The sequence below is a fragment of the Synechococcus sp. CC9311 genome (assembly GCF_000014585.1).
Classification (GTDB): domain Bacteria; phylum Cyanobacteriota; class Cyanobacteriia; order PCC-6307; family Cyanobiaceae; genus Synechococcus_C.
In genome coordinates this window covers 2245842-2300849 of sequence record NC_008319.1, presented here as the reverse complement: position 1 = coordinate 2300849, position 55008 = coordinate 2245842, and the positions used below count along the sequence as shown (strand labels likewise).

Genomic DNA, 55008 nt, shown 5'->3' with positions numbered 1-55008 from the left:
GAGTACTGCCCCACCAATTGCTTATCGATGACCGAAGAATATGAATTGGCTGCCTTCGATCGCCATAGCCTGAATTACGACAACGTTGCGTTAGGCCGCTTACCTACCAGTGTGACGACAGATCCATCGGTTCAGCCGTTGCGGGAACTGGTGTATTTGCCGGCTGGCGAAGTTCAGCCCCATGGCGTTTCTCCTGACCGTCCCCGAGCAGGCAAGCTCCCTGAGCAAATCCTTGAGGAACTCAAAGCAGCTGGATCCATGAAGGCTGCAGAGGATGAGAGAGAATCATCCTCATCAGCTTCCAATATGGAGGAGAGCGCAGGATGACGATCGCCGCGTCAACGCAGCTCATTTGTTTTTTGGCTCTGAGTGCCGTCATCGTTCTTGGAGCCCTCGGTGTTGTTCTCTTGAGCAACATCGTTTATTCGGCCTTCCTCCTCGGAGGAGTCTTTCTGGCAGTGGCAGGTCTCTATCTCCTGCTCAACGCCAGTTTTGTGGCTGCGGCCCAGGTTCTGGTCTATGTGGGTGCTGTGAACGTCTTGATCCTGTTCGCGATCATGCTTGTCAATAAGAAGGAGGATCTGGCTCCGATTCCGGGACTTCCTATACGCCGTCTTTTATCTGGTGGTGTGTGTGTGGGTCTGTTTGCTCTTTTGACCCGTGTTGTGGTCACCACTCCTTGGACCGAGGGCCCAACGCCGATAGGGGAGGATGCAACCGTACGGATTGGTGAGCATTTGTTTACCGATTACCTACTGCCTTTTGAGTTGGCATCCGTTTTATTGTTGATGGCCATGATTGGAGCGATTGTTCTGGCCCGTCGTGACGTTCAATCCGTGGATCCTGTCACTGGTCAAGAGGTTGATCAGGGACTGATTGAAAAGGCACGCACTCCATTACTTGTTGACCAGCCTCGCGCCTGAATTCTTTCTCCTTTATTTGTGATGCTCTCTGAGCTTCTTTCCGGTTCCGTTCCTCTCCAGGCTTACCTGCTGTTAGCAGCAGTCCTGTTTTGTACTGGGGTCTGGGGTCTCATCAATAGTCGTAATGCTGTTCGGGTGTTGATGAGCATTGAGTTGATGCTCAATGCAGTGAACATCAATCTGATGGCGTTTTCTTCCTACGTCGACGGCCAACTCATTCGTGGGCAGGTTTTCTCAGTGTTTGTGATCACAGTTGCAGCAGCTGAGGCTGCAGTGGGTCTGGCGATCTTGTTGTCGCTGTATCGAAACAGAGTCACTGTGGACATGGAGCGCTTCAATCTGTTGCGCTGGTAAAGACGACACGCTGTTATGCGCCTTCAACAGGTTTGGTTGATTTATCGCGCAGATAGCCCACTCGCGTTGAAAGAAGCTCGTCGCTGTGCCGATGAGCTTGAGACGATTGGTGTGACCACTGTCCTGGCGATGAGTGGCCTGACGGCAGACCCTTTCCCCGGCCTGCTCGCTTCTGAGCCTCGGCTTCCGGATCTGGCGGTGGTGCTTGGCGGTGATGGAACTGTGCTTGGTGCTGCCCGACATCTTGCGGTTCTGGATGTCCCGATTCTGTGTTTCAACGTGGGAGGCCATCTCGGCTTTCTGACCCACGATCCCGGTTTGCTGCGGAGTGAAGGGCTATGGCAGCGCGTGCTGGAAGATCGTTTCGCTTTGGAACGGCGAATGATGTTGCAGGCTGTGATCCAACGCATGGGGGATCTCCATGGTTCTGAGCAGGCCTTTGGCGCAGACGACAGTCTCAAGCATCAGGAGATTCACTGGGCATTGAATGACCTTTACCTCAAGCCTTATCACGAAGATTTGTCTCCAACCTGCATTCTTGAAATGGAGATTGATGGCGAGGTTGTTGACCAAGTCCGAGGAGATGGCTTGATTTTGGCCTCGCCTACTGGCTCCACGGGTTATGCAATGGCGGCGGGCGGCCCGATCTTGCATCCAGGGATTGATGCGATTGTGGTCAGTCCGATTTGTCCGATGAGTTTGTCGAGTCGAACCGTGGTGTTGCCTCCTCGATCCAGGGTTGTGATTTGGCCTCTGGGTGATGCCAGCCGGCAGGTGAAACTTTGGAAGGATGGGGCTGCTGGAGAGGTTTTTGGTCCAGGTGAATGCTGTGTGATTCAGCAGGCTGCGCATCACGCGTTGATGGTGCAGCTGGAGCAAAGTCCCTCCTACTACCGAACGCTGTCCCGCAAGCTTCACTGGGCGGGAAGTTTGCTGGATAGTGCCCCCTCCTCAAACTGAGATGGCACTGGAGATTGAACGGCGATTCTTGGTGACAAACCCCGGATGGCAACTTGTGGCGGGCCCCCCTCAACCGCTGCGACAGGGGTATTTGTCAGCTTCGCCAGATGGATTTACTGTGCGCATGCGTTTGCGCGCAGATGGAAGGGCATGGCTGACGTTGAAGGCTCCTGCCTCAGGGATTGCTCGCCACGAATTTGAATATGACATTCCGGCGATGGATGCGGAGGAGCTTTGGGCACTGGCCCCCCATCGCGTTGTTAAAACGCGCTATCCCCTTCAACTGGAAGGAGGCGACTGGGTCGTTGATTGCTTTGAAGGAAGCAATGCACCGTTAATCCTGGCTGAGGTCGAGCTCGACTCCCCCGATAGCCCCTTAACCGTCCCCGAGTGGTGTGGCGTTGAAATCACAGGGGATCAGCGCTGGAGCAATGCAGCGCTTGCGCATCAGCCGCTTTCAGCCTGGCCTCAAGATTGGATTGACGAATATCGGTTGCAAAGCAAAAAAATCTTTTGATTTCCTTTAGATTTGGAGCATGGTTCGCAAGGGGATGCATGCTCGGTCTGTACGACTCTGATGGAATCCTGCGTTTTACAGGATTAGATCGCGAAGCCTGTCTCGCCTACGCCAGTTTGTTTGGTCTTTCTTGGGCGAGCTGCTCCCTAACAGAGATCCCATTCCCTGTCCCTCTTCCGGTTAGGTCGCGTCGGAGGCGTCAGGGGGAAGAGTGCAGCAATTGAAGCCATCTCGACAGATTTTTCCGTGATCCATTGCCCAGTTCAGCAGCGCAACGCGATTTTTTGAGCCCGTTTTTGTGAATACGTTGCTGACGTGGTTATCGACCGTGCGCTTACTGATCGTCAGTCGTTCAGCGATCTCTTGATTGGTCAGCCCCTCGGCTACCAGCTCGATGATCTCGATTTCACGGCTCGAGAGGGAAATAGTCATTGAAAAGGGCTCCTCCCGATGGCCATTCTTCTTGGACCATGATTTGCATCTTAAGCAGGTATAGAGAACCTGATCTTCCATAGTGGCCTGCAGAAGCGATCATTCGTTTGAGTTCAGCGCTGCAAAGCAGCCTCGAGGCTGGGTCCGTCACCATTACGGCTGAAGTGATGCCTCCACGGGGTGGAGACGCGTCGCATGCTCTCGAGATGGCGAGGGCCTTGAAGGGTCTTGTCCATGCCGTCAATGTCACGGATGGCAGTCGCGCAGTGATGCGGATGAGCAGTCTTGCTGTGGCTCGCCTCCTTTTGGACGAGGGCATCGAGCCCGTGCTGCAGATGTCCTGTCGCGATCGCAATCGCATTGCGATTCAAGCGGATCTCTTGGGTGCCCATGCTTTGGGGATTCGTAATCTCCTTTGCCTTACAGGTGACCCTGTTCGCGCTGGTGATCAGCCCAAGGCGCGTCCTGTGAATGAACTGGAATCGGTTCGATTGCTTCAGCAGGTCACGGCCTTCAACCGGGGGGATGATCCGGTGAAAGGTGAGCTTGCTGATGGTCCAACCTCCATCTTCGCCGGAGCCGCGGCTGACCCTCAGTGTGCGAGCTGGTCAGGCTTGACACGCCGTATGGAGCGAAAAAAAACCGCAGGGGCACGTTTTGTTCAGACGCAGATGGTGATGGATGCAGCTGTATTGGAACGGTTTTGCCGTGAAATAGCCGAGCCGATGGAGCTTCCGGTCCTAGCGGGTGTTTTCTTGCTCAAATCGGCGCGCAACGCAGCTTTTATTAATCGGATGGTGCCTGGTGCCTGCATCCCCGACAGCCTGATTGCTCGCTTGGAGGCCGCGCCAGACCCTGCGGCAGAGGGAATTCAAATCGCTTCTGAACAGGTGCAGCAATACCTAGGGGTAGCTCAAGGCGTGCATTTGATGGCAATCAAAGCAGAGGAACGCATTCCAGCGATTTTGAAGCGAGCAGGCGTCAGCTTGCCTGGGTGAGATCGGTGCCCAAGAGCTCTGCCATGGCTTTCTGTTGAGGAGAAGGCTCCACCAAATCCTGGCGGCGTGCATCGGTGATCAACCAATCGAGGGAAGCCTCTTGGAGATCAATGTGATCACCTTCTTTGTCGACGCAGTAGCGGCCGAACACCAGTTTCTCGACCAGTTGCACGCCCGCCCCGATCCTTGAGTAATCAAAAATGATCGAGTTGTCGATGGTTGCGCCTTCGCAGATGTAGCAGCTAGGGCCAATCATCGTTGGACCGATCAACGTCGCACCATCTTCAATTTTGGTCATCCCTCCCACGTAGACAGGACCTTCAACGTTGATTTTGTCCCAATTGGCCGCCACATTTAGGCCCGTAAACACTCCTGGTTTGACCTCTTTCCCAGGGACGCCAACTTGGCGAACTTCTCCCTGGAGAACGCTGCGAATGGCTTGCCAGTAATCAGGTACTTTGCCGATATCGACCCATTCAAAATCCATGGGTAGGGCATAAAACGGAGCTCCCTGCTTCACTAACGTCGGGAAGAGATCGGCACCGATGTCGAAGGATGTCCCAGAGGGAATGTGTTCAAAAATCTCAGGCTCGAAGAGATAGATGCCGGTGTTAATGGTGTCGCTTAAAGCTTCCTCAACACTCGGCTTCTCTTGGAAGGCTTGGATTTTGCCGTCGTCATCGCTCACTACCACGCCGTAGCTGCTCACCTGGTCCTTCGGGACCGTTTTGGTGACAAGACTGGCTAGAGCTCCCTTTGCGCGATGACGCCTAACGGCTTCGGTTAGATCAAGGTCGATCAGGGCATCACCACACAACACCACGAAGGTGTCATCAAAAAAGGTCTGGAAATCTTGGATTTTTTTGAGACCACCTGCAGAACCAAGGGCGTCTCCGATCAGTTCGCCGTCCTGAATACTGCCCTCAAAGCTATAAGCGATTTCGACACCGAAACGCTGGCCATCGCGGAAATAGTTTTCGATTTCTTCGGCCAAGTGAGACACGTTGACCATGACCTCAGTGAAACCATGCTCTTTGAGAAGCTCCAGCAGGAACTCCATCACCGGTTTCTGCAGGATCGGAATCATCGGTTTCGGGATCACATGCGTGATCGGCTGCACTCGGGTTCCTTTGCCTGCGGCCAGGATCATGGCCTTCATTGACGTACCAAGCTTGAAAACGTAGTCATCAACATAAGAGGGTGATTAGGCGGCAATTGCGGGCAAGGTCGGCGTGATATCTGGCACTTCCAGACTGTTGATCGGTAGCTGAGTGATTTCGCCGGCAACGAGCAAACGCTTTAAACGAATGGGTGCGTGCAGCGAGCCAACTTGTTCCAGCTCGACCTGACTCTGAGAGGACAGGAATAAAAGAGCCCAGAACACCCCAACGCGGTCTGTGTCTAGGTCAGGCTCAGCTGCCTCTGCCCAACGCCTAACCAGAAACTCGAAATCAACCCAGTGCAAGGCCTGTTCCCACTCTTTTAAGAACACCCCTAACGCGGCAGTGGTTTCTGGCAGTTTTTCCCGGTGGGCCAATGCAGCTACTTGAGCGATTGCCTCACGATTGCTGAAGCGCTTCTGACGCTGACGCCGGCGCATGTCTAGTTCGTCGGTCTCTAATTGCTCAGCAATGGTCTCCAGCTGTTCGATCAATTCCCCAAGCGTGACGGGCCGCCTCAAAGGAGGAGGAGCAACAGGGCGCCTTAAAAGGTGACGTTCAGGATGGCGCGGCAAATTGAAGCGGGGATCCAGCCAACCCTGTTCCATGAAGTCAGGGTCAAAAGCCTCTTCCATCATTGGTTCTGGAGGGAGGGTGCTGGCTTCAAGCACCTCCGCTTTGAGCCCCACCAACACTGATGCAGCGAGAAACGCTTCGCTGCTCTCGGCTAGATCGCGTTCGTAGCTTCCTCCCTGTTGGCCCAGCTGAGCAGCAACCCGTCGGGGGACTTCAATGCGTTGTCTGAGTTGATCTAAAAAACCGTCTACCACTGAAATGACATCGACGTCCCAAGGATCGAGAGTGCCACTTTGGGCAGCATCTTGGAGCAGACGAATCGCAAGACGGGCGCCGGCATCAGCTTTTGAGGTCAGGCCGGCATCAGACAAAAACAACCTCATTCTGTTGGAAAGGTATCGGTCCAATCCAGGGGATGCCAGTCCCCACAGGAGATTCGCTCCTGTGTTGCCGTCAGACTTTCACCTTTTAAGACTTTGAATCGATGTCGACAGTGGGATTCGTCGTTGAGGTTGAGGCCGATTCACTAGTGCCTGAGGGCAGCAGCCCTAGCTGGGTTTGCACTGTTGAGCGGTAGCGATCGAGGTCGGTTTCCAATTCTTGAATGCGAACCTGCTGGGCTTCGAATTCAGTGGCTTTGCCCAATCGCTCCACCGTGTTGAGCATTCCGCTCCAGCTTGCAAAAAGCCAGGCTGCGACAGCACCGATACCCCCTGATAGGAGCAGAAGAGCGGCCAGAGGCAAGGTGAAGTGCATCCACGGCAACACATTCACCGTGGTGGGGTTGGTGTTTTCCAACGTGAAAAACACCGTGCCGAGTCCAAAGATGAAAATCAGCGTGAAATTGATCTGACGCATGGCGAACAGAGTGTGCGACAGGCGTCTGAAAATTAAGGAGCGATTCAGTGTCTGAATCGCATTCGCAGAGAAAGGACGAAGTTCTTTACGAGACTGGCTGGCTGGCCTGCGTCAGTTTTGGTGCTGAGAACACCGCTGGCACAAGGGAAGTGCTGCGAATTAAAGGGGCTGTTGGTCTTGTGATCCTTTCCATCGCATCAACATCACGCCTCACAAGAGCTGAGATCGTGTTGCTGTAGCTGTCAGTCATCAGCTTTGGATAGAGCCCAATGCCGATGATTGGAACCAGCAGGCAACCAATGATGTAGACCTCCCTGGGCTCTGAATCCACAAGATTGGAGTGAGACACCAGTTCGCTGTTTTCTTTTCCGAAGAAGATCTCTCTCAACATCGACAGCAAATAGATCGGTGTGAGGATCACGCCAATGGCTGCGAGACCATCAATCACGATTCGGAAGCTGAGGGTGTAGGCCTCATCGGTGGCAAAGCCTGCAAAGACCATGAGTTCGCTCACAAATCCGCTCATGCCAGGCAGGGCAAGGGAGGCGAGGCAGCAAACAGTCCATAGGGCAAACATGATGCGCATTTTTTGGCCAATACCACCCATCTCATCCAGCTGAAGGGTGTGGGTCCGGTCGTACGTGGCACCCACAAGGAAGAACAGACTGGCTCCGATCAGTCCGTGACTGATCATTTGCAGCATGGCGCCACTCGTTCCTAGCTCGCTGAAGCTGCCAATACCGATCAGTACGAAGCCCATATGGCTGATGGAGCTGTACGCGATCTTGCGTTTGAGATTGCGTTGAGCGAAAGATGTGAGCGCTGCATAAATGATGTTCACGACACCCAGCACCACCAGTAGGGGCGCGAATTGGGCATGCGCTACAGGCAAAATTTCGGCGTTAAAGCGCATCAACGCGTAGCCACCCATTTTGAGCAAAATTCCCGCGAGCAACATGTGCACAGGTGCTGTGGCCTCCCCATGGGCATCAGGAAGCCAGGTGTGGAGTGGAACGATCGGTAATTTCACCCCGAATGCAATCAACAACCCCGCGTAACAGAGCAGTTCAAATCCAGTACTGAATCCCTTTTGTGCCAGAACGCTGTATTCGAAATTGGGCACTCCACCGCCAAAAAAGCCCATGGCGAGGGCAGCCAAGAGGATGAAAAGAGAGCTGCCAGCTGTATAGAGAATGAACTTTGTAGCTGCGTATTGACGTTTTTTCCCTCCCCAGATGGCAAGCAAGAGGTAAACCGGAAGCAGCTCTAATTCCCAGGCGAGGAAGAACAGAAGCATGTCTTGGACGGCGAAGACGGCAATTTGGCCGCCATCCATCGCCAGGATCAAGAAGAAGAACAGCTTGGGCTTGAAGGTCACAGGCCAGGCGGCCAGGACCGCTAAGGCTGTGATGAAGCTCGTGAGCAGGATCAGGGGCATCGAGAGGCCATCGGCCCCGACAGCCCATGTGAGCCCGAGATTGGGCAGCCAGCTCACCCGTTCCGAGAGCTGGAGTCCGCTGTAACTGGGGTCATATCCCGTGAGATAAGCCGCAGCTGTAATCAGGAAGGTGGTGAGAGCAATGCCGAGTGCAAACCAGCGCACCTGTTTGCCATCACCATCGTCTGGCACGAACGGAACGATGAAGGCCCCAACGATGGGAAACAGGATCGAAAGGCTCAGCCACGGGAAAGTGGCCGGAACGATACTGCTTGAGATGTCGAATGCCGGATCAAAGGGTGCACTAACGGCAAATTCGAGCACGGGACAGGTCTTTCACCACTGTTCGGAGTGTAGAAATCTTGGGCGAACGCGCATCCACTCGATAGGCGTTGACACACATAACCCTCACTCCTGAAGGTTCGGAATCAAAGGATCGTTTAGCCCAGGACACCGAAGAGGACCACTAAGGCAATCACTCCGCCGAACACGATGAGTGCATAGAACTGGGCTCTGCCGGTTTCAAAGTATTTGAGGCCTTCCCCGCTGCCAAGGGTGAGCAGTCCGGTGAGATTCACCACGCCATCCACAACCTTTGCATCCACTTCGAGCACCTCACGGGCCAGCTTTCGGCTGCTGCGTACAAACAACTTCTCGTTAATCGCATCCAAATACCATTTGTTTGCCAGGAAGGCATTGATGGTTGGGAAGCGAGCTGCAACCAGAACGCCGAGGTCGATCCGGCGGAGGGCGTAGGCGAGGACGGCAACCGTGAGACCAGTGACGGAAATCGCAACGGAGGCTCCTGCGAGCGGAAGGAATTCTCCCCAGCTGAAGTGTTCGGCCATTTCTGCTGCTTCTTCAGGGTTCAGCAGCCCAGCAAAGCGACTGTTCCAGGGTGTTCCGAGCAAGCCGATTAGCGCTGAGGGCACAGCTAAAACCGCTAGCGGAAGGGTCATGGACCAGGGCGACTCGTGAACACTTCCTGCGGAGTGGTGGTCGTGACCCTCCTCAGCTTTCTTTCCTGCGGCCGCCATGAGCTCTTGTTGTAGAGCTGAATCATTGCCTCGGAACTCACCCTCGAAGGTCAGGAAGTAGAGGCGGAACATATAAAAGGCGGTCATACCTGCAGTGGCAAAGCCAACAGCCCAGAGCAGGGGGTAACTGTTGAAGGCTTGGCCGAGGATTTCATCTTTGCTCCAGAAGCCTGCCAGGGGTGGGATGCCGCTAATGGCCACACAACCGATCAAAAAAGTGATGGCTGTAATCGGCATCTTTTTGCGAAGTCCACCCATCAGTCGCATGTCTTGGGCGAGGACAGGTTCGTGACCCACCACATCTTCCATGGCATGGATCACAGATCCCGAGCCAAGGAACAACATTGCCTTGAAGAAGGCATGGGTCACGAGGTGGAACATGCCCGCAACGGGCGCGCCGCAGCCCATGGCCAGCATCATGTATCCCAACTGCGACACAGTGCTGTAGGCAAGTCCTTTTTTGAGATCCATCTGGGTTAGAGCGATCGAGGCTCCCAGGAAGCAGGTGATCGTTCCAATCACCGCGATGAACGTGCCCACAGCAGGGAACTGGGCGTAAAGAGGTTCCAACCTGGCCACAAGGAAAACACCTGCCGCGACCATGGTGGCCGCGTGGATCAAGGCAGAGATTGGTGTAGGTCCCTCCATGGCGTCAGGCAGCCAAACGTGAAGGGGGAATTGGGCTGACTTGGCCATTGGCCCCATAAAAACGAAGAGGCAGAGAGCCAGAGCTGCCCATCCCGGCACTACGCCACTGCTAACTGCTGCTGATAACCCATCGGCAATGCCTTGGAATCCGAAGCTTCCCGTGGCCCAATAGAGCCCGAGGATCCCGAGCAGGAGTCCGAAATCACCAACACGATTCACGACAAACGCTTTTTGGGCGGCGTGAGCGGCGCCTTCACGGTCGTACCAGAAGCCAACCAAAAGGTAGGAGGCCATCCCCACCAGCTCCCAGAACACATAAATTTCCAGAAGGTTGGGACTGACCACGAGCCCCAACATGGAGCTGCTGAAGATCGCCAAATAAGTAAAGAAGCGCACATAGCCCTTGTCGTGGGCCATATAGCCGTGGGAATAAATCATCACCAGCAGCGCCACCGTGGTAACCAAGGCGAGCATCACAGCTGCAAGTGGGTCGACGATGTACCCCATCGGAAGGCTGAAGTCACCCGCACTCGCCCAGATGAATAGATGCTCAACGGGGGGAGCTCCACTCAACTGCTCGAACAGAACGGCATAACTGATGACCGCTGCAGCGCCAATGCAGCTGATCAGCAACAAGGCCACCGGTTTTTTGAGCCGGTTGATGGTGCGATTGAAGCTAATCAGACCAAGCCCAGTGATCAATGCCCCAACAAGAGGGAGCACTGGGATCAGCCAGGCGGAATCGGCAGCCGAAGGCATCCGAGTGAAGCAGAGTGGAATGAGTGTAGGCAGCTCAGCTCAAAAGCCCTTCAAGACGTGAGTGAAGGAACGCGATCCCTCCCAATGAGATGAAGCGATGAGCCCACCAAAAAACCCCTACCGCGATCGCGATGCCAAGTTGTGCTGGCCGCAGCAACTCGCTCCAAATCAGGGTCTGGCGTCCATCAAGGACAGCGGCGAAAGGCAGTACGGATGTGCTTTGTTTCAGCTTCACGAAGTCATCACCAAACCGAGCCTTTAAACGTCGGTCTCCATGCCATACAGCGAAAAGGTGATGTCCGATCAGGCCAATGCAGGTCACGACCATGAAGCTGCTTCCGATCCAAAGGGCATGGCTAAAGCACCAGAGAACCTGACCAACGGCTTGAGGATGACGGCTAATTCGAATGATTCCTGTGGCGTAGAGCCGCACTTGCGGCTTCAGGACAGCAGGAATTTCAAGCAGGTTGTAGGTGGCTGGATAGAGGAATAGAAAACTGATGGCTGTCAGCACCCAAATCACGGGTATCAATCCCTGCACACCTTGAAGATTCCAGAGCCTTAGGCCGTCATACCGATGGGCAAGGAAGTAGCCGATCACCACAACTGCGGAGGGAATACTCAGGGCGGCAAACAGCACTCGCCAGGCCCTGGCACCGATTTTGGCTTCAGCGCGAGTGCGAAGGGCAGCCCCACCGCTGTGAATGACAGCGAAGACCAAGAGCAGCAACAGCATCACCAAGCTGGAGTGATGCATTCCGCCGCCTAGGAGCTCATCCAAAGAGTTGCTGCGTGAAGGCTAATTGTGAAGGGCGGTGGGTTCTTTCCCTCTAAAGTTTTGGAGCTATCCCCGCCCGGTCGGCTGTCGCTTATGGCCGATCTGCCTTTCACACTGGATCAGCTGCGTATTCTCCGCGCCATCGTCAGTGAAGGCAGCTTTAAAAAAGCTGCAGACAGTCTTTACGTCACGCAGCCAGCGGTCAGTTTGCAGATCCAGAACCTAGAGAAGCAGCTCGAGGTGTCTTTGTTTGACCGCGGCGGCCGCAAGGCTCAGCTCACCGAAGCCGGTCACTTGCTGCTGAGCTATTGCGACCGAATTCTGAGTCAATGCCATGAGGCGTGTCGTGCTCTAGATGACTTGCACAACTTGAAGGGAGGCTCTCTCGTCGTGGGTGCCAGCCAAACCACGGGGACCTACTTAATGCCCCGAATGATTGGTCTCTTTCGGCAAAAATTTCCAGACGTGGCAGTGCAGCTGCATGTTCACAGCACAAGACGAACGGGATGGAGCGTGGCGAATGGTCAGATCGATTTGGCGATCATTGGCGGTGAGTTACCTGCCGAGTTGAATGAGTTGCTTCAGGTGGTCCCTTACGCAAGTGATGAATTGGCGTTGGTGCTTCCGGTGAAGCATCCCCTGGCTCGCCTGCCAGAGCTCAGCAAGGAGGATCTGTATCGATTGGGATTTGTTTGTTTAGATGCCCAGTCCACCACTAGGAAAATGGTGGACAAGCTCCTGGCTCGTTCTGGTTTGGATGTGCAGAGATTGAGGATTGAGATGGAGCTCAATTCTCTTGAGGCCATCAAAAATGCTGTGCAATCCGGCTTGGGTGCCGCGTTCCTTCCGGTGGTCTCGATTGAGAGGGAGCTCACGGCAGGCAGCTTGCACAAGCCATCGGTCGCGGGTCTGCAGGTGAAGCGCCAGTTAAGGCTGATTACCCATCCAGCGCGCTACTGCTCACGGGCGGCCGAAGCATTTCGGTGTGATGTTTTGCCTGTGTTTGCTAGTGCCGATAGTCCTTTGCGTCAGCCAAGGACTGCGGCCGTAGGGCCAGAACCCATGCCCACAGTTTTTGACGCCTCTTAGAACTGATCAGCTTCTGGGGTGAGACCAACAGTGTCGTCAGCGATCCCTTTGGTTAGAAATTTGTTTTGAGTGATATCTGTTTGGTAAACACAGCGAACAGCAGGTTTGTCTCTCACTGATCCGATGTAAGCGAAGGTGTTCATTCTTTGTTTGCATTGCCGTTCCTGAGCGGCGGTGATCGCTCCTTCCTTACGTAAGACGGCCCAGTTTTCTCGGCGAATGACGCAGCCTGGTTGAAGGGTGGGTTGCGTCACGAAGCTGCTGGATGGGTTCATGGTCGTATACATCTCAATGTCCATCACAAAGGCGCTGGCACCCCACTGCTTGCAAAACTCGGGGTCTGGTACCGCTAAATCAAGTTGCTCACTGCTTGCGATGTTGCCTTGATCTCCCTGCGTGGTGCTCGTGAGAGCACTGCCGATTCCGATTCCCACCACCAGAACTCCGGCGAGGACAGCAATTCTGGTCGTGTTGAAACGACCGCCTCCATCCCCACCCTCGTTGTTGCCAGGTGGCGGAGGGCTGTACCGACCTCCTCTGCGCTCGTCAGGACGACGTGGATTTCCGCCCCGTGGACGGTCATAGGGGGAGCGGCTCACAGCAGTTCAGGTGTGCGGGGCAGGCCCATGGAGTAATTCAGAACCCTGCAATCAGGGTTGTAGCTCAGCTGACCTGCCTGTAGGAGCTGGCGAATGCTTCCCTCAAGTTCTGAGCCGATTCGGCGAAGGTTGTAATCGTTCAGAGGCTGGCCTGCATGGGCTTCAACCAGCTCACGGAAGCGTTGTTGAACTGTCTGGATGCAGCTGTCATTCCATAGGAATTCGTTGTCTGGATCCAGGTCGAGAGTGAGCTGATTGGGGTCTGGAACGAGCCGCCCTTCATTCACTCGAGCTGTGAATAGACGCACGTGGCGAGTGGTGCTCTTCAGCAGGGTGTCGGCCATGGGGCTTGTATCGCGTAAGGACACCGCGCTTGCGGTTGGTGAGAACTGTAGGAAGCGAAGCGGGCAGTGATCCTTTTAAGGTTGTCTTCAAATTATGGTTTGAAGCATGCGTATCGCCATTGCGGGAGCAGGACTGGCTGGTCTCTCCTGCGCGAAATATCTGGCGGACGCCGGTCATACCCCCATCCTTATGGAATCCAGGGACGTGCTTGGCGGCAAAGTTGCGGCTTGGAAAGATGAAGATGGCGACTGGTACGAAACGGGCTTGCATATTTTTTTCGGTGCTTACCCGAACATGCTGCAGTTGTTTAAAGAACTGAATATTGAGGACAGGCTCCAATGGAAGAGCCATTCGATGATTTTTAATCAGCCAGAGGAGCCTGGTACTTACAGCCGATTCGACTTTCCGGATTTACCGGCACCTATTAATGGTGTTGCAGCAATTCTTGGTAACAACGACATGCTGTCTTGGCCAGAAAAAATCAGTTTTGGCATCGGATTGGTTCCAGCGATGCTGAGAGGCCAGGGTTATGTTGAAGAGTGCGATAAATATTCTTGGACTGAATGGCTCAAGCTTCACAATATTCCTGAGCGCGTTAATGATGAAGTGTTCATTGCCATGAGTAAGGCATTGAATTTTATTGACCCTGATGAGATTTCATCAACAGTGTTGCTGACTGCCCTGAATCGTTTCCTGCAGGAAAAAAATGGTTCCCAAATGGCATTTCTTGATGGAGCACCTCCTGAGCGTCTATGTGACCCGATTGTGGAGCATGTTCAATCGCTAGGAGGTGAGGTGCATCTGGATAGCCCATTAAGAGAAATCAAGCTCAACCCTGATGGAAGCGTTGCTGCTTTTCACATTGGCGGGGTGAAGGGCAAGGAAAGTTTTGATCTTGTTGCTGATGCTTATGTCAGTGCACTTCCTGTGGATCCTTTCAAACTTTTGATACCAGAGCCATGGCAACAAATGGATGTTTTTCGCAAGTTGGATGGTCTACGCGGAGTGCCGGTGATCAATATTCATCTTTGGTTTGACCGAAAGCTCACGGATATCGATCACTTGCTCTTCAGTCGTTCGCCCTTGCTGAGCGTTTACGCCGATATGAGCATCGCTTGCAAGGAGTACGAAGATCCAGATCGATCGATGCTTGAGCTTGTATTCGCTCCTGCGAAGGATTGGATTGGCCGGAGTGATGAGGATATTATTGAGGCGACCATGGGTGAGCTGAAGAAATTATTCCCAATGCATTTTGGAACTGATAATCCTGCAAAGCTTCGTAAGTCTAAAGTTGTAAAAACCCCTTTATCTGTCTATAAAACTACGCCTGGATGCCAGCAGCTTCGGCCTGATCAAACAACCCCAATTAAAAACTTTTTCTTGGCAGGTGACTACACGATGCAGCGTTATTTGGCTTCCATGGAAGGGGCAGTGTTGAGCGGCAAGCTTTGCGCTGAAGCTGTGGACCGCAAGCGCGATCAACTGTCATCATCGTCTTCTGTCAGCGAGCCGGTCTCGGCCTGAGTCATGACCCTCGCAGCTTCGGATCTCGATGCAGCCTTCGAGGCTTGTCGCCGTGAGACAGCTGAGTGGGCAAAGACTTTTTATTTGGGCACGTTGCTCCTCCCACTGGAGAAGCGGCGGGCAATCTGGGCCATTTACGTCTGGTGTCGACGGACCGACGAGCTCATGGACAGCGAGGAGGCTCAATCTCGATCGGTTGATGAGCTTGCCGAGCGACTTGACCGTTGGGAAGAAAAAACAAGAGAGCTCTTTAGCGGCCATGTCGCGGATGAGCTGGATGCGGTGATGCTGGACACCTTGCAGAGATTTCCACAGGACATACAGCCCTATCTCGACATGATCGAGGGCCAGCGGATGGATTTGTCGTGGACCCGCTACCCAACCTTTGAAGATTTAAAGCTCTACTGCTATCGCGTTGCTGGAACCGTTGGCTTGATGACCCAGGGAGTTATGGGTGTTGACGAGGCATACACTTCTGCGCCATGGAGTGATTGCCCAGACCCTTCCGATGCAGCTGTTGCTTTAGGGATTGCGAATCAACTGACTAACATTCTCCGTGATGTTGGAGAAGATCGTGCACGAGGACGTATCTATCTGCCGCAGGAAGATCTGCATCACTTTGGTGTAAGTGAGGAGGACCTTTTGGCCGGAAGGATCAATGATGCCTGGATTGAGCTGATGACATTTCAACTGGCCCGTGCCAGGGAATGGTTTGTTCGCTCGGAAGCTGGAGTGCGCTGGTTATCTGCCGATGCGCGCTGGCCTGTTTGGACCTCTCTTCGTCTTTACAGCAGAATCCTCGATGAGATTGAGCGCAATAAGTATGACGTTTTTAATCAACGTGCCTTCGTGGGCAAATTATCTAAAGCACTTGAGCTTCCTCGATGCTTTGTGATCGCTCAGTCTCGCTAAGTGATCACAAAGCCAAAGCTAAATCAGGCTGTTGTTTTCTGATCTGCAAGCAAATCTTTGAGTTTGGATAATTCTCCAGCCCAGCGAGGATCGGGTGCAGATTCAGCTTTTGCGTCGCTGTGAACCACCTTGTTCACGGCTTTCCGTGCTGAACCTGGGGCATTACCGGGACCACCGGGACCGCCACGACGACCACCGCCGCCGCCGGCGTTGCTCTCGCGTCGTTCAGAGCGTTCCACCCGCAGGGTATTGCCGTTGAAATCCTTTCCGTTGAATTGCTCGATCAAAGCATCAGCGACTTTTTCATCGTCGACATTTGCGAAACCGAAGCCGCGGCATGCGCCCGTTTCGCGGTCCAGAACGGTTTTGAAGCGGATTCCCTCCCCCACGCTGGTGAGTTGGGTCTCCAACTCTTTGGCTTCAAATGTTTGCGGCAAGTTGCCGATGTAAAGACGCACGCTCATGAGACGGGGGGGAGAGAGAGAAGAAAACTGCCTATCAGGCCGATCGCTGTCGTTAAGGCAAGTCAGTTAATCACAGCGGCTTGTTCATCCAAGCGCGTGCACACTGAATGGCCTCGTCTTGGCTTCGAATTCGACCAAAGGCTCGTTCAAGGCAAAGATGCTGAATCAGCTCCCCTAATCGGGGCCCTGGACGCAAACCAAGCTCTGCCTGCAATGTTCGACCATTCAGTGGTGTACAGGGATGGAACAGCATGTCGTCCTGATCTCGCCAGCGCCGCAGCCATTCATTTTGGCGCTCTACAGGCCAAGCCAGTGTGAAAGCAGGGAGATCCTCTTCAAGCTCTTCATGCAGTTTTAAGCGCTCACGCTCACTCAAAGTGCTAGCGCTTTGCTGTTGATCTCGCTTCCACCATGCTCTCAGTCGCAAGCAGCGTTGAATTTGCTTTCGGCTGAAGCGCAAATCATTGACTCCTTGATCGCTGAGTAACTGGGTTAAGCGCGCTAGCGGTAAGGCGAGTTGTTGTTCTTCTGCCGTTAAAGCGCGAGCGTTGAACGTCTTTTGTGGTTGATTTGAACTCCACGGCGCGATCAATTTCAACGAGTGCAGCAAATGGATCGCCTGATCGGCGTTGTTGGCTTGAACCAGCTTCAGTAATTCAGCCTGAATGCGCTCTGGTGCCACCTTGGGCAATTGGTGGCGATGGCGCGCAATCATTTCCAGGGTGCCCTGGTCAATCGTCATCGAGAGCTCGGAGGAGAGTCTGATGGCTCTCAACAGTCTCAGGGGATCATCCAGAAGGTTTTGTTCGTGGATGGCAGTGATGCGTTGATCGCGCAGATCTGGAATGCCGCCGCTGGGATCCACCAGTTTTGGCTCAGTTGTGAGGGTGAGAGCAATCGCGTTGATTCGATAGTCACGTCGCATGAGATCAGCCGTAAGAGCATCTCCCTCTTGTCTTGCGAGATCGATGGTCCAGCGCCCCAGCACCAGGCGGGCCATGTCCCTGTCTCGATCAAGCACCACGCAGGAGCCACCAAACTCTTGAGAAAGCTTGCGGACTTGGCCCAGCGCATCCGCTGGAACCACCATGTCGAGATCTGGATGCTCTGGTAAACGGTTCAGCAATCCGTCACGAACGGCTCCGCCTACCAGCACCGTTCCGACGGGTAAACGATCAAGAGGGATCGGCCAGCGTTGCGGCTGCAGCCGTGTCATGAGTTGACGTGCCATGAGGCTGGCATCCCCCTCCAGAATGGAATCCTCTTCAGAGGTGGGGTGCATGTGCATCTGCGTGGATTGCCGCTGGGTGGATCGCTGTCAGGCCTATCACGCGGTGGAACGGCAGCATGGTGTGGCCCATCTCAATGACAATCCTGACGTGAGTCCTCAAGATCCACGCATTCACATCAGTCTTCATGACCTCAGCGGTGGTGGCGTCGGCGTGGAATGGGATGTACGAGCTTGCACCAGCTTTGAGGCTGATTACGGACGATGGAAGCGATTGCGCCCTGATCAGGAGTTGCCGCGATGAGCCGTTGGCTGCTGGCTATGCATAGTTCGAGTGAAAATCTCGGTCTGGCAGTTTGCGATGCCGAAAATCCTGCTGAGGGAACTCGCATCCTGTCTCGACCGATGGGACGTCAGCTCACCAATGGTTTGATTCCTGCTGTCGAGGAACTGCTCCCACAAGCGGAATGGGCTTCGATTGGCCGTTTGGCCGTCAGTACAGGGCCGGGAGGGTTCACAGGGACTCGCTTGACCGTTGTGATGGCTCGCACCCTGGCCCAACAGTTGGGTTGCCCTTTGCATGGTGAAAGCAGTTTCGCGTTGATGGCACCACGGTTATCCGTGTTCTTGTCGGCCAGTCAGGCTTTGGAGCCTTTTTCGATCGTTCAGACCCTTCCCCGTCGTGGTCGAGTGGCTGGGCGCTACCGCCTATGTTCTGGCTCAGTGCCTGTGGAAGAGCTGGAGCGTCCTCGTTTACTCAGAGAGGACGAAGACCCATCGCCAGCTCTGACCATGCAGCTTGATGTGGCGTCGGATGTGCAGCATCTGCTGGAGCGTTGTTGCCACTGGGAGCAGGAGGCTATTCCAGGTCCTTGGGAGCCTGTGCTGCCGATTTATCCCACGTCTCCTGTGGGCCCCGTCTAATGGCCCCAGGTTGGCGCTCCTCGTTAGTTGTCTTTGCTGCTCTGGTGTGGGTCAGCACTACGGGCCCTTTAAAGCCATTTCGTGAGGCTCTCACCACCGTTGAGCCTCCGCAACGCATTCTCGTGCTCGGAGGAGATCTCGATCGTGAACGGGTCGGGCTGCGCTTGGCGCAGCAACTTGAGCTTCCTTTAGTGGTGAGTGGTGGCAGCAATCCGGAGTACGCCCAATGGCTTGTACGGGATGCGGGGCTGGATCAGAGCAGGGTTGTGCTCGATTACAGAGCCAAAGACACCTTTACGAATTTCACATCCTTGGTGGATGACTTGAAACGCGATGGTGTGAAGCACATTTATCTGGTCACCAGTGAAGATCATTTGCCCCGTGCCATGACCGTGGGACGGCTGGTGGCGGGAAGCCGAGGGATTCGTCTCACTGGGGTGCCTGTTGCTTGTCAGCTATCCTGTCGTGAGGAGACTCTGGGTAAGCGCTTGAGTGATGGGATCAGGGCGTTGACCTGGGTCATCACAGGTCAAGATCTCAAGCCTTGGGTTCTTCGGAATTGGCCTCAGGGATTTCCCACGCCTTGATCGATCAAGGCATTAATTCGCCGCTGAAGCTCACGGGTGGTGGCCTCCAGCTCAGGCTTTTTCCGACTGGTTGGCGCAGGGATTGGTTCTCCGATGCGAAGAGCAACGGGAACAAGCCTTGGCCAGCCACTCCCTGCGCCGAGGGCGCGATGGCTGTTGATGATTGCCACAGGGAGAAGGGGGGCTCCGCTGCGTGCAGCAAGTAAGGCTGCACCAGGTCTTGGTTGATTGACGCGGCCGTCAGTTTGACGGGTGCCATCAAGAAAGACACCGATCGCCCAGCCCTCGTCAAGTCGAGCTGTTGCTGTACGGATTGCTTCTCGATCACTTGCTCCCCGTTTCACCGGGTAAGCACCGCAGGCGCTAATAATGCCCCCCAAGATTGGAATCCGGAACAGCTCGGCTTTGGCCATGAACGCCACAGGACGTCCCAGGGCGTGGCCAAGTAAGGGTGGGTCGAGATGGGATCCATGATTTGCGACTACCACCAAGGGGCCTTGAAGTGGCACCAAGGCGTTGCCACTGGTCCGCCCTCTTAAGAGTCCCCGAAAGACAGGAAACACCAGCAAGTAGCTCACGAGCTGGTACATCAGGCTCGGTTTTGGCGTGACGGATGTCACTACAGCAGAGCCGTCGCTCGGGCTGGGCACAAGAGGGGACATGGCTTCTTAGAGACCTAAATCAGCGGAGCTCGAGAGCTGGGCGGTCGTGACACCCTTCATGGCCCTTTTGGCCAGGCCACTGAGGACATTCCCTGGTCCCACTTCGATCAAAGTGTCAACCCCGGCTGACGTCAGCGTTTCCATGGTCTCTCTCCAGCGAACGCCCGTGGTCATCTGTTGAGTCAAGCGCTGCTTTAGTTGAGCGGCGTCGCGGCATGGGGTTGGATCTGTGTTGCTCAGCACCGGGAAGCCAGCATCTTCGAAAGCCAGGCTTTCCAGGTGAACCTTGAACGCTGCAGACGCTTCTGCCATCAATGGCGAGTGAAATGCTCCGGAGACGGCCAGAGGAATCGCGCGCTTGCAGGTGAGTTGCTCACTCACACTTGTTACCGCCTCGGGGTTCCCTGAAATCACAACCTGGGCAGCGCTGTTGTCATTGGCGATGACCACGCCATCCGTGCTGTGGACAAGGCTTTCAAGTTGATCGCGATCAAAGCCGATCACGGCAGTCATCGCTCCGCCTCCAGCGGCTGCCATGAGCTCTGAGCGCCGCTGCATCAACTCAAGACCCGTGGTCACATCAAAGACACCTGCGGCATACAGAGCAACGAGTTCTCCGAGACTGTGGCCAGCCACAAACGCTGGCTCGCGCCCTTGTCTGCGGAGTTCATCAACAATCAGGCTTTCAACGACGAAGAGCGCTGGCTGGGTGTTGCGGGTGTCGTTGAGATCAGAGGGATCGACTTGCGTATCAGCCTCTCCTTGGCAGATCGCCAGCAAATCTCTGCCCAGCAGACGGGAAGCAAGTGCAAATCGTTCTTCCGCTCCGGGAAGGGTCAGCACGGGCTCAGCCATGCCTGACTTCTGAGACCCCTGTCCGGGGAACACCCAGGCAATCGTCATCGTTAGCAGGTAAAGATGGCTCGGAGCCTAGGCGGGACCTTGCCAACGCAACAATGCAGCCCCCCAACTGAGGCCAGCCCCAAAGCCACTACTCGCTAAAAGATGACCAGGTGCTACGCGCCCGTCGCGCACGGCTTCGTCAAGCATGAGCGGGATCGTGGAGGCTGAGGTGTTGCCGTAGTTCGCCAAGTTGCTCAAGACCTTGGAGTGAGGGATGGAAAATCGATCCGCTACTGCATCTAAAATGCGCTGGTTGGCTTGATGAAGCAGCAGCCAGTCCAATTGGTCTGGGGTTGTGGCTGTTTGCTCTAGCAGCGTCTTGAGGATGGCTGGCACTTCGCGCACGGCAAATTTGTATACCTCTTGTCCATTCATCTGAATCGGCAGATAGCCGCCGCATTGATGGCGGGTGGTGTTGACCAGAGGAAGACTGGTAGGGATCTGCGGCAAGGTCAGAGAATGGCCGCGGCTGCCGTCGCTGCGCAACCGGAAACCCAGTAAGCCATCGGACTCTGCAGAGGTGGCTTCGAGGGCAACAGCGCCAGCCCCGTCACCGAAGAGCACACAGGTGCTTCTGTCGTCCCAGTCGACAAAGCGGCTTAACTGGTCGGCGCCGATCACCAGCACCCGTTGCATGGCGCCTGTTCGCAGGTACTGGGCGGCTGTCACGAGCGCAAATAGAAAGCCGCTGCAGGCAGCCGTGAGGTCAAACGCAACGGCGTTGTGCGCTTTTAATCCGGCCTGAACTCTTGGTGCTGATCCAAACAGGTCATCAGGGGTGGACGTGGCGAGTAACACCAGGTCGAGGCTGTCAGGTTCCCACTGGGCCATGGCCAGGGCCTGTTGCCCAGCCCGGATCGCCAGATCGTTCAGCGATTCGTCCGGAGTGCTGACGCGCCGAGACTGAATTCCGGTGCGGGTGCGAATCCATTCGTCACTGGTCTCCACCCGCTCGCTGAGGGCAGCATTGCTGATGGTTTGGTTCGCCTGGGCGCTGCCACTTGCGACCAGAGCCATGCCACGGAAGGGTGGGGGAGATCCAGCCAATGTGGAAGCGCTGTCAGTGGCGTCAGTCAATCACAGTCCAGACAGGATGCTTCAGCTTTTGAGTGGTGCTGGCTTGCTGAGTTCGGCGAGATCGTCCATCACGCCATGACTTGCAGCGGAGTGGGCCAAGCGCAGAGCGCTCACGACGGATAGGGCTTTGCTGCTTCCATGACCGATGACACAAATCCCATTCACACCAAGGAGAAGTGCGCCGCCATGTTCAGCGTGATCGAGCCGTTTCTTGATGCGTTTGAGATTGCTGCGCAGGAAGGCTGAGCCAACTTTGCCGCGGCGCCCCCTCGGTAACTCAGCCCTGAGCACGCCAAGCAGAACACTTCCGACGGATTCAAGGAATTTCAGCAGCACATTGCCTGTGAAGCCATCGCAAACCACCACATCAAATTCACCAGATAGAACATCTCTTCCTTCGCAATTTCCTGCGAAATGAAGACGGGTTTCCTCTCGAAGTAATTCATGGGTGCGTAGCGCTAGTTCATTGCCTTTGCATTCCTCTTCGCCAATGTTGAGCAAGCCAATTCGCGGGCGATCGACTTGGAGAACGTCTCGGGAATAGATGTTGCCGAGCAAAGCAAATTGATGCATGTAGGCAGGTTTGCAGTCCATGTTTGCTCCCACATCCAAGACCAGCACAGGCTGGCCTGGGTCTTTGGTGGGGAACAGTGCTCCAATGGCGGGTCGATCGATCCCGGCAAGGCGACCAAGGCGAAAGATGGCAGAAGCCATCACAGCACCAGAATTTCCCGCGGAGTAAATCGCCAAGGCATCTCCGCGCTTCACTAGATCCATGGCGACATTGACGCTGGCATCACGCTTCCGGCGCACAACAGTGGCTTCCTCATGCATTTCCACGGAAGGTCCGCTGGGGATCAGCTCCAGGTGCCCTGCGTTGATCGCGTTGTTGAGCGGTTCTTTGAGTCCAGAGGCCTCAGCAGCCTCCATGACCCGGTTGGTTTCGCCGACAAATCGGATCCGTAAGGGCAGCCGAGCGATCGCTTGAAGAGAACCCTCCAGGATTTCCCCAGGGGCATGATCTCCACCCATTCCATCGACAGCTACCCAAAGGCGATCGCTGTCATGGATGACTCCGTCATCACCAACCTCCGTGGTTTGCAGGCGTCGCAGCGGGTCCATCACCGGTTGGAGCATCTGTCCAGCCATGCTTCCGGCGTTGGTGACGACGCTTCCTGCCATCGATCCGACCGATTCAGCCACGTTGCCCGCAGCGCTGGCAGAGGTGGTAGCGGTGTCGACGAGACTAGTCACGGCACTATTGCGCCGATACCAAATCACAAGTCTTCTTACCGCCTTTGATCGGCGTGGTTTGCTCCGGGCTTCGTCGGCCGGGCTGTACTCAGGATCCTTCGGGTGCAACGGAATCGATGATGCGCTGGAACAAGTAACCGGTTCCTCGAGCCGTGAGGATCAGCTCGGGATTGGCCGGGTCGTCTTCTAGTTTGGAGCGAAGCCGTGAGATATGAACATCCACGACCCTGGTGTCCACGTGACGTTCAGGTGTATATCCCCACACATCCTTCAGGATCTCACCGCGGCTGAAGGGTTCTCCAGAGCGACCCACGAGCAGCTCCAGGAGGCTGAACTCCATTCCGGTGAGGCGGATCCGTTCATCGGCTCGGAACACCTGACGCTTATTGGTGTCGATGCGTAGATCTGCGACTTGAATCACCCCAGAGTTGGGAATTCCAGCGACCTGTTCTTTCTCAACGCGGCGCAGAACGCAGCGAATTCTTGCTTCAAGCTCTTTGGGACTAAACGGTTTAACGACATAGTCGTCAGCACCGAGCTCAAGCCCGGTAATCCTGTCTGCAACATCACCCAAGGCGGTGAGCATCACGATCGGAACATCCGACTCCTTGCGTAATTCTTGGCAAACGCCGTAGCCGTCAAGCTTTGGCATCATCACGTCCAAGACCACCAGATCTGGATTGCACTGTTCAAAGCTTTCGAGAGCTTCAGTGCCGTCGCAGGCGGTTACAACGTTGTAACCAATCATCGACAGGCGGGTTTCCAGAATGCGTCTAATACTGGCCTCGTCGTCGACAACGAGAATGGTTTCCTTGCTGGCGGCTGTGGCCGTCATATCCGAACTTATTTCGTACTGGTATTGGCTACAGATAAATGGATGGAGGCCCCATTCATTCACCGAAAGCCAACTTTCTTCATAGTTCGACGTGTCCCGACCCGCTTCAATTTTTGTTTGTCAGAGCTGTGGTGCGCAGACTCGGCAGTTTTTTGGCCGCTGCAGTAGTTGCGGTAGCTGGAATTCTTTGGTCGAGCAAACCGCTCCGAAACACGACGGCAGGCGCAGACGCGCTCCTGCCGAGTCAGCAAAGGCTCCAGTGGCGCGACGTTCAACCGCCATGGCCGATCTGGGTGATCGGCCGATTCAACGTCTCGAGAGCGGTTACCCAGAATTGGATCGCGTCTTGGGCGGTGGCGTTGTACCGGGTTCGCTGGTGCTTGTAGGGGGTGACCCAGGGATCGGTAAAAGCACGTTGCTGCTTCAAAGCGCATCGGTCATGGCGAACCGGCTTTCCGTTCTGTATGTCAGCGCTGAGGAATCAGCTCAGCAAGTGAAGTTGCGCTGGCTGCGTTTGGGTGGAGAGAGCGAGGGACTTCAACTGCTTGCCGAAACAGACCTTGAGTTGGTGTTGGAGGAGCTCGAGGCTCTGCAGCCCGATGTTGCAATCATCGACAGCATTCAGGCCCTGCATGACGCCAACCTGTCGAGCGCTCCGGGATCTGTTGCTCAAGTGCGGGAATGTGCCGCGTCTCTGCAGCGATTAGCCAAGCGTCAGAACACGGCTTTGCTGCTTGTCGGCCACGTGACCAAAGAGGGCCTGTTAGCAGGACCGAAGGTCCTTGAGCACTTGGTAGACGCCGTGCTCACCTTTGAGGGGGATCGTTTTGCCAGTCATCGACTTCTGCGTGCCGTTAAAAATCGCTTTGGTGCCACTCATGAACTCGGCGTGTTCGAAATGCAGGGCCAAGGTCTCATTGAGGTCAACAACCCGAGCGAGTTGTTCCTGAGTGGTGATGAGGCCAGCGGAGTTGCGACGATTGTTGCCTGTGAGGGCACCAGGCCTCTTGTTGTAGATCTCCAGGCATTAGTCAGCACCACGAGCTATGCGAGTCCAAGACGCACGGCCACAGGGATTGCTGTGAATCGCTTGCATCAGATTCTGGCGGTGCTCGAAAAGCACATGGGCCTGCCCCTGTCACGTTTCGATTGCTACCTCGCTGTGGCTGGTGGCCTCGATGTAGAGGAACCTGCGGCTGATTTGGGTGTGGCTGCTGCTGTTGTGGCGAGTTATCGCGATCTCATCTTGCCGGCAGGTACCGTCCTGCTTGGTGAACTGGGCCTGGGTGGGCAGCTCAGGCCTGTTGGGCAGTTGGAGCTGCGCTTGCAAGAGGCCGTCCGTCTTGGATTCAGACGAGCAGTGGTTCCTAAAGGGTGTGGACTCGGAAAGGGGGAGGCCAGCTTGAACTTGGAGCTGCACGAAGCTGGCTCGATCACCGAAGCGCTTGTCTTAGCCCTTGGTGTGAATCCTGTTGATCACGAAGCATGACCCTCAGAAGTACACGTCCACGTTGCTGCGGCCGGTTGATTTCAGCCAGTTTTCAATGTCGAGGTAACCACCTGGATTCAGCCTGACGGCTTGGGTCCAAACGTTTGCTGCTTGATCAAACCAGCCATCGGCATCATCACGACGTCCCTCTTCTTCCGCGGTGCGACCACGTTTTTCATAAATGAGACCCATGTTTTTCAGGCATGAGGGTTGTTTGGGATTTTCATCCAATGCTTTTTGGTAGGTCTCCAGCGCTCGCTCTTCTTCGCCGTTGCTCATGTAGATGATGGCGATGTTTTTGAGGGTCTCGCCCCGGTCGATCGCGTTTTCTTCAAGCTTCAGGCTTTCCTCGTAGTTTTCCAAGGCTTCGGCGTAATCGCCGTCGTTTTGGGCGGAGAGCCCGTCGCGGTAATACACATATGCTTCCTTGGCCCGGGCATTAATCGGCAGGAGCTTCACGATGAGATCGGCCATGACCGTGAAGCTTTTGTCGATAAAATTGTCGTTTCGATTGCTGCGCGGCACAGGAAACCCAAAAACGTGTGATTCCATCCTGACTGGAATCCGCAGCCCTGCCTAGCGTTCAAGAATGCGTTCTGCAGTTGTGACAAATTCCGCTAACGCCTCAAATTCACCTCCCACGATGCTTTTAGACGTGGAGGGAATGAAGTGCGGTGGTTGCGTGCGTTCGGTTGAGCGCACGCTCCTGGATCAACCCGGGGTGTGCGAAGCCAGCGTGAATCTTGTAACTCGCAGCGCTTGGCTTCGCTTTGAAAATGATTCGGTTGCTGATCTTGATGGAGTCGTTGAGGCCTTAACGGCCCGTGGTTTCAGTGCCCATCCTCGCGAGACAAATGCCTTCGGTGCAGCGGTTGAGGCCGATCGCAGTTGGGGTTGGTGGAAGCAGTGGCGTCAGTTAATCGTCGCTCTTGTCTTGCTCGTTTTGTCCGTGGTGGGTCATCTGGCGGAAGCCGGAACCGTCCACGTTCCACCCCTTGGTTCGCTCCCTTTTCACGCTGGCTTGGCCACTGTTGCTTTGGTGGGGCCAGGCCGACCCATCCTGATCTCCGGATGGCGCTCAGCCCGAATGGGGGTGCCAACGATGGACACCCTGGTCAGCCTTGGTGTTGGAAGTGCCTATTTGGCCAGCTTGGTTGCTTTGGCTTGGCCTCAGGTGGGTTGGCCCTGCTTCTTCAACGAGCCAGTCATGCTCTTGGGCTTTGTATTGCTAGGTCGTTTTCTAGAAGAGCGGGCGCGTCGTCGGACGGGCCGAGCGCTACAAGACTTAGCGGCTCTCCAGCCCGATGTTGCGCGACTGTTAATGGACGATGGCGCGATCCGTGAGGTATCTGTTTCGGCGCTGCGACCAGGAGAACATGTTCAGCTTTTGGCCGGCGATCGCGTTCCCGTGGATGGAATCGTGCGTGAGGGGCATTCGGCTGTGGATCTTTCCAGCCTGACTGGGGAACCTCTACCTCTGGATGCCTCTCCAGGCGCTGAGCTCAGTTCCGGCAGCCTCAACCTGGAGGCCACCTTGATCGTTGAGGTGCAGCGCATTGGTCGTGAAACCGCTCTGGCTCGGATCATTGATTTGGTGGAGCAAGCTCAGGCTAGGAAGGCACCGATTCAGGGCCTTGCCGATCGTGTGGCCGGCCAGTTTTGTTATGCGGTGGTGAGTTTTGCCATTCTCACGTTCTTGTTTTGGTGGCAAGTCGGTTGTCGTCTCTGGCCTCAAGTTCTTGATGTTCCTGTCGCGATGTTGGATCACGGCCATGCGCATGGTCTGCATGGCTCTCTTGGTGCTGGCGCTGAGACGCCACTTGGTCTAGCTCTCCAGCTCTCCATTGCGGTGCTTGTGGTGGCTTGCCCTTGTGCTCTTGGGTTGGCTACTCCCACCGTGATCACCGTCTCGTCGGGCTTGGCAGCGAAGCAGGGCTGGTTGTTTCGAGGCGGTGATGTCATCGAGTTGGCAGCCTCCGTCCAGCGCATGGTGTTCGATAAAACGGGCACGCTCACGCTCGGGCGGCCCCTGGTTGATTCGGTATTAGCGAGCGAAGATCCATCTCAAACGCTTCAGCTGGCGGCCAGTCTTGAGCAAACGAGCCGGCATCCTCTCGCCCATGCGCTGTTGCAGGAGGCACAACGACTTCAGCTGCCCCTTCTAGGCGTCGAGTCCAGCCGCACAACTCCTGGTGCAGGAATGGAGGGCCGTTTGCAAGGAGTGGATGGCCTGGTGCGCGTTGGCTCCCCTGAATGGCTGAGTGAGCAAGGGGTGTCCTGGACGGAGCAACAGCAGCAAACGCTCGATTCGGTTGTCCAACGAGGGCAGTCGTTAGTGGCTGTTGCTTTGGCTGAGAATCCACTGGGTCTTGTCACCGTCGACGATCGACTCCGCCCGGATGCATCGCTCGCGATCCATCGCTTACGAGATCAGGGCCAGTCCGTCGCCATGTTGAGTGGGGATCGTCGCCAGACCGTTGAACGGGTGGGACGTGAGCTTGGTTTCGCCGACGCTGATCTGGCTTGGCAGCTCTTGCCGCATCAAAAACTTGAACGACTTGAGCTTTTGCGCGAGCAGGGATCTGTGGCGATGGTGGGTGATGGCATCAACGATGCCCCCGCCTTGGCGGCAGCCGACCTTGGCATCGCAGTGGGCACTGGAACCCAGATCGCACAGGACACCGCTGACCTTGTGCTGCTCGGGGAAAGGCTTGAGGCGGTGCCTGAGGCGCTTTGCTTGGCCAGGCGAACGATGGCCAAAATTCGTCAGAACTTGATTTGGGCTTTTGGCTATAACCTCATCGCTTTGCCGATTGCGGCTGGTGTGTTGTTGCCTGGCTTTGGCCTCTTGTTATCCCCACCGTTGGCGGCCTTGCTCATGGCATTTAGCTCGGTGTCTGTTGTGCTGAATGCCCTCAGCTTGCGGCTGCGCTAGCCATGGCCAGGAAGATGGGGCGACTGCTGGTGCTTGAGGGCATTGATGGTTGTGGCAAAACCACCCAGCTTCAGCAGCTGTCCAGTTGGCTTCCCAAAAGCGGACTGATGCCTGATGAATCTCGGCTGGTTGTGACTCGAGAACCAGGGGGAACGGCCCTGGGGACAAGCCTTCGTCAGCTTTTGCTCCATCCCCCTCAAGATGCTGACCCTGGGCCTACAGCAGAGTTGTTGTTGTATGCAGCGGATCGTGCCCAACACGTGGACCGAGTTATTCAGCCCGCCTTAGAGCGGGGTGATTGGGTGCTCAGTGATCGCTTTACGGGGTCGACGATGGCTTACCAGGGCTATGGACGAGGTCTCAATCGGGAGCTCATCACTGATCTTGAGCGAATTGCCACACGAGGGCTCACTCCCGACATGACGGTATGGCTTGATATTCCTTTGGCATTGAGTGTTCAGCGGCGCGGAAGCCGCGAGGAAGACCGCATCGAAGCGGAAGGACTTGCTTTCTTGGAGCGTGTTTCCGAGGGCTTTTCTGACATGTGTAAGGCACGTGACTGGGTGTCGGTTGTGGCCGATCGTCCGCTTTTGGAGGTTGCGGAGGCGATTCAAACGGCCTTGCTCACCCGAGCTGCGGCTTGGCAGAGATGAGCGACGTGTTGCTTGAAGAGCAAGATCTGTTTGCAGATCTGGTGGGCCAGCCTCTGGCTGTGACCCTTTTAAAGGCAGCCCTGAAGCAGGAGCGCCTCGCTCCTGCCTATGTCTTCGCTGGTCCAGAAGGCGTCGGCCGTCGACTTGCTGTTCTGCGCTTCCTCGAGGGTGTGATCAGTGAAGGCCAGTGCAATCAACGCCAGCGGCGTCGCTTGGCAGAACGCAACCACCCTGATCTCCTCTGGGTTGAACCCAGCTACAGCCACCAGGGGCGTTTGATCACTCGCTCTGAAGCTGAAGAAGCAGGCGTGAGTCGGCGAACCCCTCCCCTTGTGAGGTTGGATCAGATTCGAGACATCAGCCGCTTTCTCTCACGTCAACCGCTGGAGTCGTCGCGTGGCCTTGTTGTTCTCGAGGAGCCAGAAGCGATGGCGGAAGCTGCCGCCAATGCTCTGCTCAAAACGCTTGAGGAACCGGGCCATGGAGTGTTGATCTTGTTGTCGGCGGCTCCCGAACGGTTGCTTTCCACGATTCGTTCACGCTGTCAGCTGATTCGATTGATCCAGCTCAGTGCGGAAGACATGCAGTCAGTTCTTCAACGTTTGCCCGCTGAGATCGACCAAGAAGCTGTAAAGCAAGGGCTCATGCAGCCTGAATTGGTTGCAATGGCTGGTGGTTCTCCAGGTGCGTTATTGGGCCATGTCAAGCAATGGTCATGTGTTTCACCCGATCTGATGGGACGTTTGCACACCTTGCCAACCCAGCCGATCGAGGCTCTGGGGCTCGCGCGTGATCTCACTGAGGCTCTTGATGGCGAGCAACAGCTTTGGCTGATCAACTGGCTGCAGCAGCACCTTTGGATGGAACAAAAAAATGAGCAGGTACTCCGAAAACTCGAACGGCTACGCGTTCAATTGCTTTCATTTGTGCAACCCAGGTTGGCCTGGGAAGTCACATTTCTAGATTTGATGGGGCTTTGATCGTTGAAGATCAGGCCGTGGCCCGATTTGTCGCCTCAGCTTTTTGCTCCCGTTCCTGGCGCGCCTGAGCGAGAACATCCTGGAGTCCATCGAGTTGGTCTCCTGTGGGCAGCTCAAGGCAGTAGCCGGCCCCATAAACAGTTTTGATAAACCGTGGCTTGCGTGGATCTGGTTCTAATTTTGTGCGTAGGTGACGAACGTGAACGCGAATCGTTTCGATGTCGTCGTCTGGCTCATAACCCCAAACTTCTTTGAGGATCAGAGAGGGTGCAACGGTTTGACCGTGGCGTTGCAGCAGGCAATGCAGAAGCTCGAATTCCAAGTGGGTAAGGCGCACTGGATGATCGAACCAGATTGCTTCAAAGCGCTCTGGCACCAAGGTCAATGGCCCATAGCTCAGAATCTCGTGATGATTGCCGGAGGTTCCGATAGGAGCTCTGTCGCTACGCCTAAGCAGCGCTTTCACCCGCGCTTGTAGTTCTTCAAGATCAAATGGTTTTGTGAGGTAATCATCGGCTCCCGAATTAAACCCGCTCACCTTGTCTTTCGTACCACCCAAGGCAGTCAGCATCAAGATAGGAATGGACGCTGTCCTTTCATCCCGGCGAAGTCGCTGGCAGAGCGTGAGCCCGTCCACGTTGGGCAGCATTAAATCCAGCAGGATTAAATCGGGGGTGTACTGCAGTGCAAGTGCCTGTCCCTTGATGCCGTCGTCGGCTCGTTGAACATCAAAACCGCTGTGCTCCAGGTGGCCACCTACCAGTTCGCTCATGTCCCGGTCGTCTTCGATCAGCAGGATGGAAGGTTTCATCTAAGTGCTGGCGAAAAAACAGTTGGACGAGGAAGTGCCGCGTCATTAAGGAGTAATTCTCTCAAGATCAACCAGTTTGTGCAGAATTCAGGTGCTTGCCTTCATGGTTGGCATGTGCCCAAAAGTCGTTTGCCTGACAGGGGTTTGGTGCTGTGGCGCGGAGATTGGCTCGCTCGGCTCTTCAGGAAATCTTCTGATTTGGATGGCATCAAGTGCAGATTTTCTTCTGTTTGAAGAAAAAATAGTGCTGCTACGGCCAAAAAAAAGTCACCACTTTGAAGGTGATGACATTCATTTGAAACTCCCCGGGCGGGATTCGAACCTGCGACCAATCGATTAACAGTCGACCGCTCTACCGCTGAGCTACCGAGGATTGAGACCACGAGACCTTAACTGCCAGGCCCTGACTTAGGCAAGTGCCTTGAGCGTGCGGCGCAGAGCAAGGCCTTTCTCCCAATGACCGATCCTGCCTTTTTTCATGACTGCTGCGCCATCAGCATGGTCCAGTTCATCCAGCCGATGTGTGATCCACAGTGCTGTGAGTGGATTCAGTGAGCGGTGACACAGCTGTTGCACCGTTGCCAAAACCGAGCTTTGGCTGGATGGGTCCAGCAGAGCTGTCGGTTCGTCAAGGAGCAGCAGTTTTGCTTCGCTGGCTAGAGCACCAGCGATTGCCAGGCGCTGCTTTTGGCCTCCACTCAATGTGTGAATTTGCCGGCCCGCCATACCAGCGAGTCCAACCTGTTCAAGCAGATGGGCAATCCGCTTGCGTTTGAGGGACGGGGCAAGAGTGGGGGGAAGGTTGAGGAGAAGGTTGCTCCCGCAACTTGGGAGTAGGAGTTGGTGGTCGGGATTTTGGAAGACCAAGGCCGTTTGAACATTGCAGTCCACTCGTCCGGCTTGTGGTTGGATCAACCCCCCAATCATTCGAAACAGGGTGCTTTTCCCGCTCCCGTTGCTGCCTACAAGCATCCACAGACCTGGCCCTGGAACGCTGAAGCTGCAGCGATCCAGAGCGCGGGTTCCGCCGGGCCAGCAAAAACTCACGCCTTCAAACTGAAGAACTCGTTTGTTGGTGTCTGTTCCCACAGGGATTAGCTGTCTAGTGAAAAGCCCGGGCGTTTGCTCCCCCCGGATGCCGCTGTCTTTTCGTAAATCTGAACAGCTAGGACATCGCTTGTGAGAACGCTGAGGCGTTTGCCTTCTACCTTTTCGCAAGTCATCTCGAGCAATCTTGGTTGCCCTTGTTCAAGGGCTTGCCGAACCTGTTGATAAACAGATTCGGCATCTCCCGATTCCTTGCGTTGGACAGAGATAGGCATCGGGCTCATGCGAAGAGCTAATTCGACGACGTACACAGTGAAAAAAGTGTTTGTAACCCCATTCTCGTCACTAAGAGCACGAAACGGAGGCCTGAGTATTTTCACTCATCTATGACCCGCTGGGCTGTATTGCCCCTGCAAAAAGAGCCCAGGCCTCTAGGCTCACGAACGTAAAGCTTCATGAAGCGCCCTCATGACGATCGCTGCAGGTCGCATGCCGCAGCGGGGATGGTTCGACGTCCTCGATGACTGGCTCAAACGCGACCGATTTGTGTTTGTCGGCTGGTCCGGCATTCTCCTTCTTCCCACGGCCTACCTCTCCATCGGTGGCTGGTTAACGGGAACCACCTTTGTAACTTCCTGGTACACCCACGGCATCGCGTCGTCGTACCTCGAGGGTTGCAACTTTCTCACTGCTGCTGTGTCCACCCCCGCTGATGCGATGGGTCACAGCCTTCTCTTGCTCTGGGGCCCAGAAGCCCAGGGTGATTTTGTCCGCTGGTGCCAGCTTGGAGGCCTCTGGGCTTTCGTTGCTCTCCACGGCGCCTTTGCACTGATCGGCTTCATGCTGCGTCAGTTTGAAATTGCTCGTCTCGTCGGCATTCGTCCCTACAACGCCATCGCCTTCTCAGGTCCGATTGCGGTGTTCGTCAGTGTCTTCCTGATGTATCCCTTGGGACAGAGCAGCTGGTTCTTTGCGCCCTCCTTTGGTGTGGCTGCAATTTTCCGCTTCCTGTTGTTCCTACAGGGCTTCCATAACTGGACCTTGAATCCCTTCCACATGATGGGAGTGGCCGGCATTCTTGGCGGTGCACTGCTTTGCGCCATTCACGGCGCGACTGTGGAAAACACTCTTTTTGAGGATGGTGAACAGTCGAACACCTTCAAGGCGTTCGAACCCACCCAGGAAGAAGAGACCTATTCAATGGTTACCGCCAACCGTTTCTGGAGCCAAATCTTCGGAATTGCGTTCTCCAACAAGCGTTGGCTGCACTTCTTCATGCTGTTTGTGCCAGTGATGGGCTTGTGGACCAGTGCCATCGGCATCATCGGCCTTGCACTCAACTTGCGTGCCTATGACTTCGTGTCACAGGAAATCCGCGCAGCTGAGGATCCTGAATTTGAAACCTTCTACACGAAGAACATTCTTCTGAATGAAGGTCTGCGTGCCTGGATGGCACCGGCTGACCAGCCGCACGAAAACTTCGTCTTCCCTGAAGAGGTTCTGCCCCGAGGCAACGCTCTCTAAATTCAGATTAAAGATTTTAAATCAAATTCACAAATGCCCTTTTTAGGGCATTTTTTTATGCCTTCTAAATTTTTCAGTTTTGATAAAGTAAATTTGGATGTCTTTTAGGAATTTAAAATGACTAACTACCGCCGATTGTGGTGTCAGTTTATTTAAGATTGATTTTTGCCGCTCTCTGGAGAGGTTGCGGTTAGAATGTGAAGGTACAGTTCGCAGCTTTGTGGAGGTGTCTCGTGGTTTTTAACTCCGAGATGTCTCCGAATGCATCGCCGGCGTCCACTTATCCCTTCAGGAGGAGGTGTCCATGAGTTCTAGTTCTTTAATTCAGGGTTTGCTGATCGCGGAGAACGCCGTCTGATTACGGCATCTAGTTCCTAGATCAATCGGTTCTGCGACAGAGCAGGCCCGGCGAGAGCCCCTAAATGAGTAGTTTTTGCTCATTTAGGGGCATCGTTATCATTACTAGAATCGGTTGCTTCCTTAAGTTTCTTGCAAAGTTCGAGCTCGCTTGTCCAGCTTTGGCAATACCATTTGGCTTCTTTTGCAAGCTCCAAAGCCTTGATTTGAACAGAGGTCCTTGATTGCCAACCAGGGTCGGATGGATTGACAAGCATCACATCGAAACGATCGAGGCGTTTCAGATTTAACGGTTTCTGTCCGATTGCTTCTACCTGGCGCCGATGCGTCAACTGTGGAGCCAAATGGCTAGTGGTTATGACTCGACTTTCTGCTGGAATAAGGCGCAATGCTTCATTCACATCTGCAATTTGATCCAATCTGCTGAGGTAATTCCCGCCAAAGAACCATGGCTTCGCCAGTGCTGCCCAACAAACGGCTGCCCAAGCTAAACGGCGCCAGGGCCACATTCGACATCCGCTTGTTTTTAATCCATCAATTGCAGCGACCACTGCAATTACGGCAATTGGTAAATTGTAATGATGCACCAAGTTGCGTTGGGCAGCGTTACTTGATATTAAATTCACAAGTACGAGTGGCAATGCAGCCAGTAGCACTGTTAATGAGCGCCGACGCCAGAACAAAGCTGTTGGGAGTGTGAGCAACAACCCATAGATGGGCAGTTCTAGCCAGGGCACTACGTCAACTAAAACCCAGGGCCTTTGCAGGCTGCTTAATAGGATCGAAGGAATGCTGTCTCCGAGACTGCTGAATCTGCTTAACGCAGCGGGCCCTTGATCAGGGCCGTTGAGTAAGGGATACAGCCATTCGCTTAGCATTAGTATCCAGCCTAAGCCAAGACCGATGGCAGAGAATCCCCATCGCCAGCGTCGCTGAGCCAGCTCCGCCAATCCCAGTCCTATTACTACAAGTGCTAATCCGTCACGGCAGCCAAGCAGCCATAGAAGGCAAAGAACCCATGGCAAGGGCTTTTGGGCACGACTGCACCAGATGCAGCTGGCCATTGCAGGCATTGCCCAAACTTCTGGGTGAAAATCAAATAAGTTGGTATTGAAGACTTGCGGCTGTAGCCACCAAAGCAGGCAGGGCAGCCAACTAAGGCGTTCTGGTAAAAGAGCTTGTCGCCAAAGGGCAGCAAGAGGAAGCGCGGTGAGGGCCAAGCTGAAAGCTTGACTGGCAAGCAGCCATTGGATGCTTGGCCATAGGTAATAAGCAGCCCCGATAAGATAGAAAGCCCACGCTCCGTGGTTTCCCATGTGATGCAGGCCAAGCATTGAGGAGCGTGGCTCAAGCCCACGACTGATTTGCCATGCCACCTGGTCGTAAATCCCAAGGTCAAAGCCATTACTTTGTAGCCATAGATGTCGCAAGGCTGAGCTCAGCCACCAGACCAGCCCCACCACCATTGAGGCCAAGAGTTGACTTCTGACGTTGGTTCTTGCGGAATACGTCAAGGTTGCACGGGTAACAAGAACTAAGAGATTGTTGGAGTTTAATAGTGAATCTTCAGTGTACCCAATCTGTGCTTGCTGGAGCAGAGATGGCTCACCAATTTTTCTATGGGATTTAAGTGTGAAGCAAGTTGACCTTGCCCTTACTCCCCGTCATTAAAGTGTTGTCAATAGCTTGAAGCCTTGATGGACACCGCAAAGCCAAATACCGCCCATATTATCAGTACGCCTTGGGGGGAGCTGCGCCCTCAAGTAGATATTAAGCCTCTTTTGGCTTTGATCGTTATCTATGCAGTTGCTTACTTTATACCTTTTGGTTTTTTTAACTGGCTGCGCCAAGGTGATGACGGACTGATCCAGTGGATTCAGTTTTTCTGTTATTCATTTGCGGCTCTATTTAGTGCTGTAGTGGCCTGTCGTGGCACAAACATGGGGACCGGGAGGCAGCGTCGAAGCTGGTGGCTCTTGGCAGCCTTTAATCTTTTTGTTGCGGCTGAAGAAATTAGTTGGGGAGAGCGGTTGACCGGGGTCGGTCTTGGTTTTATTAGGGAAGTTAATACCCAGGGTGAAACAACACTGCACAACATGGAGGCACTGCAAGGAGGACTTCATGTTTCATTTATTATAACTGGCCTGATTTTTGGATATTTGGGTTGGCGCTTTTGGCCCAAGTTAACGGCATTCCCTAGGCGCTGGTTTAGTCTCTACTTCCTCCCTGTAAGCGCATTCTACGCCTATTTCGATTTGTCATGGATTGCTAATTTGGATAGAATTAGAAATGATCAAGAAATATTTGAATGTTTATTGGCAATAGGATTGGCGTTGCATGCTTGGTGGTCTTTCAAGGTTTACGTTTTATCAGATCGATCTGTGGAAGATTGACGCCACCGGTAGCGGGTGTGAGCCAATAAGCCCACTGCAACTAAAAATTCATAGATTTCTTGGTGATTGGCAAATGTGATCAAACAATCCTCAGTGTGGTTGCAGGCGTGGAAAATTCCATACCAGATTCCTGGTATTAGAAAATAAAGACATTGCCTTGATGCTGGCAACGGTTGAAAATTTGGACGAAGCATCCAGCTAAGACCAAGAATTAATCCAAGGGATGACCAGCCAAGATTTAGAAGACCGCGGTTTTGGAATCCACGTATATTGTGAAGAGTCGTTTCCTGTTGTGTGTTTACGGAGCGTATTGCTTCTATACCTATTCCGTGTAACCTTTCTCCCCAAGCAATTTCTTCACCTGCAAACACTAGACATAGGATTAGCAATATGATCCAACCCGTATATGTGGCCCAATTGTGTTTGCTACGATTCAGTATTTTCCCAATAGTCCAGCCTGCAGTTAATAATGCTGCAACGCTGGCCCATTCGAGAAGACCGTCTTCATTCTGAAGCCAACCAAAGATCCCAAAAGGTAGCCACCGAATAGCTGTGTAAAAAATAATAAGGAAGTAAATTGGCCTGAGGTCAAGACTACTGACAATCCTTGAAATTTCTTTTTTGAATTTTCTTTTGCTCATTAGATGCTCAGGTAATACTATCGAATTGACGAATGGCTAATGGTTTTGCTGGCCCACTGCATTTCTTATGAATTTTGAGGAGGTGGTCCACCAAAAATAGAACCATGCAGATATTCCGAGAAATTTCACTCCTTCTTCGAAAATCTGTAGAGCTTCGTATTTGACTGGCAGGATGTCGACGAGATCGCGTTGGAATTTGTCGGTTAATACAGAAAAAGCTAATAGCGTAGCTGCTAAGATGAATATTTCTCCTCCATTTTTTAACAGCTGGTCTTGGAACCTGAAAACAATAAGAAAGGCGAATATCGCGTAGACTACATATAGGAACTCTTGGCCAATGTATCTGTCATGTAGCAAGAACATATCGTCTATGCAAAGTATGAACGAAAACCAGCCCCCGCAAAGCAATAGTTCTTTTAATTTGTGCTGGCTATGTGTTGGTGTGCTGTATGCGGTAAAGAGTGCGATAGCGGCTGTTGCGATCCAGAAAAGGTACCCTAGGTTTGAAATTAGGCCAATGCCTAGAGCGGATTTGCATGTTTGAGCAAGGTCTCTGATGACCAGAATTCCTTCTATTCCAGCCATGGCGCTAAGGATGATGGCCAGCGCGTAGACAATCAGGCTAGGAATTACTGCAACGATGATCGCCTTGCGGAGATTGTGTAGCTTTGTTCGCGCCATCAGCAACTGTCAATCCAAATAAGCATTATGCTCCTCAAGCGCATAGGTATCTGCGTGAGGGCTTCAACTGTAGTAAATACTTAATGCCTGCAGTGGATTGGTGGCATTTTGAGGCTTCAGATTTTCTGTTGAGTATGTTTCTAAGGGTTGGGTTCTTGGGGGAAGTGTTCTGTGGGTTTCCTAGATGTTTCGTCGATTGCTCTCATCCATTCCAGTTGAAGTCGATTGTGGATGTTAGGTGAGCCCTTTGCGTGACTCCTCGGTTCATTGATGAATTGACTACTATTACTGCCTCCTCTTCTGCTTTTTTCTCTTGATAGAAAACATTGTTTGAGGTCTCATCGATTCAATGTTCTTAAGTAGTGATCGCTTTCCTGCTTCGTCTCTTGTTTCGCGGTAAGTGTTTCTGGTGCTAGTTTTTCGGGAAAATTGTAATTATTTTCTAGGGATGTGGCATTTGTTTTTATTTGTCTAATCCCATGGTTGACTGTAATGTGTCTTTTAATGCATTTCGTTGCAGCTAAAAAGTGCAACCCGTTTTTGTGTAGCTGAAGATACAAAATGGCTTTTCGGTTTTCGCCTTGCCTGCCTCTTCGCTTGTGTTCGTGGCAAGACGTGGCTGGCGATTTTTGTCGCAAAAAATACTTTTTGGCTTGTTTTTGTCTCGTGGAATACATTCCATTGTCTTTTCTGTCACAGTACTAATTAAATCGATTGAGTCGCTTGAATATTTTCTTGATGACGCCAGTCGTCTAGTTCCTCAATTTTTGGTGTGAGGCCGAAATGAAACTTTTCCATCAACTGCTAGTGGCTCCAGCTGCCCTGGGCCTTTTGGCACCTGTGGCTGCAAACGCCACTGAGCTCAATATCAATGGTGTGTCTGACTACGCCGCTTCTGGCGAGCAAGTCACCAGCATCACTCAGTTTTCTGACGTTTACCCAACCGACTGGGCTTATCAGGCACTTAGCAACCTGATCGAGCGCTACGGCTGTGTTGCTGGTTACCCCAACGGCACCTACCGCGGCAACAGGGCCATGACCCGCTTTGAAGCGGCTGCTCTGTTGAACGCCTGTCTCGACCGCGTCACCGAAGTGACCGACGAGCTGAAGCGCCTGATGAAAGAGTTCGAAAAGGAACTCGCCATCCTCAAGGGCCGTGTTGACGGACTTGAAGCCCGCGTTGGTGAACTGGAAGCAACTCAGTTCTCCACCACCACCAAACTGAAGGGCCAAGCCACCTTCGTGATCGGCGCTAACAGCTTCGGTGGTGATGCAAGGCAGGGTGTAGCTGATGTTTTAGGCATTGTTAATCCCAATGCAGTTGGGTTTGTTGGTGAGAAACGTGCAGATGCAGCTGCTGCTGACATAGGTGCAACCACTTTCAACTACGACCTGCGACTCTTCCTGGACACCAGCTTTACTGGTAAGGATTTGTTCCGCACGATGTTGCGTGGTGGCAACTTTGCCGATTCGGCATATAGCGGCGGCGGCTATGTTGGCCTCGACGCTATGGAGACAGCCTTTGAAGAAGGTTCTCCTAACAACGTCGTGGTGAACCGACTTTGGTACCAGTTCCCAATCGGTAGCAATTTCACAGCAACAGTCGGTGGCAGGGTTCGTCAGGACGACATGCTGGCTGTATGGCCCAGTGCATACCCAACTGATACCGTCCTCGACTTCTTCACCTACGCCGGTGCGCCTCAGACCTACAACCTTCAGCTTGGTGCTGGTGGTGGTTTGAGCTGGGAGTCGAATGACTTCAGCATCAGTGCTAACTACGTGAGTGGTAACGGAAGTAACAGCACTCCTGGTGTTGCTGACACGAATGCTTTCCTCAGAGATGCAAGCGACTGTGGTGGCATCGCCACAGATTGTGCATCTTCTAGTGGCACAGTACAGATTGCTTACGCTCCTGAAAACTGGGGTTTAGCTGCTGCGTACAACTACGCATCAGGTAACAACGGAGCTGGTATTTATGCCGGTAACGGCACCCCTACTGCCAACCTTTTCAGCGCTCTCGGCACTACTAACTCTTTTGGCTTGAGTGCATGGTGGACACCTGAGGAAGCCAGTTGGATTCCTAGTATCAGCGCTGGTTGGGGTTACAACTCTGTTGACATCTCAAATGCTGATTTTGGGGGCGCTTTTGGGCTCAACGGTTCAATTGATGGCGCTACATCACAATCTTGGTACGTAGGTATTCAATGGGCTGATGCCTTCCTGAAGGGCAATACTCTTGGCATGGCCGTTGGTCAGCCCACCTTCGTGACTAGCTGGGACAACGATTCTGACATCAATGGCGGAAGTGATTTCGTTGCTGATGGCAACTATGCATGGGAATGGTGGTATCAGTTCCAAGTCACAGATAACATCTCTGTGACTCCAGCCCTGTACTACTTGAGCCGCCCACTTGGATTCGCGACCAACAATCTTGAGGGTGGTTCTGACGACACCTTCAATAACTTTGGCGGACTTGTGAAGACCACCTTCAAGTTCTGATCAGTCAGGCTTTAGTTGAACTCTCTTTTGAGAGATTCTTCGCAATTTAGCTGATCGTTTTTCTTGCCCCTTATGTGCATCGGCACTTGAGGGGCTTTTTATTGTTTCAGCCTTTGTTATTTATGTATGTAGTTAGATATTGCCTGACGGTTTTTAGGCTTTGTAAATATCTGCATGGCTTTCCCAAAAAGCTATGCATTCGGTTCGAAGTCTGCGCCAGTAGGACAACTGTCACTCTCAGTCGTTGTGGGTTTGGTGCTCCAAAGCCTCCTGATGAGGGTCGTTGGTGCTGAAAACAAAGGCTTGTGAAGGCGCCGAGGGGTTTGGCCGCTTGATGTGTGCCATTGCCTCGTCTGGCACGTATGACCTTTTATTTGACTGGCGGACGTATCAATTTACACATGACGCCAGTCGTCTAGTTCCTCAATTTTTGGTGTGAGGCCGAAATGAAACTTTTCCATCAACTGCTGGTGGCTCCAGCTGCCCTGGGCCTTTTGGCACCTGTGGCTGCAAACGCCACTGAGCTCAATATCAATGGTGTGTCTGACTACGCCGCTTCTGGCGAGCAAGTCACCAGCATCACTCAGTTTTCCGACGTTTACCCAACCGACTGGGCTTATCAGGCACTTAGCAACCTGATCGAGCGCTACGGCTGTGTTGCTGGTTACCCCAACGGCACCTACCGCGGCAACAGGGCAATGACCCGCTTTGAAGCGGCTGCTCTGTTGAACGCCTGTCTCGACCGCGTCACCGAAGTGACCGACGAGCTGAAGCGCCTGATGAAAGAGTTCGAAAAGGAACTCGCCATCCTCAAGGGCCGTGTTGACGGACTTGAAGCCCGCGTTGGTGAACTGGAAGCAACTCAGTTCTCCACCACCACCAAGTTGAAAGGTGTCGCCACCTTTGTGATCGGTGCTAACAGCTACGCCGGAAGCTCCCGCCAACTGAGCGCCGCTGAGTTTGCCAACGGAGATCTCTTTAACGGTGTTGAGGGGACTGGTCGTAGGCGCGCGAATGTTGCTGCAGAAACATCAGGCGCAACTACTTTCAATTACGACCTCAAGCTCTTCCTTGACACCAGTTTTACTGGTAAGGATTTACTGCGTACTGTTCTCCGTTCTGGCAACTTCGGTGATTCTGCTTTTAGCGGAAATGGCTACGTAGGTCTGAGTGCACTTGAAGTAGCTTTTGAAGAGCCTTCTGGCGAAAACAGCGTCGGTGTGAATCGTCTTTTCTACCAATTCCCCATTGGTAAGAGCTTCACCGCGACGATCGGTGGCATCGTTCGTCAGGACGACATGTTGGCTGTATGGCCTAGTGCTTATCCAACCGATACAGTTCTCGACTTCTTCACGTACGCCGGTGCACCCCAGACCTATAACCTCCAGCTTGGTGCTGGTGCTGGTTTGAGCTGGGAGTCCGACGACTTCAGCATCAGTGCTAACTACGTGAGTGGTAATGCTGCGAATGGAACTCCTTTCGTCGCAGAGCAGAATGGCTTTGCGAGAGCTCTTGTTAATGCGACTGGTAATCAGGATTGTGGCGGTATTGCTACAGACTGTGCAGCCGGTAGCGGCACAGTGCAGATTGCCTATGCCCCTGAAAACTGGGGTTTAGCTGCTGCGTATAACTACGCATCAGGTAATAACGGAGCTGGCATCTATGCCGGTAACGGCACTCCTACTGCAAATCTTTTCAGCAGCCTCGGCACTACTAACTCAGTCGGTCTTAGTGCCTGGTGGTCACCTGAGGAGGCCAGTTGGGTTCCTTCAATCAGTGCTGGTTGGGGTTACAACAACGTTTCCACTAAAAACGCAGACTTAGGTGGTGACCAATCCATTGATGGCGCTACATCCCAGTCCTGGTATGTGGGCCTTCAGTGGGCTGATGCCTTCATGAAGGGCAACACCCTTGGTATGGCTGTTGGTCAACCGACGTTCGTTACCAGCTGGGATAACGACACTGACATCAATGGCGGAAGCGATTTCGTCGCTGATGGCAACTATGCATGGGAGTGGTGGTACCAGTTCCAAGTCACAGACAACATCTCTGTGACGCCAGCTCTGTACTACTTGAGCCGCCCACTTGGTTTCCTTACCAACAATCTTGACGATTCTTCCGACGACACTTTCAACAACTTCGGCGGAATTCTGAAGACCACCTTTAAGTTCTGATCGGTTAAAAGTTAATCCCTCGTAAGAGGGGTTTCCTTCCTTTCTGTCTTTTGGAAAGCAACCTCTTGTTATGCAACTGCATGCAAGAGGTTTTTTTATGGTTTGAATTTCCCCTTTTCTTTCTTGTTGTCTTGCTGAATATATGACTATGAATTCCATTTTTGTTGTGATTTCCGTTCTCAGTCTTTGATCTTTTGGACATCATCTGATTGGATAAAAGGATGCCAATTGCATCCGATATCACCGCTCTGGTAGGTCGCACTCCCTTAGTGCGCCTTAACCAGCTCCCTCAGCGAAGCGGTTGTTTGGCTGAATTGGTGGCAAAGCTTGAGAGCTTCAATCCCACAGCTTCCGTTAAAGATCGGATTGCAGGTTCGATGGTTCAGGCCGCTGAAGAGGCCGGCACTATTTCTCCAGAACGAACAGTTCTCATTGAGCCAACAAGTGGAAATACTGGAATTGCCCTAGCCATGGTTGCTGCAGCTCGGGGGTACCGGTTGATCCTCACCATGCCAGACACGATGAGTACCGAGCGTCGCGCCATGCTGAGAGCCTATGGAGCTGAGCTTCAGCTCACCCCAGGGAATGAAGGGATGCAGGGGGCGCTTGATTTAGCCGTAGAGCTCGTTTCAGAGATCCCGCACGCCTATCTCCTGCAACAGTTTGATAACGCTGCCAATCCTGCGGTGCATGCCGCGACGACGGCAGAAGAGATCTGGATGGATACTGATGGTCAGATCGATGCCCTTGTGGCTGGTGTTGGGACAGGTGGCACGATCACAGGCTGTGCCAGGGTTCTCAAACAGCGCAATCCTGATCTGAAAGTGATTGCGGTAGAACCGGCTGGAAGTCCAGTTTTGGCGGGTGGAGCCCCTGGCCCCCACCGCATTCAGGGCATTGGTGCTGGTTTTGTTCCCGCTGTCTTTGATCAAAGCTTGATTGATGAAATCCTTGGGGTAAGTGATCAGGAAGCGATGGAAGTGGGGCGCCGTTTGGCCCGGGAAGAAGGCCTGCTCTCTGGGGTCAGTAGTGGGGCTGCTGTTGCTGCTGCCATTCGTATTGGCCAAAGGCCTGAAATGGCCGGGAAACGGATCGTTGTGATTCTCGCCAGCTTTGGTGAGCGCTATCTGTCCACACCCATGTTCAGTGCATCGGCTGCTACACCGGCGTGGCGGGATGGCCAGCTTTGAGCCACTCCCCCCATCTTCAAGCCAATGGTGATGATCCGTATGTCGTGCTCGGAGTAAGCCGCAGCGCGACTGCGGTTGAGATCAAGGCGGCGTATCGCCAACTTGTGAAGAGGCATCACCCTGATGCCGGTGGGGATGCTGAACAAATCCTTGCTTTGAATGCGGCCTGGGAGTTGCTTGGCGATCGCGACCGACGGCGCGCCTTCGACCAGCAAGTGTCCCCTATGGCTGGACAGAGAGAGGAAGCACGCCGCCGTGGTGTCAGAAATGCTCGAGCGACTCAGGCTGCTCGTCATGCTTCTGGGCATGCTGCCGCTGAAGATGATGCCTTAGCGAATTGGTTGAAGAAGGTGTACACACCGATTGATCGCATGCTTGGACAGGTGATCAATCCCTTTGCGGCCCAGTTGCGTGAGCTTTCGGCGGATCCTTATGACGACACGTTGATGGAAGACTTTTGTCTTTATTTGGAGCAGAGTCGCAGCAAGCTGGACAAGGTGAAAGATCTCTTCCAATCCATTCCTACGCCGTCATCTGCAAAAGGATTCGGGCTGAGTCTTTATCACTGTTTGTCGGAGGTGGAAGATGCGATTGGCGAATTGGAGCGTTACACGATGGGCTACGTGGATGGCTATCTCCACGATGGTCGTGAGATGTTGCGAGAAGCCAGGCAAAGGCGCAAGCGTCTTCAGGAGGAACGTCGTCGTTTGGAAATTCGTTGATGAGATTTGGTGAGGGTTGCCGGATGAATGAAGGCCACTGTTTGCCCGCAGAACACGCGCTTCAAAATTTCCTAAAAACTCAGCTGAAGACTTCTAATTGAGAGAGTTTGAGCCAAACATCTGGAACGGGACGCCTCCAGCGCACTTGGCCGTACTCCCCTTTCACCAAAAGAAGCTCTCCCGGCCCCTCAAAAATGTATTCAGGTGGTCTGGGATCACTGGCTGATGCCTCCACGCTTCCCAGATAGGACGTGCGGTTGACGCGAACCAACGCCCCCTTTTTGAGAGTTGCCGCTGGTTTGGCGGTTGGGGTTGGGTCAGCGGATGGTTCAGCCATGAAGAGACGATCAATCGAAACCAGGCTAAAACCTTCTTACCAGCAAGGCTGATGTTTGTCCCACCCTCTTGCCTTGTATCTAGTGGCCTTTGGTGGGCTGTTGCTCGTTTCAGTCCTTCTTGACGATGTGGCTGCCCGTATCAGGGTCCCAGGCATCCTCATGGTTCTGCTTTTGGGCCTGCTGATTGAAAACCACGTTGGAGTTGTGGGAGATGAGCAAATCACTTTGCTCAGTCTTAATCAAGCGCATCAGATCAGTCAGGCTGCCTTGGTGCTTGTGCTTTTTTTTGGCGGTCTCACCACCAATTGGACCGCGGTTCGCGGTGTGATCAAGCCTGCTGCGCGTTTGGCCACGGTTGGAGTGGTGATCACAGCGGCCTTGATTGGATGGGCTGGATTCGGACTGAGCGCAGCCAGTGGGGTTGGAACGAATCCAGCAATCCTGCCGCGAGTTCTTTTTGTTGGCGCCATGGTGGCCAGTACGGATGCCTCTGCCGTTTTGGTTCTGCTCCGCCCCTTAGCCGGGCGCTTGCCAAAGCGATTGATCGACTTGATCGAGTGTGAGTCGGGCTTCAACGACCCAATGGCTGTTGTTCTGGCTGGATTGGCGTTGGCTTTGGCCGGTGGTGATGGCGTTGGCACCGAGGCCTTGGTGACAGATGTTGTTCGCCAGTTTGTGCTTGGGATCTTGCTGGGTTTCATCGGTGGCACCCTCACCCTGCAGCTTCTCGGAACCCGGCTAACCCTCAACCATGCCGCCATGCTCCCTGTCGTGAGCTTGGCGTTGCTGATGGTTTTAACCGGTGGAACGTTATTGCTGGGTGGGAGCCCACTGTTGGCGGCCTACGTGGCGGGCTTAGTGCTTGGTAATGGCCCAAACCTAGATCGAACGGCGCTAGCTGAGGCCCATTCCAGTTACGCAAAAATGGCCGAGCTTTTGCTGTTCTTGTGCATGGGGCTTGTGGTAGCCCCGCAGGATGTGGTTCGTGCTGCTGGTTGGGCTTTTGTTTTATTCCTGCTGATGCAGGCGGTGAGATTTTTGATGGTGCATGCCCTGCTTTGGCGCACCACATTCACTAGGAATGAACGGATCTTCGTCAGTTGTGCGGGATTGCGTGGAGCGGTTCCAATCGCAATGGCCATTGATGCCTGGTCGTCTGGCATTCGTTGGGGGGCATCGATGCCCCCTCTTGCTCTTGCTGTCGTGCTGTTCGGCCTGTTCATTCAGGGGTTTGCCCTCGTCCCCTTGGCTGAACGCATGAATCTCATACTTCCTTCTCATCAACATGATCCTGACGCTGCTGCCTAACCTCTCGAAGCAGACAAGATGGATACTCCATGCGCCTTTTGCTGATCGGATGCACCGGACTTGTCGGACGTGCATTGGTTCCCATGCTTCAAACCGCTGGGCACGATCTCACCATCGTCAGTCGCAGGTCAGCTCCTGCCGGACTTCCTGCCAGTTGCCTCGCAGGCCTCTCTTGGGTGCAGTGCAATCCAGCCGATTCGATTAGTTGGGCGCCATCTAGCCCTTTACAGAAGGCCTTGGCGCAAGCGCAAGGGGTTGTGAACTTGGCGGGCGAACCGATTGCCGAGAAGCGATGGACTGCTGCACATTTACAACTGCTGGAAGACAGTCGTCTGCAGACCACACGTCAGCTTGTGAATGCAATGGCCGATTTGGCCCAGCCTCCTGGCGTGTTGATTAATGCTTCTGCTGTTGGGTATTACGGAACCAGTGCAGATCAGTGTTTTGAAGAATCCAGCCCTTCTGGTAATGATGTGCTGGCTGGTCTCTGTCAACGCTGGGAAGCGGTAGCGGCGGACAAGCCTGATGCCACTCGATTGGTGGTGTTGCGCATTGGGATCGTGCTGGCGGCCGATGGTGGCGCGCTAGGCAAAATGCTGCCGATCTTTCGGATCGGTTTCGGTGGACCGATTGGCACAGGTCGTCAGTGGATGAGTTGGATTGAGCGCAGCGATCTCTGTCGGATGATCCTTGCCGCTGTGGAGAACGACGATTGGACGGGGGCTGTGAATGCCGTCGCTCCAACACCGGTCACGATGGCTACGTTCTCGGCAAGTTTGGGCCGTTGCTTGGGGCGTCCAAGCCTGCTGCCCGTCCCCGGGCCACTCTTGAAATTGTTGCTTGGCGATGGAGCACGGGTGGTGCTGGAAGGACAGCGGGTCCAGTCAGCGCGTCAAGCAGTGTTGAATTTCAATTGTCGTTTTTCTGAGCTGCCTGCTGCATTCGACGCTGCCACCAGCTCCACAGGCCGTTGATCAACGCGGCTGCCATCAGTAATCCAATCGCTGGGGTGAAGAGGGGATCCCAGAGTCTCTGAAATTGCTGCATGGGCGCTTTGAGGCCTTGCCCGTCAGCGATGACGGCCACTGCAAACCAAACCGCACCCCCTAAGACCAGAAAAACATCCAGAACAAGCAGCCGATCAAGCCAGCGTTTCCATGGGGGTTCAAGATTTTTTGACGTCATCTACCTTTTTTGCACCAGCCCACTGATCAAGCCAGCCATTTTCTTGCCGCCGCCTTGAGGACCTAACCGTTGCATCGCCTGCTCCCGACAATTACGACGAAGTTCTGGGTCATTCACGCTTCGTTCCAGCAGCTCGATTGCCAGTTTGGCTGTTGCCCTTAGTAGCTCCTCTCCTTCGCAAGGGGCGGCAGCGCAGAAAACGGTTGGTCCAAGTAATCGCCGCTGGGCTTCCGCGAAGCCAACAGTGAATTGGGGGCCTTGGCCAGGGAGTTGCAGCACTGGCTTGGCCATGCCCACGGCCTGCTCCGCGGCTGTGCCTGCCATACACAGCAAGAGGTCTGAGCCTAAAAGCACGGATGTGAATGCCTGCCGTCGCACTTGAATCTGCCGACCACCCTTTTCTAGCCGTGCTGGGGAGCTGTCTTGCCCCAGAACAAGTGACCAGCCATGGGAATGCGCAATGTTGTTCAAGTGGTCATCTCCCAGGGCTCCAACGAGTGCCAGGTCGATCTCAAGGTCCCCAGGGCTGTGCTGCGAGATCGGGATCTGATCGATGACGCCCAGAAGCAGCACTAAATTGTGTTCAAGTTCTGGCCTACGGCTGCCGGGCAAGAGCCCTAGGCGTCTTTTGGCGTAGGGCAGGCGATTGCTAGGGCTCAAAACAGAATCCATAAAAGGATTGCCTACGAACACCACTTCCCGCTTCAGCTGTTCGCTGAGATCCAAAGCTGTAAGGGCATCTCGACTGAACACCGCCTTGAACCTCTGAGACTTGAGGCAGTTTCCGCAGGGCCATGGAAGTCGAAGTTTTCCCTCGTAGTGACTGGAGTAAGCCACCAGATACGTTGCAACTGGCCGATTGCAGAGCCATGCCGCCATAACGGGGATCACATCCCCAATCACAACGACTAAGTCATAGCGGCCGGCGATACGCATCAGCCGTAAAAGCCGCCTTAGAAGATAGATCACCTGACCCTGGATCAGCTCCGTGAGACGCCCGCGAAACGTTGTGTAGCCAAGCCCACCCGTACTGAATTCGCGCGTGCGACCGATGAGCGGGATCGTTGCTTCGAAGTAGGGATTGCCGCGACCGACGAGCGGCAGCGCTTCCACATCGTGCCCTTGTGCTTTTAAGGCTTGTCCAAGCAGAGAACCCGAAAGGTCTTCGCCATGACCATTGCTTAGAAGCAGCAGCCGAGCCACCTCAGAGCTCCAACCAACTCTTCACTTTGAGAAGTGCGGGCCAGTCGGGTCGACGCTTAAAGCCATCGTTAATGGATTCTCTGAGCTCATCTCCCATCTCGGGAGCAACAGCTAAGACCTGCTGCACTACAGCAATTTGATCACGAACTCCTTTTGCTTTGGTTTCAAGCATGGCCAGAGTCAGATTGATCCTTGCCTGAGGATCCTGGCTGTTGAGCTTCACAGCCAATCGAGCAGAACGCAACGCATCGTCTGGCTTGTCGCAGAGCAATAGAAGCCAAGCCAAGCAAGTCCAGCCTGACGATTGACGGGGTGCTGCTTCAGTGATCGCGACGAAATCATCGATCAAATCTGCCGCCGGTGCTCCAGCTTGATAACGGGCCATGGCCTGCTCGAACAGGCTGGACTCCTGAGATTCCTGGGACTCCATCGCTGATTCTGATTCTCTGGAAATTGTCAACAGATTCCCACGTGGCGTTGCTCAGACCGCAAAGGAACTCCCGCATCCACAGGTTTGGGTTGCATTCGGGTTGGTGAAGTTGAAACCTCCCCCAATGAGGGCAGTGCTGAAATCCAGCTGCATGCCGTAGATGTAAAGGAGACTTTTGGGGTCACAAACCACACGAAACACAGCACCCGAGGGGGCGGCGTAGTCATAAACCTCATCACCTTCCTCGATCTCCGAGGCGGGCACAAAATCCATGGTGTAGCTCATTCCGCTGCAACCCCCAGAGCGCACGCCAACACGAAGGATTTGCTCATCGCCTTGCTCGCTGCAGAGCTTCGAGAGTTGAAGCATGGCTGGATCCGTGATCTGAATGCCTTTTCCACCTTTGGCTGTGTGGGTCGCAGTACTGGGGGTGGAGGTGGTCATGGGTCAAGAGTCCAGCTGGCCTTTGATCACTGTATTGAACTCACGCGTCTTGTGCCTGAAGCAGTTAAGGCGTTCGGATTCATAGAGTTGGTGAATTCTTGGTTGAAGCGCTGGTGCAGGTCGCGATTGTGGGCTCAGGACTGGCCGGCCTAGCCGCTGCCGTCGACCTCGTCGATGCAGGTCACAAAGTGGACCTGTATGAGGCGCGTCCGTTCATGGGCGGCAAAGTCGGCAGCTGGGTGGACGAAAACGACAATCACATCGAGATGGGATTACACGTTTTCTTTTTCAATTACGCCAACCTCTTTGCTCTGATGCGCAAGGTGGGTGCGATTGACAATTTGCTGCCAAAAGATCACACGCACTTGTTTGTGAATAGTGGGGGTGATCTGCGGGAACTAGATTTCCGTTTCCCAGTTGGTGCTCCGTTTAATGGCCTCAAGGCTTTTTTTACAACTCCGCAGCTCACCTGGGTCGACAAGTTGCGCAACGCATTGGCCTTAGGAACGAGTCCAATCGTTCGAGGCCTTGTTGATTACGAAGGGGCGATGCGCACAATTCGTGCCTTGGACTCAGTGAGTTTTCAGACCTGGTTTGTTAGCCATGGCGGCAGCCTGGAAAGCATTCGCAGAATGTGGAATCCGATTGCTTACGCCTTGGGCTTCATCGATTGTGAAGCTATTTCTGCGCGATGCATGTTGACCATTTTCATGATGTTTGCCTCCAAGACAGAGGCATCAAAGCTCAATCTGCTGAAAGGTTCGCCGCATCGATGGCTCACTGGGCCGATTTTGGCTTACATAGAGCAACGCGGCGCCACATTGCATCTTCGTCACCGTGTGAAAGAAGTGCACTACGAGGAAGGCGAGACCCCGAAGGTGACGTCCCTCACCTTGAGCACTCCTGACGGTGAGTGCAATGTTCAGGCGGACGTGTACCTCGCGGCCTGCGATGTTCCAGGAATCCAGCGCCTTCTCCCCGATGCATGGCGTAAGCATGAGCAATTCGATGCGATTCACCGTCTGGAGGCTGTTCCGGTGGCCACGGTGCAGCTGCGCTACGACGGTTGGGTCACGGAATTGGCGGAAGGAGACGTCGCCGACACGCGTCGGACGGATCTTTCTAATCCGATTGGTTTGAATAATTTGTTGTACACCGCTGACGCAGACTTCAGTTGTTTCGCTGATTTGGCATTGGCGAGCCCTGAGGATTACCGCAAGCCAGGGGAAGGATCGTTGTTGCAGTGCGTCCTCACCCCTGGCGACCCCTGGATCCCAAAATCCGTGAGTGACATCGTTGCTCACACCGATGCTCAGGTGCGCAAACTTTTCCCATCAGCTCAGCACTTGAATCTCACTTGGAGCAATGTTGTGAAGCTGGCCCAGTCTCTGTACCGAGAAGCACCTGGAATGGAGCCGTATCGCCCTGATCAACGCACCCCGGTCAGCAATTTTTTCCTTGCTGGTAGTTACACCCGACAGGATTACATCGATTCGATGGAGGGAGCCACGATGAGTGGTCATCTTGCTGCTGCAGCCATTCTTGGAACACCGGCAAAGCTGGCCACCAACACCGCGGTGGCCTGAACCGATGGGACGTTGGCTGGACCACACCGTAACCACCCAAGTTCAAGCACCTGTCGATCAGGTTTGGACTGTTTGGAGTGATCTCGAAGCGATGCCTCGCTGGATGCGTTGGATCGAATCGGTCAAGACTCGAGAAGACCCGGACCTAACGGATTGGACTTTGGCGGCTCAAGGCTTCCGTTTTCAGTGGAAAGCGCGCATGACTAGCCGCATTGATCAGCAGCAATTGCAGTGGGAATCGGTGGGAGGACTTCCTACCAAAGGTGCTGTTCGTTTTTATCAAGAGCAGCCCGAGATCACCGCTGTGAAGTTGAGCGTGAGCTACGAACTTCCTGGAGTCTTGGCACCGTTGATGGAACCGACCATCCTGGGAGGAATTGTCACCAAGGAGCTCCAGGCGAACCTTGATCGTTTTAGGGATTTGGTGGAAAGCGGCTACACACCACGGCCGGAGGTTTGAATTGGGGCCAGCCCCGAGCTTTGCTCTTTCAGCACTGGTGCTTGGGGCGTTGATTGGTGGATGTTCAGCTGATCCAACGGCTGAAACCCCATCCAGTCGTGTCAATGCCCCCCCATTGGTGTCGCCTGAGGCCAAGGACGTGTCCCCGCCACCTCCAACGGCTTTAACCGTTTTGCCGAGTGTTGCTGAAGTTCTCGTCTCCGTTCCAGAAGGACGCACTGACCCCTTTGCGCCTTTCCCGCAACGGAGCTCTTCTCCCGAGCTCGGCGCCTCTGGAGAGCTGGACTGGAAGGTCCTCGGTGTGCTCTCTGTGGCTGATCAGTTGCGAGCACTGATCCTTACGAAGGATGGATCGGGAGTTGTATGCCTGGGTGCAGGCGGCCGTTGCCCTGGAGAGGCTCAGCAGCTTTTGCCGATGGATGTTGAGGTCCAATCCATCGATATCCGAACGGGTTGTTTAACAGTGCTTCAGTCCAGGCGGTCTCAGCGGGTTTGCATCACCTGAAGGCAGGCCTGGGTTAAACCATCGAGATCGTGAGGGTTGGCTTCCTGGTCCACCCGACCAAATTGTTCCAGACAACGCTGGCTGGTTTGGGGCCCAATCGACACAAGTGCGATGGAGTTGATGGCACGGGATGCTGTCTCAGAGCCCAGGGTTTGCTCCAGCAGTGCAGCCGTATGAAGAACTGTCTTACCACTGCTGAATGTGATTGCATCCACCTCCCCTGAGGCCAAAGCCTTTGCCGTGCTTTCTGGCATGTTCGCTGGACAGCGGGATTCGTAGGCAGGAACCTCGACGACCCTGGCGCCAGCTTCCCCAAAGGCTTCCGCAAGCAGCGTGCGGCCTCCGCTTTGCACTCGTGGCAGCAGGAGTCTTAGTCCCCAACCTGAAACAGGGAAGTGTTCGATCAGGCTGTCTGCCACGAAGTCGGGTGGTACGAAATCAGCGGGGGCTCCCAGTTGATCCAGCAGCCGTGCCGTCTTGCGTCCCACAGCGCCGATGCGAAGCCCAGCAGGTCTCTGGCCCAGGCTGCTGCCTTGGAGCCTCAGACGTTTATCAACGGCTTGCACCCCATTGGCACTGGAGAAGATCACCCAATGGAATTCATCCAATTCAGCCAGGGCATCATCCAGAGGGCCCCATTCATCGGGAGGTCCGATTTCTAAAGCCGGCAGGTCCAGGACCCTGGCACCCTGTTGCTCCAAAAGTTTTCGGGCTTCTCCCAGTTGTTCGCGAGCCCTCGTGACGACGATGGTGCGCCCCTGCAGATCTGGACTGCCTCCAGCACTCATGAATTCACCTCGTTCAGTTTCACCAGTCCGCTCACTTGATCTTGCAAGGCTCTTGCCTGGTCGCCTTTCCCTTGGTTGGTGAGCAGGGATATCGCCTCACGGAACGACGCTCTCGCTCCGTCGATGTCTCCACCGACGAGCCGCGCCACCGCAAGGTTCTGATGGCATTCGGCATGGCTGGGTTCCAGGCTGATCGCTCGTTCATAGGACTGCAGCGCGTCCTTGATCTCTCCTTTCCGGCGTTGCATGAGCCCCAGGTTGTACCAGGCAAGGGCCACTTCCGGAGCACGTTGGCACGCTGTGGTGGTCAGTTGGATGGCCTCATCAATCTTGTTGGTCTGGAGCAACAGGGCGGCCAAATTCAACCTGGCGCCAAGGCCAAGACGGACGTCCAGAGATTGTGCGAGGGCTTGTTTGTAGAACTCGATGGCCTGGTTGGTGTCCTCTGTGCTCAAGGCGATGCCTAGATGGAGCAAGAGCTCGTAGCGCTCTGCAGCGTTCTCATCACCCTCGCCAAGATTGGCAAGCCCTTCTCGCAGCAAGGCGATGCCGTGAATCCGATCCCCATCCGCCACCTCGAGGGCCCCGAGCTTGGCGCAGGCGTAGGGATGTCCCGGCTCCTGTTCCAGCCATTCCTGCATGGATGAGCGGAGACGGTCTGCTTTATCGGACCCTTGCAGTTGTTCGGGCCTGTAACCGTCGTGAAGTAAGGCTGGTTCTGGGCAGTCGGCGATGCGCCAGTGGGGTTCGTCCTGGAGCAGTTCGCGCACGCTGTCATCCACCATTGAGTGATATGGGCGGCTCCAGCGGATGCGGGGATGGCGGCGAAAGAGGCGACTCACACTGGAGTAAGGAGCCATCGCAGCACCCTGCTCATGGCGCAGCAGGTTGATGACCAGCACATCCGGCTGGGCCATGAGCGCCTTGAGTGCGGGAATCGCTTCAGCTCTCAGGCATTCATCCGCATCAAGCACAAGCACCCAGTCGCCTGTGACGAAGTCCAGTGCGACATTCCGAGCTGGAGCGAAATCGCCTGGCCAAGGCAACTGTTCGACCCGTGCCCCTGCCGCCTTTGCAATGGCAATGGTGTTATCGGTAGAGCCAGTGTCAACCACGACCATTTCGTCGGTGAAGGCTTTGACGGAGTCCAGGCAGGCCCCCAGCCGCTCCTGCTCGTTTCGCACGATCATCGAGAGGCTGAGCATGGTCTTGGGCACAACTGGGGCTGAGGCTAGGCCCGTTCAGTCGGTGAATTCATTGATGCCCATCGTTGATGGAGCTGAAGATGGATCAGGAATCAAGACACGCTGAAGCAACTGTTGCTGCGCGTCAGGCATTTGCCCCGGGCTGTAAGCCGCTGGAATTGACCTCGGCAGCAGTGCATTCAGGGCCTCCCAGACGTAGGGGCTTCCATAGACCACCAAGCCAAATAGTCGGTTCAAGTCAATCAGTTGTTTGATGGCATCAGTCCAGGGCTCCCGCATGCTGCGGTTGGCTTGAAATGGATTGCCACGCACAAATAATTGCAGCAGCAGCGGTCCGTTCCCGAGGCGATCGAGCGCCAGCGGGGCCAAAGGGTCTGCGGGATCCGCCCACGGAGAAATGCCAAGGGGATGACTCAGTACAGAGTGGAATCCGAGGGCCTTGGGAAGAAGGATTGCAGGGGCATTGGCGGGAAGAACCGGGCAGGGAAGAACACCATCGACTCGGATCAAATTGATGCCATTAATGGGCGTGGCTTGGGTTGATGCTTCGTCCTGGATTGAACCGTTCGCGTTTAAACAGTTGGAGATCTCCAGCGTCTTTGTCACGAGCTCCAAAGTGAAAGCTCTTTCCTCTGTTGTTTCGATCGTCTGGTCGTTGTCGCTCGAATCCAGCATCAGCGGGATGGACTGCAAGGCAGCCTGGCGGCGATCTAGGGAGTCATGCAGCCTGGCCATGGGCACACGGCCCGAACACAGCGCATCACAGAGGGCGTCGATGGCCTTCACTGCATCGGCCGGCATCAAGATCAGGTCAGCACCTGCGGCGAATGCCAGCACTGCGGCTTCTCCTGCCCCGTAGCGTGCCGCAATCGCCTCCATCACCAAGGCATCGGTGACAACAAGGCCCTTGAAGCCAAGATCAACCCTTAAAAGTGTGGTGAGCACCTTGGCGGAGAGAGTGGCGGGCCACTGTGCATCCAACGTTGGAATTAATAGATGGGCTGTCATCACACTGCTGACTCCCTCCTGGATCAGGGTGCGAAATGGTTGAAGTTCAAGGCTGTTTAAGCGTTCGCGACTGTGTGGCAGCAGAGGAAGTTCCAGGTGGGAGTCGGTGGCGGTGTCGCCATGGCCAGGGAAATGCTTGGCGCAGCCCAAGACACCTGTAGCGGCCAATCCACGCTGAAAGGCTCCTGTTAACTCCCCCACGGTGTGTGGATCTTCTCCCCAGGCCCGCACGTTGATGACCGGGTTATTGGGGTTGCTGTTCACATCGCAAACCGGAGCCAGCACCCAATTCAGCCCGCAGCGCTTCGCCTGATTGCCGCAACAACGTCCGTATTGTTCCGCAAGCTGCAAGGCCTGTTTCGGATCTTTCCGATGGAGCCGTCCGAGCGCCATCGGTGGTACGAGCCAACTGGCCCCCTCAAAGCGTTGGCCAACGCCTTCTTCAACGTCAGCGCATAACAGGATTGGTTGCCCAGCCCAGCGTTGAAATGTGCGGCAGCGCTGTTGCAATTCTGTTGATGTTCCTCCGAGAAGGATCACCCCCCCGACCCCAGCTCTTAACAGCTGCTCTAGCTCGTGATTGCTTAGCTCCCAGCGCGGGTATCGCCTTT

At 54.4% G+C, this 55008-nt stretch carries 59 protein-coding genes and 1 tRNA gene (2 of these 60 running past the window's edge); 28 read left to right on the top strand and 32 right to left on the bottom strand.

Annotated elements, in window-relative coordinates; translation table 11 throughout:
• The 6 genes in view from ndhI to SYNC_RS13945 are tightly spaced (at most 38 nt apart) and all read left to right on the top strand, a layout consistent with a single transcriptional unit that may run on beyond the window.
• Positions 1-327 carry the 3' portion of an NAD(P)H-quinone oxidoreductase subunit I gene (gene ndhI, locus SYNC_RS12040; protein WP_011620516.1) on the top strand. The gene continues 333 nt to the left of window position 1, outside the view, so the window shows 327 of its 660 coding nt (coding positions 334-660); its start codon lies off the left edge, out of view; its stop codon occupies positions 325-327.
• Positions 324-923, top strand: coding sequence for an NADH-quinone oxidoreductase subunit J (locus tag SYNC_RS12035; RefSeq protein WP_011620515.1), 600 nt, complete (start codon positions 324-326; stop codon positions 921-923). Before ndhI ends, SYNC_RS12035 begins: the two co-directional genes overlap by 4 nt.
• Before the next feature lie 21 nt (positions 924-944).
• Complete coding sequence (nuoK, locus tag SYNC_RS12030) at positions 945-1277, top strand: NADH-quinone oxidoreductase subunit NuoK (RefSeq protein ID WP_006854001.1); 333 nt, start codon at positions 945-947, stop codon at positions 1275-1277.
• A 15-nt stretch (positions 1278-1292) separates the two neighbouring features.
• Positions 1293-2237, top strand: coding sequence for an NAD(+) kinase (locus tag SYNC_RS12025; RefSeq protein ID WP_011620513.1), 945 nt, complete (start codon positions 1293-1295; stop codon positions 2235-2237).
• Position 2238: 1 nt separating this feature from the next.
• The gene (locus tag SYNC_RS12020; RefSeq protein WP_041426752.1) at positions 2239-2754 is read left to right on the top strand and encodes a CYTH domain-containing protein; all 516 of its coding nucleotides are present in this window, start codon (positions 2239-2241) and stop codon (positions 2752-2754) included.
• Between the two features lie 38 nt (positions 2755-2792).
• Positions 2793-2978, top strand: coding sequence for a hypothetical protein (locus SYNC_RS13945; RefSeq protein WP_071813696.1), 186 nt, complete (start codon positions 2793-2795; stop codon positions 2976-2978).
• On the opposite strand, the gene SYNC_RS12015 is transcribed toward SYNC_RS13945, so the two are convergent.
• On the bottom strand, positions 2935-3129 hold the full coding sequence (locus SYNC_RS12015; protein WP_369791619.1) for a LuxR C-terminal-related transcriptional regulator: 195 nt from the start codon (positions 3127-3129) through the stop codon (positions 2935-2937). The two genes, SYNC_RS13945 and SYNC_RS12015, sit on opposite strands and share 44 nt — an antisense overlap.
• Positions 3130-3293: 164 nt before the next feature.
• On the opposite strand from SYNC_RS12015, the gene SYNC_RS12010 reads away from it, so the two are divergent.
• Positions 3294-4184, top strand: coding sequence for a methylenetetrahydrofolate reductase (locus tag SYNC_RS12010; RefSeq protein ID WP_011620510.1), 891 nt, complete (start codon positions 3294-3296; stop codon positions 4182-4184).
• Here SYNC_RS12010 and SYNC_RS12005 read toward each other — a convergent pair.
• The 6 genes from SYNC_RS12005 to SYNC_RS11980 all read right to left on the bottom strand — a co-directional run bounded on the left by SYNC_RS12005 (position 4168) and on the right by SYNC_RS11980 (position 11417).
• Positions 4168-5343: an NDP-sugar synthase gene (locus SYNC_RS12005; RefSeq protein ID WP_011620509.1), complete on the bottom strand. Its 1176-nt coding sequence runs from the start codon at positions 5341-5343 to the stop codon at positions 4168-4170. The genes SYNC_RS12010 and SYNC_RS12005 overlap by 17 nt on opposite strands.
• Before the next feature lie 45 nt (positions 5344-5388).
• Positions 5389-6303 carry a segregation/condensation protein A gene (locus SYNC_RS12000; RefSeq protein ID WP_011620508.1) on the bottom strand — a complete coding sequence of 305 codons (915 nt, stop codon included), beginning with the start codon at positions 6301-6303 and terminating at the stop codon, positions 5389-5391.
• 85 nt (positions 6304-6388) lie between these two features.
• Positions 6389-6778, bottom strand: coding sequence for a lipopolysaccharide assembly protein LapA domain-containing protein (locus SYNC_RS11995; protein ID WP_011620507.1), 390 nt, complete (start codon positions 6776-6778; stop codon positions 6389-6391).
• An 85-nt stretch (positions 6779-6863) separates the two neighbouring features.
• Positions 6864-8540: an NAD(P)H-quinone oxidoreductase subunit 4 gene (locus SYNC_RS11990; protein ID WP_011620506.1), complete on the bottom strand. Its 1677-nt coding sequence runs from the start codon at positions 8538-8540 to the stop codon at positions 6864-6866.
• Between the two features lie 116 nt (positions 8541-8656).
• Entirely contained in the window at positions 8657-10660 is a 2004-nt protein-coding gene (locus SYNC_RS11985; RefSeq protein ID WP_011620505.1) for an NAD(P)H-quinone oxidoreductase subunit 5, read from the bottom strand.
• Between the two features lie 34 nt (positions 10661-10694).
• Positions 10695-11417, bottom strand: coding sequence for an NnrU family protein (locus tag SYNC_RS11980; protein WP_011620504.1), 723 nt, complete (start codon positions 11415-11417; stop codon positions 10695-10697).
• Between the two features lie 114 nt (positions 11418-11531).
• Between SYNC_RS11980 and SYNC_RS11975 the strand changes: the two genes are divergently transcribed.
• The gene (locus tag SYNC_RS11975; RefSeq protein ID WP_011620503.1) at positions 11532-12527 is read left to right on the top strand and encodes a LysR family transcriptional regulator; all 996 of its coding nucleotides are present in this window, start codon (positions 11532-11534) and stop codon (positions 12525-12527) included.
• Here the strand turns inward: SYNC_RS11975 and SYNC_RS11970 are convergent.
• Both SYNC_RS11970 and SYNC_RS11965 read right to left on the bottom strand, forming a co-directional pair.
• Complete coding sequence (locus SYNC_RS11970; protein ID WP_011620502.1) at positions 12524-13126, bottom strand: DUF3172 domain-containing protein; 603 nt, start codon at positions 13124-13126, stop codon at positions 12524-12526. The two genes, SYNC_RS11975 and SYNC_RS11970, sit on opposite strands and share 4 nt — an antisense overlap.
• Positions 13123-13470: an NAD(P)H-quinone oxidoreductase subunit M gene (locus SYNC_RS11965; RefSeq protein ID WP_011620501.1), complete on the bottom strand. Its 348-nt coding sequence runs from the start codon at positions 13468-13470 to the stop codon at positions 13123-13125. The genes SYNC_RS11970 and SYNC_RS11965 overlap by 4 nt, the downstream gene beginning before the upstream one ends.
• 106 nt (positions 13471-13576) lie before the next feature.
• Between SYNC_RS11965 and pds the strand changes: the two genes are divergently transcribed.
• Positions 13577-14995: a 15-cis-phytoene desaturase gene (gene pds, locus SYNC_RS11960; protein ID WP_011620500.1), complete on the top strand. Its 1419-nt coding sequence runs from the start codon at positions 13577-13579 to the stop codon at positions 14993-14995.
• Between the two features lie 3 nt (positions 14996-14998).
• Positions 14999-15907, top strand: coding sequence for a phytoene synthase (locus SYNC_RS11955; protein ID WP_011620499.1), 909 nt, complete (start codon positions 14999-15001; stop codon positions 15905-15907).
• Between the two features lie 23 nt (positions 15908-15930).
• Here the strand turns inward: SYNC_RS11955 and SYNC_RS11950 are convergent, their stop codons facing one another.
• Together SYNC_RS11950 and SYNC_RS11945 are read right to left on the bottom strand one after the other, a co-directional pair.
• The gene (locus SYNC_RS11950; RefSeq protein ID WP_011620498.1) at positions 15931-16371 is read right to left on the bottom strand and encodes an RNA-binding protein; all 441 of its coding nucleotides are present in this window, start codon (positions 16369-16371) and stop codon (positions 15931-15933) included.
• 70 nt (positions 16372-16441) lie between these two features.
• Entirely contained in the window at positions 16442-17602 is a 1161-nt protein-coding gene (locus SYNC_RS11945) for a CCA tRNA nucleotidyltransferase (RefSeq protein WP_011620497.1), read from the bottom strand.
• Positions 17603-17651: 49 nt separating this feature from the next.
• On the opposite strand from SYNC_RS11945, the gene SYNC_RS11940 reads away from it, so the two are divergent.
• From SYNC_RS11940 to SYNC_RS11930, 3 genes are read left to right on the top strand one after another with little or no spacing between them, the layout of a single operon-like run.
• Positions 17652-17903, top strand: coding sequence for a Ycf34 family protein (locus tag SYNC_RS11940; protein ID WP_041426749.1), 252 nt, complete (start codon positions 17652-17654; stop codon positions 17901-17903).
• Positions 17900-18523, top strand: a complete 624-nt coding sequence (gene tsaB, locus SYNC_RS11935; protein ID WP_011620495.1) for a tRNA (adenosine(37)-N6)-threonylcarbamoyltransferase complex dimerization subunit type 1 TsaB — start codon at positions 17900-17902, stop codon at positions 18521-18523. The genes SYNC_RS11940 and tsaB overlap by 4 nt, the downstream gene beginning before the upstream one ends.
• Positions 18523-19110, top strand: a complete 588-nt coding sequence (locus SYNC_RS11930) for a YdcF family protein (protein ID WP_011620494.1) — start codon at positions 18523-18525, stop codon at positions 19108-19110. Before tsaB ends, SYNC_RS11930 begins: the two co-directional genes overlap by 1 nt.
• Here the strand turns inward: SYNC_RS11930 and SYNC_RS11925 are convergent.
• The 5 genes from SYNC_RS11925 to rpaB form a co-directional block, all read right to left on the bottom strand.
• The gene (locus SYNC_RS11925) at positions 19089-19772 is read right to left on the bottom strand and encodes a 1-acyl-sn-glycerol-3-phosphate acyltransferase (RefSeq protein WP_011620493.1); all 684 of its coding nucleotides are present in this window, start codon (positions 19770-19772) and stop codon (positions 19089-19091) included. The two genes, SYNC_RS11930 and SYNC_RS11925, sit on opposite strands and share 22 nt — an antisense overlap.
• A 6-nt stretch (positions 19773-19778) precedes the next feature.
• Positions 19779-20675, bottom strand: coding sequence for an ACP S-malonyltransferase (gene fabD, locus SYNC_RS11920; RefSeq protein WP_011620492.1), 897 nt, complete (start codon positions 20673-20675; stop codon positions 19779-19781).
• 27 nt (positions 20676-20702) lie between these two features.
• Positions 20703-21692 carry a beta-ketoacyl-ACP synthase III gene (locus SYNC_RS11915; RefSeq protein ID WP_041427123.1) on the bottom strand — a complete coding sequence of 330 codons (990 nt, stop codon included), beginning with the start codon at positions 21690-21692 and terminating at the stop codon, positions 20703-20705.
• A gap of 81 nt (positions 21693-21773) precedes the next feature.
• On the bottom strand, positions 21774-23114 hold the full coding sequence (gene plsX, locus SYNC_RS11910) for a phosphate acyltransferase PlsX (protein WP_011620490.1): 1341 nt from the start codon (positions 23112-23114) through the stop codon (positions 21774-21776).
• Complete coding sequence (gene rpaB / locus SYNC_RS11905) at positions 23095-23841, bottom strand: response regulator transcription factor RpaB (protein ID WP_011620489.1); 747 nt, start codon at positions 23839-23841, stop codon at positions 23095-23097. The genes plsX and rpaB overlap by 20 nt, the downstream gene beginning before the upstream one ends.
• A gap of 91 nt (positions 23842-23932) precedes the next feature.
• Between rpaB and radA the strand changes: the two genes are divergently transcribed.
• The gene (gene radA, locus SYNC_RS11900) at positions 23933-25330 is read left to right on the top strand and encodes a DNA repair protein RadA (RefSeq protein WP_011620488.1); all 1398 of its coding nucleotides are present in this window, start codon (positions 23933-23935) and stop codon (positions 25328-25330) included.
• Positions 25331-25333: 3 nt separating this feature from the next.
• On the opposite strand, the gene SYNC_RS11895 is transcribed toward radA, so the two are convergent.
• A complete protein-coding gene (locus SYNC_RS11895; RefSeq protein ID WP_369791613.1) occupies positions 25334-25882 on the bottom strand; it encodes a photosystem I assembly protein Ycf3 in 549 nt (182 codons plus the stop codon).
• 37 nt (positions 25883-25919) lie between these two features.
• On the opposite strand from SYNC_RS11895, the gene SYNC_RS11890 reads away from it, so the two are divergent.
• Genes SYNC_RS11890 through SYNC_RS11880 form a run of 3 tightly spaced genes read left to right on the top strand, consistent with a single transcriptional unit; the run spans position 25920 to position 29898 of the window.
• Positions 25920-28265, top strand: a complete 2346-nt coding sequence (locus tag SYNC_RS11890; RefSeq protein WP_041426748.1) for a cation-translocating P-type ATPase — start codon at positions 25920-25922, stop codon at positions 28263-28265.
• Between the two features lie 2 nt (positions 28266-28267).
• A complete protein-coding gene (tmk, locus tag SYNC_RS11885) occupies positions 28268-28918 on the top strand; it encodes a dTMP kinase (RefSeq protein ID WP_237699221.1) in 651 nt (216 codons plus the stop codon).
• Complete coding sequence (locus tag SYNC_RS11880) at positions 28915-29898, top strand: DNA polymerase III subunit delta' (protein ID WP_041426747.1); 984 nt, start codon at positions 28915-28917, stop codon at positions 29896-29898. The genes tmk and SYNC_RS11880 overlap by 4 nt, the downstream gene beginning before the upstream one ends.
• 10 nt (positions 29899-29908) lie before the next feature.
• On the opposite strand, the gene SYNC_RS11875 is transcribed toward SYNC_RS11880, so the two are convergent.
• The 4 genes from SYNC_RS11875 to SYNC_RS11855 form a co-directional block, all read right to left on the bottom strand.
• Complete coding sequence (locus SYNC_RS11875; RefSeq protein WP_011620483.1) at positions 29909-30709, bottom strand: response regulator transcription factor; 801 nt, start codon at positions 30707-30709, stop codon at positions 29909-29911.
• Between the two features lie 301 nt (positions 30710-31010).
• Positions 31011-31082 (bottom strand) — tRNA-Asn (locus tag SYNC_RS11865).
• A 35-nt stretch (positions 31083-31117) separates the two neighbouring features.
• Complete coding sequence (locus tag SYNC_RS11860) at positions 31118-31798, bottom strand: energy-coupling factor ABC transporter ATP-binding protein (RefSeq protein ID WP_041426745.1); 681 nt, start codon at positions 31796-31798, stop codon at positions 31118-31120.
• 5 nt (positions 31799-31803) lie between these two features.
• Positions 31804-32067: a hypothetical protein gene (locus SYNC_RS11855; protein WP_041426744.1), complete on the bottom strand. Its 264-nt coding sequence runs from the start codon at positions 32065-32067 to the stop codon at positions 31804-31806.
• A gap of 157 nt (positions 32068-32224) precedes the next feature.
• Here SYNC_RS11855 and psbD point away from each other — a divergent pair, with 157 nt between their 5' ends.
• Positions 32225-33280 (top strand): photosystem II D2 protein (photosystem q(a) protein), encoded by a 1056-nt coding sequence (gene psbD / locus SYNC_RS11850; protein WP_011618836.1) that lies wholly within the window; start codon positions 32225-32227, stop codon positions 33278-33280.
• 437 nt (positions 33281-33717) lie between these two features.
• On the opposite strand, the gene SYNC_RS11845 is transcribed toward psbD, so the two are convergent.
• Positions 33718-35151: a DUF2079 domain-containing protein gene (locus tag SYNC_RS11845; RefSeq protein ID WP_011620479.1), complete on the bottom strand. Its 1434-nt coding sequence runs from the start codon at positions 35149-35151 to the stop codon at positions 33718-33720.
• Between the two features lie 183 nt (positions 35152-35334).
• On the opposite strand from SYNC_RS11845, the gene SYNC_RS11840 reads away from it, so the two are divergent.
• Positions 35335-36030, top strand: coding sequence for a hypothetical protein (locus SYNC_RS11840; RefSeq protein ID WP_041426743.1), 696 nt, complete (start codon positions 35335-35337; stop codon positions 36028-36030).
• Here SYNC_RS11840 and SYNC_RS11835 read toward each other — a convergent pair.
• A complete protein-coding gene (locus SYNC_RS11835) occupies positions 35997-36671 on the bottom strand; it encodes a hypothetical protein (protein ID WP_041426742.1) in 675 nt (224 codons plus the stop codon). The two genes, SYNC_RS11840 and SYNC_RS11835, sit on opposite strands and share 34 nt — an antisense overlap.
• A 36-nt stretch (positions 36672-36707) precedes the next feature.
• Positions 36708-37352, bottom strand: a complete 645-nt coding sequence (locus tag SYNC_RS11830; RefSeq protein WP_041426741.1) for a hypothetical protein — start codon at positions 37350-37352, stop codon at positions 36708-36710.
• A 783-nt stretch (positions 37353-38135) separates the two neighbouring features.
• On the opposite strand from SYNC_RS11830, the gene SYNC_RS11825 reads away from it, so the two are divergent.
• The 4 genes from SYNC_RS11825 to SYNC_RS11810 all read left to right on the top strand — a co-directional run bounded on the left by SYNC_RS11825 (position 38136) and on the right by SYNC_RS11810 (position 43937).
• Entirely contained in the window at positions 38136-39851 is a 1716-nt protein-coding gene (locus SYNC_RS11825; protein WP_011620475.1) for an iron uptake porin, read from the top strand.
• A 446-nt stretch (positions 39852-40297) separates the two neighbouring features.
• A complete protein-coding gene (locus SYNC_RS11820) occupies positions 40298-42025 on the top strand; it encodes an iron uptake porin (RefSeq protein WP_011620473.1) in 1728 nt (575 codons plus the stop codon).
• A 221-nt stretch (positions 42026-42246) separates the two neighbouring features.
• Complete coding sequence (gene cysK / locus SYNC_RS11815) at positions 42247-43215, top strand: cysteine synthase A (protein WP_011620471.1); 969 nt, start codon at positions 42247-42249, stop codon at positions 43213-43215.
• Positions 43194-43937 carry a J domain-containing protein gene (locus SYNC_RS11810; protein ID WP_011620470.1) on the top strand — a complete coding sequence of 248 codons (744 nt, stop codon included), beginning with the start codon at positions 43194-43196 and terminating at the stop codon, positions 43935-43937. Before cysK ends, SYNC_RS11810 begins: the two co-directional genes overlap by 22 nt.
• A 79-nt stretch (positions 43938-44016) precedes the next feature.
• On the opposite strand, the gene SYNC_RS11805 is transcribed toward SYNC_RS11810, so the two are convergent.
• The gene (locus SYNC_RS11805) at positions 44017-44274 is read right to left on the bottom strand and encodes an NAD(P)H-quinone oxidoreductase subunit O (protein ID WP_011620469.1); all 258 of its coding nucleotides are present in this window, start codon (positions 44272-44274) and stop codon (positions 44017-44019) included.
• A gap of 55 nt (positions 44275-44329) precedes the next feature.
• On the opposite strand from SYNC_RS11805, the gene SYNC_RS11800 reads away from it, so the two are divergent.
• Both SYNC_RS11800 and SYNC_RS11795 read left to right on the top strand, forming a co-directional pair.
• Positions 44330-45583 (top strand): cation:proton antiporter, encoded by a 1254-nt coding sequence (locus tag SYNC_RS11800; protein WP_011620468.1) that lies wholly within the window; start codon positions 44330-44332, stop codon positions 45581-45583.
• 29 nt (positions 45584-45612) lie between these two features.
• On the top strand, positions 45613-46557 hold the full coding sequence (locus SYNC_RS11795) for a TIGR01777 family oxidoreductase (protein ID WP_011620467.1): 945 nt from the start codon (positions 45613-45615) through the stop codon (positions 46555-46557).
• On the opposite strand, the gene SYNC_RS11790 is transcribed toward SYNC_RS11795, so the two are convergent.
• From SYNC_RS11790 to SYNC_RS11775, 4 genes are read right to left on the bottom strand one after another with little or no spacing between them, the layout of a single operon-like run.
• A complete protein-coding gene (locus tag SYNC_RS11790; RefSeq protein ID WP_011620466.1) occupies positions 46493-46768 on the bottom strand; it encodes a hypothetical protein in 276 nt (91 codons plus the stop codon). The two genes, SYNC_RS11795 and SYNC_RS11790, sit on opposite strands and share 65 nt — an antisense overlap.
• Positions 46769-47971, bottom strand: coding sequence for a lipid-A-disaccharide synthase-related protein (locus tag SYNC_RS11785; RefSeq protein ID WP_011620465.1), 1203 nt, complete (start codon positions 47969-47971; stop codon positions 46769-46771).
• Position 47972: 1 nt separating this feature from the next.
• On the bottom strand, positions 47973-48401 hold the full coding sequence (locus SYNC_RS11780; protein ID WP_011620464.1) for a hypothetical protein: 429 nt from the start codon (positions 48399-48401) through the stop codon (positions 47973-47975).
• A 51-nt stretch (positions 48402-48452) separates the two neighbouring features.
• On the bottom strand, positions 48453-48845 hold the full coding sequence (locus SYNC_RS11775) for an iron-sulfur cluster assembly accessory protein (RefSeq protein ID WP_011620463.1): 393 nt from the start codon (positions 48843-48845) through the stop codon (positions 48453-48455).
• A 113-nt stretch (positions 48846-48958) separates the two neighbouring features.
• Here SYNC_RS11775 and zds point away from each other — a divergent pair, with 113 nt between their 5' ends.
• Genes zds through SYNC_RS11760 form a run of 3 tightly spaced genes read left to right on the top strand, consistent with a single transcriptional unit; the run spans position 48959 to position 51396 of the window.
• Positions 48959-50431 carry a 9,9'-di-cis-zeta-carotene desaturase gene (zds, locus tag SYNC_RS11770; RefSeq protein WP_011620462.1) on the top strand — a complete coding sequence of 491 codons (1473 nt, stop codon included), beginning with the start codon at positions 48959-48961 and terminating at the stop codon, positions 50429-50431.
• Between the two features lie 4 nt (positions 50432-50435).
• Positions 50436-50891: an SRPBCC family protein gene (locus SYNC_RS11765; protein WP_041426740.1), complete on the top strand. Its 456-nt coding sequence runs from the start codon at positions 50436-50438 to the stop codon at positions 50889-50891.
• Between the two features lies 1 nt (position 50892).
• Positions 50893-51396 (top strand): hypothetical protein, encoded by a 504-nt coding sequence (locus tag SYNC_RS11760; protein WP_237699220.1) that lies wholly within the window; start codon positions 50893-50895, stop codon positions 51394-51396.
• Here the strand turns inward: SYNC_RS11760 and SYNC_RS11755 are convergent.
• The 3 genes in view from SYNC_RS11755 to SYNC_RS11745 are tightly spaced (at most 36 nt apart) and all read right to left on the bottom strand, a layout consistent with a single transcriptional unit that may run on beyond the window.
• The gene (locus SYNC_RS11755) at positions 51375-52184 is read right to left on the bottom strand and encodes a uroporphyrinogen-III synthase (protein ID WP_011620459.1); all 810 of its coding nucleotides are present in this window, start codon (positions 52182-52184) and stop codon (positions 51375-51377) included. The two genes, SYNC_RS11760 and SYNC_RS11755, sit on opposite strands and share 22 nt — an antisense overlap.
• The gene (locus SYNC_RS11750; RefSeq protein WP_011620458.1) at positions 52181-53389 is read right to left on the bottom strand and encodes a glycosyltransferase; all 1209 of its coding nucleotides are present in this window, start codon (positions 53387-53389) and stop codon (positions 52181-52183) included. The genes SYNC_RS11755 and SYNC_RS11750 overlap by 4 nt, the downstream gene beginning before the upstream one ends.
• A 36-nt stretch (positions 53390-53425) precedes the next feature.
• On the bottom strand, positions 53426-55008 hold the 3' portion of the coding sequence (locus tag SYNC_RS11745) for a glycoside hydrolase family 3 N-terminal domain-containing protein (RefSeq protein WP_011620457.1). Its footprint extends 76 nt past the window's final position; only the last 1583 of its 1659 coding nucleotides appear in the window; its start codon lies beyond the right edge, outside the window — the gene reads right to left on this strand; the stop codon is at positions 53426-53428.

Bases quoted from the DNA above. Each gene is read 5' to 3' on its own strand.
- SYNC_RS12035 (WP_011620515.1), top strand. From the start codon at position 324: ATGACGATCGCCGCGTCAACGCAGCTCATTTGTTTTTTGGCTCTGAGT.
- nuoK (WP_006854001.1), top strand. From the start codon at position 945: ATGCTCTCTGAGCTTCTTTCCGGTTCCGTTCCTCTCCAGGCTTACCTG.
- SYNC_RS12025 (WP_011620513.1), top strand. From the start codon at position 1,293: ATGCGCCTTCAACAGGTTTGGTTGATTTATCGCGCAGATAGCCCACTC.
- SYNC_RS12020 (WP_041426752.1), top strand. From the start codon at position 2,239: ATGGCACTGGAGATTGAACGGCGATTCTTGGTGACAAACCCCGGATGG.
- SYNC_RS13945 (WP_071813696.1), top strand. From the start codon at position 2,793: ATGCTCGGTCTGTACGACTCTGATGGAATCCTGCGTTTTACAGGATTA.
- SYNC_RS12005 (WP_011620509.1), bottom strand. From the start codon at position 5,343: ATGAAGGCCATGATCCTGGCCGCAGGCAAAGGAACCCGAGTGCAGCCG.
- SYNC_RS12000 (WP_011620508.1), bottom strand. From the start codon at position 6,303: ATGAGGTTGTTTTTGTCTGATGCCGGCCTGACCTCAAAAGCTGATGCC.
- SYNC_RS11995 (WP_011620507.1), bottom strand. From the start codon at position 6,778: ATGCGTCAGATCAATTTCACGCTGATTTTCATCTTTGGACTCGGCACG.
- SYNC_RS11985 (WP_011620505.1), bottom strand. From the start codon at position 10,660: ATGCCTTCGGCTGCCGATTCCGCCTGGCTGATCCCAGTGCTCCCTCTT.
- SYNC_RS11980 (WP_011620504.1), bottom strand. From the start codon at position 11,417: ATGCATCACTCCAGCTTGGTGATGCTGTTGCTGCTCTTGGTCTTCGCT.
- SYNC_RS11975 (WP_011620503.1), top strand. From the start codon at position 11,532: ATGGCCGATCTGCCTTTCACACTGGATCAGCTGCGTATTCTCCGCGCC.
- SYNC_RS11965 (WP_011620501.1), bottom strand. From the start codon at position 13,470: ATGGCCGACACCCTGCTGAAGAGCACCACTCGCCACGTGCGTCTATTC.
- pds (WP_011620500.1), top strand. From the start codon at position 13,577: ATGCGTATCGCCATTGCGGGAGCAGGACTGGCTGGTCTCTCCTGCGCG.
- SYNC_RS11955 (WP_011620499.1), top strand. From the start codon at position 14,999: ATGACCCTCGCAGCTTCGGATCTCGATGCAGCCTTCGAGGCTTGTCGC.
- SYNC_RS11950 (WP_011620498.1), bottom strand. From the start codon at position 16,371: ATGAGCGTGCGTCTTTACATCGGCAACTTGCCGCAAACATTTGAAGCC.
- SYNC_RS11945 (WP_011620497.1), bottom strand. From the start codon at position 17,602: ATGGCACGTCAACTCATGACACGGCTGCAGCCGCAACGCTGGCCGATC.
- SYNC_RS11940 (WP_041426749.1), top strand. From the start codon at position 17,652: ATGTGCATCTGCGTGGATTGCCGCTGGGTGGATCGCTGTCAGGCCTAT.
- tsaB (WP_011620495.1), top strand. From the start codon at position 17,900: ATGAGCCGTTGGCTGCTGGCTATGCATAGTTCGAGTGAAAATCTCGGT.
- SYNC_RS11930 (WP_011620494.1), top strand. From the start codon at position 18,523: ATGGCCCCAGGTTGGCGCTCCTCGTTAGTTGTCTTTGCTGCTCTGGTG.
- SYNC_RS11925 (WP_011620493.1), bottom strand. From the start codon at position 19,772: ATGTCCCCTCTTGTGCCCAGCCCGAGCGACGGCTCTGCTGTAGTGACA.
- fabD (WP_011620492.1), bottom strand. From the start codon at position 20,675: ATGACGATTGCCTGGGTGTTCCCCGGACAGGGGTCTCAGAAGTCAGGC.
- SYNC_RS11915 (WP_041427123.1), bottom strand. From the start codon at position 21,692: ATGGCTCTGGTCGCAAGTGGCAGCGCCCAGGCGAACCAAACCATCAGC.
- rpaB (WP_011620489.1), bottom strand. From the start codon at position 23,841: ATGACGGCCACAGCCGCCAGCAAGGAAACCATTCTCGTTGTCGACGAC.
- SYNC_RS11895 (WP_369791613.1), bottom strand. From the start codon at position 25,882: ATGGAATCACACGTTTTTGGGTTTCCTGTGCCGCGCAGCAATCGAAAC.
- SYNC_RS11890 (WP_041426748.1), top strand. From the start codon at position 25,920: ATGCGTTCTGCAGTTGTGACAAATTCCGCTAACGCCTCAAATTCACCT.
- tmk (WP_237699221.1), top strand. From the start codon at position 28,268: ATGGCCAGGAAGATGGGGCGACTGCTGGTGCTTGAGGGCATTGATGGT.
- SYNC_RS11880 (WP_041426747.1), top strand. From the start codon at position 28,915: ATGAGCGACGTGTTGCTTGAAGAGCAAGATCTGTTTGCAGATCTGGTG.
- SYNC_RS11875 (WP_011620483.1), bottom strand. From the start codon at position 30,709: ATGAAACCTTCCATCCTGCTGATCGAAGACGACCGGGACATGAGCGAA.
- psbD (WP_011618836.1), top strand. From the start codon at position 32,225: ATGACGATCGCTGCAGGTCGCATGCCGCAGCGGGGATGGTTCGACGTC.
- SYNC_RS11840 (WP_041426743.1), top strand. From the start codon at position 35,335: ATGGACACCGCAAAGCCAAATACCGCCCATATTATCAGTACGCCTTGG.
- SYNC_RS11835 (WP_041426742.1), bottom strand. From the start codon at position 36,671: ATGAGCAAAAGAAAATTCAAAAAAGAAATTTCAAGGATTGTCAGTAGT.
- SYNC_RS11830 (WP_041426741.1), bottom strand. From the start codon at position 37,352: ATGGCGCGAACAAAGCTACACAATCTCCGCAAGGCGATCATCGTTGCA.
- SYNC_RS11825 (WP_011620475.1), top strand. From the start codon at position 38,136: ATGAAACTTTTCCATCAACTGCTAGTGGCTCCAGCTGCCCTGGGCCTT.
- SYNC_RS11820 (WP_011620473.1), top strand. From the start codon at position 40,298: ATGAAACTTTTCCATCAACTGCTGGTGGCTCCAGCTGCCCTGGGCCTT.
- cysK (WP_011620471.1), top strand. From the start codon at position 42,247: ATGCCAATTGCATCCGATATCACCGCTCTGGTAGGTCGCACTCCCTTA.
- SYNC_RS11805 (WP_011620469.1), bottom strand. From the start codon at position 44,274: ATGGCTGAACCATCCGCTGACCCAACCCCAACCGCCAAACCAGCGGCA.
- SYNC_RS11795 (WP_011620467.1), top strand. From the start codon at position 45,613: ATGCGCCTTTTGCTGATCGGATGCACCGGACTTGTCGGACGTGCATTG.
- SYNC_RS11790 (WP_011620466.1), bottom strand. From the start codon at position 46,768: ATGACGTCAAAAAATCTTGAACCCCCATGGAAACGCTGGCTTGATCGG.
- SYNC_RS11780 (WP_011620464.1), bottom strand. From the start codon at position 48,401: ATGGAGTCCCAGGAATCTCAGGAGTCCAGCCTGTTCGAGCAGGCCATG.
- SYNC_RS11775 (WP_011620463.1), bottom strand. From the start codon at position 48,845: ATGACCACCTCCACCCCCAGTACTGCGACCCACACAGCCAAAGGTGGA.
- SYNC_RS11765 (WP_041426740.1), top strand. From the start codon at position 50,436: ATGGGACGTTGGCTGGACCACACCGTAACCACCCAAGTTCAAGCACCT.
- SYNC_RS11755 (WP_011620459.1), bottom strand. From the start codon at position 52,184: ATGAGTGCTGGAGGCAGTCCAGATCTGCAGGGGCGCACCATCGTCGTC.
- SYNC_RS11750 (WP_011620458.1), bottom strand. From the start codon at position 53,389: ATGCTCAGCCTCTCGATGATCGTGCGAAACGAGCAGGAGCGGCTGGGG.